Origin of the sequence: Kitasatospora sp. NPDC056800 (assembly GCF_042789775.1) — a bacterium.
Taxonomy (GTDB): domain Bacteria; phylum Actinomycetota; class Actinomycetes; order Streptomycetales; family Streptomycetaceae; genus Kitasatospora.
In genome coordinates this window covers 1-57,671 of sequence record NZ_JBHUAL010000008.1, presented here as the reverse complement: position 1 = coordinate 57,671, position 57,671 = coordinate 1, and the positions used below count along the sequence as shown (strand labels likewise).

Here is a 57,671-nt window from a genome sequence, read left to right as displayed (position 1 = left end):
GCCGAACCCCACGACGAGGTACGGGACTTCTTCTACACGCACCACAACCACATCGCCGCCCTGGACGAGCAGGCCGAGCGCACCGCGACCGCGCTCGGGGCGACCACGGCGGGTGGCCTCGCCGCCGCGCTGGCGACCGCACTCGGCGAACGGCACGGCGTGCGGGTGGTCGACGCGGACCACCGGCGGCAGGCGGAGATGCGCCGGTTCGATCCGGTGAGCGGCACCCTCCGCCTCTCCGCGTGGCTGACCGACGGTCAGCGGGCCTTCCAACTGGCCACCCAGCTCGCGCTGCTGGAGCACCGGCCGCTGCTCGACGCGCTGGTCTCGGCGGCAGGGCCCGACCTCACCTCGCCCCAGGCGGCGGACCTCGCCCGGATCGGCCTCGCCACCTACTTCGCCGGTGCGCTGCTGATGCCCTACTCGGCCTTCCACGCCGCCGCCGAGGAGCTGCGCTACGACATCGACCTGCTCGGCGCCCGCTTCGGGGTCGGCTTCGAGACGGTCTGCCACCGGCTGAGCACCCTGCAGCGCACCGGCCGCCGGGGCGTGCCGTTCTCCTTCCTGCGCGCCGACCGGGCGGGCAACATCTCCAAGCGGCAGTCCGCGACCGACTTCCACTTCTCCCGCCTCGGCGGCACCTGCCCGCTCTGGACGGTCTACGAGGCCTTCTCGGCGCCGGGGCGGATCCTCACCCAGATCGCCGAAATGCCGGACGGCAAGCGGTACTTCTGGATCGCCCGCACCGTCACCCACGGCGGCTTCGGCCACCGTGCGCCGCGCAGCGAGTTCGCCGTCGCGCTCGGCTGCGAGCTGCGCCACGCCCACCGCCTGGTCTACGCCGAGGGCATCGCCCTGGACGGCCGGGAGGCGGCCACGCCGATCGGCCTGGGCTGCCGGATCTGCGAGCGGACCGACTGCGCCCAGCGGGCCCGGCCGCCGGTCGGCGGCCGGCTGGTGGTGGACCCGGACCGGCGCACCAGGGTGCCCTACCCGGTCGTGGACGAGGGTCGTGACGGCGATCGGGAGGGGCGCCGCTGACCGGTGCCGCCGAGACGTCGCACCAGCGGCGGGCGGCACCCGGGTGCCGCGGTCGGGGCCCTGTGGTCGGGGCGTCCCGGCCGCAGGCCGGGCGACGGCGACGGATCCGGCACCGTGCCGCCGATCGTGTGGCCCTGGGCCCTTCCGGGTGGTGATGTGGGTCCCTCGGGGTGAACGCCGGGAGGGGGCGTCAGGCCCCGGGGGACACCCAGAAAATGTCAGATCATCAGATTGTCTCGCGAAGGCTGATCCTGGCCGCGGCCGGGTTGTCGGTCCTCGGCGCCGCAGGGTGCGGGGGAGCACGGCGGGCCGGGGAACCCGGTACCGCGCCGAGAGGGAACGCCGGGCCGCCGCCCGCGGCCGCGCCCCCGGCGGCCGCACCGGAAGCCGCACCGGTGGCCGCGCCTGAAACCGCCCCGGAAACCGCGCCGGAAGCCGCCCCGGAAGCCCCCAGGGTGCTGACCGAGGCGGAGAGCCGGCCGCTGTTCGAACTCGCCGAGGAGGGGAAGGTGGTGGCCCTCACCATCGACGACGGACCCCATCCGCGCCACACCCCCGACGTCCTGGCGCTGCTGGAGAAGCACGGGATCCGGGCGACGTTCTTCCTGATCGGCGAGAACGCGGCCGCCCGTCCCGACCTGGTCCGGGAGATCGCGGCGCGGGGGCACCGCATCGGGAACCACACCTGGAGCCATCCGGACCTCCGTCACCTTCCCGACGACGCCCAGGTGCGGGAGGAGCTGACGCGCACCTCCGACCTCCTCGCCGGGATCACCGGCAAGTCGCCCGTCTGGTTCCGGGCCCCGGGCGGGGACTGGGCCCCGAGGACGCTCAGGACGAGCAGGGAGCTCGGGATGCGGCCGATGGGCTGGACGGTCGACCCGGAGGACTGGGCCGAGCCGGGGACGGACGTGATCCTCGGTCGGCTCACGAAGGAGATGCGCCCGGGAGCGATCGTGCTCACCCACGACGGCGGGGGCGACCGTTCGCAGACGGTGGCCGCTCTCACGCGCTTCCTCCCCTCCCTGATCGACTCCGGCTACCGCTTCACCACCCCGCGGGCCTGACCGGACGGCGGTGCCGGTCTCCTACGCGGAGGCCGGCACCGGCCGCTGTTCCGGGCCGTCGTAGGAGGCGAGCGGGCGGATCAGGGCGTTGTGGGCGAGCTGTTCGGTGATGTGGGCGGTCCAGCCGGTGACCCGGCTCATCACGAAGAGCGGGGTGAAGACCGGGGTGTCGAAGCCCATCAGGTGGTAGGCGAGGCCCGCGGGGTAGTCGAGGTTGGGGTGGATGCCCTTGCGGTCCAGCACCGCCTCGCGCAGCGCCGTGTGCAGGGCGGCCAGCCGGGTCGTCCCGGGGTCGGCCGCCAGGGCCACCAGCTCGTCGAGGGCGGCCTGCATGATCGGGACGCGGGAGTCGCCGTGCTGGTAGACCCGGTGGCCGAAGCCCATGACCTTCCGCTTCGCCGCCAGGGCGTCGTCGAGCCAGTCGGCGGCGCGGGCCGGGTCGCCGATCTCCCCCAGCATGTGCATCACGGCCTCGTTGGCGCCGCCGTGCAGCGGGCCCTTGAGCGCGCCGATCGCGGCGGTGACGGCGCTGTAGAGGTCGGAGAGGGTGGAGGTGACGATGCGGGCGGTGAAGGTGGAGGCGTTGAAGCTGTGCTCGGCGTACAGCACCAGCGAGACCTCGAAGCAGCGGACCACCTCGGGGGCGGGCACGGCGCCGAAGCACATGTGGAAGAAGTTCTCCGCGTACCCGAGGTCCGGGTCCGGGGCGATCGGGGCGAGGCCCCGGCGACGGCGCTGGTCGGCGGCGACGACGGTGGGCAGTTTCGCCAGCAGGGTCAGGGACTTGGCGAGGCCGGACGCCGGGCGGCCGTCGTCCTCGGTCGGGTCCTCGGCGCCGAAGAAGCTGACGGCGGTGCGCAGCACGTCCATCGGGTGGCAGGTCTCGGGCAGCCTGGCGAGGAGCTCGGCGGTGGTGCGGTCGAGCGGGCGCAGGGCGCGCTCGCGGGCCCGGAACTCGCGCAGTTGGGCGCCGTCGGGCAGTTCGCCGTGCCAGAGCAGGTACGCGACCTCCTCGAAGGAGCGGTGGGCGGCGAGGTCCTGGACGGGGTAGCCGCGGTAGGTGAGGGAGTTGGTCTCCGGGATGACGGTGGAGATCCCGGTGGTGTCGACGACGACACCGGCGAGGCCGCGGTGGACCTCGGGTGCGGTGGTGGGCATGGCTGGTCTCCGGTGCGGGTCAGGTGCCGGGCGGGAGGGTGAAGTCGAAGACGGCCGAGTCGAAGGCCGAGTAGTCGGCGTAGCCGAGGAGTTCGTACAGCCGGGAGCGGGTCTGCATGCGCGGCAGCAGCGGCTCCTGGGTGCCCTCGGTGGCGATGGTGCGCAGCCCGTCCTCGATCGCGCCCATGGCGAGCCGCAGCAGGGTGACCGGGTAGAGGGCGATGTTGTAGCCGAGGCTCTCCAGGGTGCGGGTGTCCAGCAGCGGGGTCTTTCCGAACTCGGTGAGGTTCGCGAGCAGCGGCACGTCCAAGGCCTTGCGGAACGCCTCGTACTCGGCCTCGTCGGCGAGGGCCTCGGGGAAGATCGCGTCGGCTCCGGCGTCGACGTAGGCCTTGGCCCGGTCGATCGCGGCGCCGAGTCCTTCGACGGAGCGGGCGTCGGTGCGGGCCATCAGCAGGAAGTCGGGGTCGCGGCGGGCGTCGACGGCGGCGCGCAGCCGGCGGACCATCTCCTCGCGGGGCGCGATGGTCTTGCCGTCGAGGTGGCCGCAGCGCTTGGGGTTGACCTGGTCCTCCAGGTGCAGCCCGGCCAGGCCGGCGTCCTCCAGGAGCTGGACGGTTCGGGCGGCGTTCATCGGCTCGCCGAAGCCGGTGTCGGCGTCGATCAGGACCGGGAGGTCGGTGACCCGGGTGGTCTGCTGGGCGCGGGCGGCGACCTCGGTGGAGGTGGTCAGGCCGATGTCCGGCAGGCCGAGGTCGGCGGCGAGCACGGCGCCGGAGAGGTAGACGGCGTCGAAGCCGGTGTCCTGGACGAGCCGGGCGGAGAGCGGGTTGATCGCGCCGGGGACGCGCAGCAGCCGTCCGGAGGCGAGCCGTTCGCGCAGCGCCCGGCGGCGCTCGGCGGCGGTGGTGCGGGTGTGCAGCATCAGAACAGGCCCTTCGGCAGGGTGCGGTCGAACTCGCGGACGGCCTCGAAGTCGACGGCCGGGAACAGTTCGTCGAGGCCGGCGGTCGTCAGCTCGGTGAGGTCGGCGGTGGCGGTGAGGAAGCGGTCCTGGTCGGTGGGGGTGACGACGCCCTCGGTGAGGGTGCGGAACTTCCGCTGGTACGCGGGGCGGTCGAAGGGGCGGGCGCCGGCCGGGTGGGCGTCGGCGACGGCCAGTTCGTCCTCGACGACGGAGCCGTCGTCCAGGGTGATCACGATCCGGCCGCCGAAGGCCCGGTGCTGCGGGTCGGGGTCGTGGTAGCGGCGGGTCCACTCCGGGTCCTCGACCGTGCTGACCTTCCGCCACAGGGCGACGGTCTCCGGGCGGTTGGCGCGCTCGGGGGCGTAGGAGCGCTCGTGGTGCCAGCCGCCGTCCTCCAGGGCGACGGCGAGGATGTACGGGATCGAGTGGTCGAGGGTCTCCCGGCTGGCCGTCGGGTCGTACTTCTGCGGGTCGTTGGCGCCGGAGCCGATCACGTGGTGGGTGTGGTGGCTGGTGTGCAGCACCACCGAGCGCACCCGCTCCAGCGGCCCGGTCTTCTCGCGCAGCCGCCGGGCCAGGTCGATGACCGCCTGGGCCTGGTACTCGGCGGAGTGCTCCTTGGTGTAGGTGTCCAGGATCGCCCGGCGCGGTTCGCCGGGCTCGGGCAGCGGCACGGTGTAGTCGGCGTCCGGGCCGTCGAGCATCCAGGCGAGGAAGCCGTCCTCGCCCTCGTAGACCGGGGAGGGCGAGGTCTCGCCGCGCATCGCCCGGTCCACCGCCTCGATCGCGGCCTTGCCGGCGAATGCCGGGGCGAAGGCCTTCCAGCTGGAGATCTCGCCCTTGCGGGACTGCCGGGTCGCCGTCGTGGTGTGCACGGCCTGCTGCACCGCCTGGTACACCGTCTCCGTCGGCAGCCGCAGCAGCGCGCCGAGGCCGCAGGCGGTGGCCGCGCTCAGGTGCGCGACGTGGTCGATCCGGTGGGCGTGCAGACAGATGCCCTTGACCAGGGCGACGTGGACCTCGTAGGCGGCGACGATGCCGCGCAGCAGGTCGGCGCCGGTGCGCCCGGTGTGCTGGGCGACGGCCAGCAGCGGCGGGATGTTGTCCCCGGGGTGGGAGTAGTCGGCGGCCAGGTAGGTGTCGTGGAAGTCCAGCTCGCGTACGGCGGTGCCGTTGGCCCAGGCCGCCCACTCGGGGGAGACCCTGGCCAGGCTGCCGAACACCCGGGCGCCGGGCGCCCCGTGGTGCGCGAGCGCCTGGGACCGGGCCACCGCCACCGGCCGGCGCAGCAGCGACGCGACCGCGACCGAGGCGTTGTCGACGACCCGGTTGACGGCCATGCCCACGGCGGCCGGGGCCGGCTCCTCGGTGGCGGTCGCGACGGCGGCCAGCTTCCAGGCAAGCTGCTCCTCTCGCGGCAGCCGGTCGGCGCTGGGGTGGACGCGGACGTGGTGCTCGATCACGGGACTCCTCGGGAGCGTCGGGACCGCCCTGACGGGCTCGTACGCTCCAGGCTGCCGCGCCGGCGGGCGGGGATCCAGCAGGCCAATCCGCGGAATCCGGACAGCTCCGGGCTGCGAATCCGCGAATCCTGCGAATCCGCGGATCGTGCGAACCTGCGGATCGTGCGAACCTGTGGAGCCTGCTGAACCGCGAATCCTGTGGACCGGTCTCGCGGGCTAGGATCCTCAGGGCCTCCTCCGCCGGTGATCACCGCACCTCGCCGCCGGACCGGGCCGGCCCGACCGCCCCCTGCCTCTGAGGTGATCACAGCGAACAGCCTGGTGTCCGAGCCGCGGCGACCCGCCGTCCTCCGGTCCGCGCGGTCGGAGGACGGCTCGTGTCGTCACCTGCTGGTGTGGAAGGCCGGCCCGGGCTGGCGGATGGTCAGCAGCGGCGTGCTGGGCGGGGGGATCGGTGAGCGCGGCTGGGTGGTGAACGCCCAGGTCCGGCCCGGCTACAGCCGGATGGACCCGGAGCGGCACCTGGCGGAGCTGGCGGAGGCCGAGGGCCTGCGCGGGCCGGGTGTCGGGCTGATGACCGCCGCGGAGGTCGACGACTGCACCTGGGGTGAGGACGGCGGCGCCGTCGCCCTGGTGACGACCGGCATCGGCGTCCCGACCTGGGCCGCGGCAGCCGCGGCACCGCCCGGTCCGTACGTCCCGGGGACGATCAACATCCTCGCGGTCGTGCCCGCGCCGGTGGCCGACGCGGGGCTGGTGAACCTGCTGGCGACGGCCACCGAGGCGAAGGTGCAGGCCCTCCTGGACGCCGGCTACTCGTGCTCGGGCACCCCGTCCGACGCCGTGTGCGTGGCCGTCCGCACCCCGGTCGACGGCGAGGCGGCCGACCCCTTCGGCGGCCCGCGGTCGGTCTGGGGCTCCCGGCTGGCCCGCGCCGTCCACCGGGCCGTCCTCGACGGGGCGGAACGCGACCGGGCCCGGCGGCGGGAGGGGCCGGGTGTGCCGCACCAGGGGCCCCGGCCGGACTGCCACCGGGCGGACGTCCTTTCAGCCGAAGGGGCTGGAGTGCCCCGAGCAACTGGAGCGCCCGGACGCGTCACCGTCTGAAACCACGCCGCCCCGCCGGTTCCCGGCCCTCCGCGACGGGAGCCGGGCACCGGCGGGGCGCGCTCGTCACGCCGAGGCGTGCGCGTGGAACCCCCGTCCGCTCTTGCGGCCGAGCAGTCCGGCCTCCACCATGCGGGAGAGCAGCGGCGGGGGCGCGTACAGCGGCTCCTTGTACTCCTCGTACATCGACCGGGCGATCGCCTCGACGGTGTCCAGCCCGATCAGGTCGGCGAGTTGGAGCGGCCCCATGGGGTGGGCGCAGCCGTGGACCATCCCGGCGTCGATGTCCTCGGGGCTGGCGTGGCCGGCCTCGGCCATCCGGATCGCGGCGAGCAGGTACGGCACCAGCAGGGCGTTGACGACGAAGCCGGCCCGGTCGCGGGAGTGGACGACGTGCTTGCCGAGGACGTCCCGGGCGAAGCCCTCCACCCGGTCGAGGACGGTCGGGGCGGTGTGCAGCGAGGACACCAGCTCGACCAGCGGCATCACCGGGGCCGGGTTGAAGAAGTGCAGCCCCAGGACGTGGGAGGCGCGGCCCGTGGTGATGCCGAGGCGGGTGACCGGGATGGCCGAGGTGTTGGTGGCCAGGACGGCGTCCTCGGCGACGAGCACCTTGTCCAGGGTGGTGAGCACCTCGGTCTTGACCCGTTCGTCCTCGACGACGGCCTCGACCACCAACTGGCGGTCGGCGAGCGCCTCCAGGTCGTCGGCGAACAGCAGGTGGGCCCAGGCGTCGGTGCGCTGCTCCTCGCTGATCCGGCCGCGGTCGGCGGCGCGGTGCAGCGAGCGGTCGATCCGGGCCCGGGCGGTGCGCAGGGAGTCCCGGCCGGCCTCGCAGACGACGGTGTCGAGCCCGGCGCGGGCGAAGACCTCGGCGATGCCGGCGCCCATCTGTCCGGCGCCGACGACCGCGACGCGGCGGATGTCGTTCATGGTGCACTGCCTCCGTGGTGGGGCGGCTCAGGCCGCGGTGCGGATCCGCACGAGGTGGCGGGCGTAGGCCTCGGTGGTGAGGAAGGCGGGCAGGTCGGCGCCGAGGGCGGTGTCCTCCAGGATCCGCACCGCGTCGTCCACCAGCGTCGGGTCGGCGCCCTCGGCGAGCAGTGTGGCGCGCTCCCGGTCGATCAGGCGCCGCACCATGTCCGGGGTGACGAGCGAGCCGCCGGTCAGCCGGGTGCAGTGGTGCTGCCACTGCCAGATCTGGCAGCGGGCGATCTCGGCGGTGGCGACGTCCTCCATCAGCCCGAAGACGGCGACGGCTCCGGAACCGCCGAGCCAGGCGGTGAGGTAGCGCAGGGCGACGGCGATGTTGGAGCGCAGCCCCTGGTCGGTCGGCAGGCCGGCGGACAGCCTGTGCACGCCGAGCAGGTCGGCGGCGGTGACCTCGACGTCCTCGCGGGTGCGGTCGAGCTGGTTCGGCCGGTCGCCGAGGACGTCGTCGAAGGCGGTGCGGCAGGTGGCGACCAGGCCGGGGTGGGCGACCCAGGAGCCGTCGAAGCCGTCGCCGGCCTCCCGCTCCTTGTCGGCGCGCACCTTGGTGAGGGCCACCGCGTTGGCCTCCGGGGCGCGTTGGGGGATGGCGGCGGCCATGCCGCCGATGGCGTGGGCGCCGCGCCGGTGGCAGGTGCGCACCAGCAGGTCGGTGTAGGCGCGCAGGAAGGGCTGGGTCATGGTGAGGGTGGCGCGGTCCGGCAGCACGTAGCGCGGGCCGTGCTGGGCGAAGTTCTTGATCAGGCTGAACAGGTAGTCCCAGCGCCCGGCGTTGAGCCCGGCGGCGTGCTCGCGCAGCTCGTAGAGGATCTCGTCCATCTCGAAGGCCGCGGTGATGGTCTCGATCAGCACGGTGGCCCGGATCGTGCCGTGCGGGATGCCCAACTCGGCCTGGGCGAAGGCGAAGACCTCGTTCCAGAGCCGGGCTTCGCGGTGGTCCTCCAGCTTGGGCAGGTAGAAGTACGGGCCGCTGCCGCGCTCGATCTGCCGCTTGCCGCAGTGGAAGAGGTAGAGGCCGAAGTCGACCAACGCGCCGACGGCGGGGCGGCCGTCGACCAGCAGGTGCTGCTCGTCGAGGTGCCAGCCGCGCGGGCGGACGACGATGGTGGCGGGGGAGTCGCCGATCCGGTAGCGCTTGCCCTCAGGGGTGGTGTCGTCGATCCGGCGTTCGACCGCGTCGACCAGGTTGAGCTGCCCGGAGACCAGGTTGTGCCAGGTGGGGGCGGTGGCGTCCTCGAAGTCGGCGAGCCACACCCTGGCACCGGAGTTGAGCGCGTTGACGGTCATCCGGCGCTCGGGCGGGCCGGTGATCTCCACCCGGCGGTCGGCCAGGCCCGGCCCGGCGCCGGCCACGCGCCACGTGCTGTCCTCGCGGACGGCGCGGGTCCCGGGGAGGAAGTCGAGGCTGCCGCCGTCCGCCAACTCGGCGCGGCGCCGGTCGCGTTCGGCGAGCAGCGCGGTGCGGCGGGCGGCGAACCGGTCGTGCAGACGGGCGAGGAAGGCGAGCGCCTCGGGGGTGAGGATCTCGTCGAAGCGGTCCTCGTGTTCTCCGAGGACCTCGATGCGGCTGGGCTGGCTCATCCGGTGCTCCAGGGGCGGGTGGAAGGCGCCCGGGGCCTCGTCCCTCAACGAGGCCCCGGGCGGCGGGGTGGGCGGCGGCCGCTCCCCAAAGCGGCTGCCAGGGTGGCTCGGTGGTGCTGTCCTTCCGGCTCGGCGGCCCGCTTCGGGCCCGGCGGCCTCCTTCGGACTCAGTGGAACTGCTCGGCCTCGGTGGAGCCGGTCAGGGCGAGCGTCTCGGCGTTCGGGTTGAGCGCGGTGGAGACCAGGTCGAAGTACCCGGTGCCGACCTCGCGCTGGTGCTTCACGGCGGTGTAGCCGTCCGGCACGGCCGCGAACTCGGCCTCCTGGAGGTCGACATAGGCCGTCATCCCGTGCTCGGCGTAGCCGCGGGCGAGCTGGAACATCGAGTGGTTGAGCGCGTGGAAGCCGGCCAGCGTGATGAACTGGAAGCGGTAGCCCATCGCCCCCAACTCCCGCTGGAACTTGGCGATCTGGTCGTCGTCCAGCGCGGCCTTCCAGTTGAAGGAGGGCGAGCAGTTGTAGGCGAGCATCGTGTCCGGGTGCTCGGCCTTGACCGCCTCGGCGAACTCCCGGGCCTGCTCCAGGTCCGGGGTGCCGGTCTCCACCCAGAGCAGGTCCGCGTACGGGGCGAAGGCCAGGCCGCGCGAGATCACCGGGGCCATGCCGGGCTCGACCCGGTAGAAGCCCTCGGCCGTCCGCTCGCCGGTGCAGAACCGGGCGTCGCGCTCGTCCACGTCGCTGGTCAGCAGGTTGGCGGCGAGCGCGTCGGTGCGGGCGACGATCAGGGTCGGCACGTCGGCGATGTCGGCGGCCAGGCGGGCGGCGTTCAGGGTGCGGATGTGCTGGGCGGTGGGGACGAGCACCTTGCCGCCGAGGTGGCCGCACTTCTTCTCGGAGGCCAGCTGGTCCTCGTAGTGGATGCCCGCCGCGCCGGCCGCGATCATGCCCTTGGTGAGCTCGAAGGCGTTCAGCGGGCCGCCGAAGCCGGCCTCCGCGTCGGCGACGATCGGCACCAGCCAGTCCGGGCCGCCGTTGCCCTCCGCCGCGTCGATCCCGTCCGCCCGCAGCAGCGCGTTGTTGATCCGACGCACCACCTGGGGAACGGAGTTGGCGGGGTAGAGGCTCTGGTCCGGGTACGTCTGCCCGGCCTGGTTGGCGTCGGCCGCGACCTGCCAGCCGGACAGGTAGATCGCCTGCAGCCCGGCCTTCACCATCTGCACGGCCTGGCCGCCGGTCAGCGCGCCGAGCGCGTGGACGTAGTCCTGCTCGTGCAGCTGCCGCCACAGCCGCTCGGCGCCGCGCCGGGCCAGGGTGTGCTCCTCGCGCACCGTCCCGGACAGCCGGACCACATCCGCCGCCGTGTACGTGCGCTCGATGCCCGCCCACCGCGGGTCGGAGGCCCACCGGGCGGCGAGCTCCGCCGCCTGCTGCTCCTGCTGCTGCCGGACCGACTGAGTCATGGGCCTGCTCCCCAGGGTGCTCGTTTGCTCGTTGCGAAGGATGTGACGCACCTCACCGCGAGGGCGAGTGGGCGGCCGGACGGTGCCGGGCTGCGGTGGCGCACCGCGGGACGTGGAGGCCCGGACAGCCCACCGGACCGCGAGCGACCTGGTGCTCTGCGGCTGTCCTGCGCACCTCCCGGCCGCAGCACCGACTCTGGCACCCCCGCCGAGCCGCCGTCACCGGTGGACCGCGGCCAACTTCTGCGAACGCTCATCGGTGAATCCGCGAAGGTTGCGAAGGGCTGACTGGCCGCGCTGCGGCTAGGCTGCCCGCGCCGGATCGACCGATGCGCACAGCGGGGAGAACGACACCATGGGAAAGGCCTTCGCCGGTGCCCGGCTGCGCCGCCTGCGCGAGGAGCGCGGCCTCAGCCAGGCCGCCCTCGCCCGGCTGCTCGACCTCTCGCCCAGCTACGTCAACCAGTTGGAGCACGACGCCCGTCCCCTCACCGTGCCCGTCCTGCTGCGCCTCACCGAGGCCTTCGGCGTCGAGGCCGGCTACTTCGCCCCGCCCGACAGTGCCCGGCTCACCGCCGAACTGCGCGACGCGCTCGGCGAGGAGGTCACGGCCGGCCGGATCACCGGCGGTGACCTCGACGAGCTCGCCGCCCGACTGCCCTCCGTGGCACGGCTGTTGAGCGACCTGGCCCGAGGCCGCCGGGACGCCGCCGAGCAGCTCGCCGTCCTCGCCGGGGACCGCGGCCTCGGAGTCGACACGCACACCCCGCACGAGCAGGTCCGCGAGTTCTTCTACCGCCGCCGGAACTACCTCCACGAACTCGACACGGCCGCCGAGGACTTGGCGACGTCCATCGGCCTGCGGCGCGGCGAGGTCAGGACGGTGCTGGCCGAACGGCTCGCCACCGGGCACCGGGTCCGGATCGCCACCGGAGGCGGCCGACTGCACCAGTACGACGAGCCGACCCGGACCCTCCGGCTGTCCGACCGGCTGCGCCCCGGCCAGCAGGCCTTCCGGATGGCCACGCAACTGGCCTACCTGGAACACGACTCCCTGCTGTCCGAACTCGCCGCCCAGGACAGCCCGGAGGGATCCACCGCCTTCGCGCTCACCCGCATCGGCCTGGCCAACTACTTCGCCGCCGCCCTCGTCCTGCCCTACACCGCCTTCCACGCCCAGGCGGAGGCGGCCCGCTACGACATCGAGCACCTCGCCGACCACTTCGGCGTCGGCTACGAGACGGTCTGCCACCGGCTCAGCACCCTCCAGCGCCCCGGCCTGCGCGGCGTGCCGTTCTCCTTCGTACGCGTCGACCGGGCCGGGAACGTCTCGAAGCGCCAGTCCGCCACGCCCTTCCACTTCTCCCGCACCGGCGGCACCTGCCCGCTGTGGAACGTCTACGACGCCTTCGCCGCCCCCGGGCGCGTCCACGTCCAGGTCGCCGCCATGCCGGACGGCCGCCGCTACCTCTGGACCGCCCGCGCCGTCACCCGCTCGCCCGGCGGCTGGGGCCGCCCCGGCAAGACCTTCGCCATCGGCCTCGGCTGCGAGATCCGGCACGCCGGCCGACTGGTCTACTCCGCCGGCCTGGACCTCGGCGACGAGGCGGCCGCCACCCCGATCGGCCTCGGCTGCAAGGTCTGCGAACGCCCGGCCTGCCCGCAGCGCTCCGCCCCGGCCATCGGCCGACCGCTGGCCGTCGACGAGCACACCAGCACCTTCGTCCCGTACGCCGCGCTGCCCGGCCCCCGGGACTGAGGGTGCCCGGACGGCTGGGGCGGCACGCTCAGTCCGTGATGCCGGAGACCGCCAGCGGCAGGTGGCGGGGCCCGCGCAGGATCGGGCTGCGGCGATACACGGGCGGGTCCTGGAGCAGGCGGGGGTCGTCGAGGCGGCGGATGAGCGCGGTGAGGGCGATCTGCCCCTCGACCCTGGCGAGCGGCGCGCCGAAGCAGCTGTGCACGCCGCTGCCGAAGCCGAGGTGCTGGTTGTCCTGCCGGGTCGGGTCGAAGCGGTCCGGGTCGCGGAACCGCCGCGGGTCCCGGTTGGCGGCGGCGAGGACCAGGACCAACGGCGCGCCCTTGGGGATGGTGACGCCGTCGACCTCGACGTCGGTCAGCGCGGTGCGCTGCGGCAGCAGTTGGACCGGGGGCTCGTAGCGCAGCACCTCCTCCACCATGCCCGGCATCAACTCGGGCCGTTCGCGCATCATTTGGAGGGCCTCGGGATGGCGCAGCAGGGTGAGCACGCTGTTGGTGACCAGGTTGACGGTCGTCTCGTGCCCGGCGATGAGCAGCAGGACGGCGGTGGCCATCAGCTCAGGCGTGGTGAAGCCGCCGTCCGGGCCGGGGTCGTTGACGAAGGCGGAGAGCATGTCCTCGGAGGGCCTGCCGCGGCGGCTCTCGGCGAGTTCGCCGAGGTACAGCCCCATCTCCGTCCGGGCCTGGAGGGCCACCCGCTGCCGCTCGGCCGGGTCGGTGCCGGGGGTGGGGTCGAAGCCCTCGATCAGGGTCTCGGACCAGGCGTGGAACCGGGGTTCGTCCTCGCGCGGCACCCCGAGCAGCCGGCAGATCACGGTGACGGGGAGCGGGTAGGCGAAGTCCTCGACGAGGTCGATCCGGTCGCGGCCGCGCAGCCCGTCGATCAACTCCCCGGCGATCGCGGTGATCTCGTCGTGCATGGCGTCGACCCGGCCGGGCGCGTGCGGCGGGCCGAAGGGCCGCATGGCCAGGTTGCGCAGCCGTTCGTGCTCAGGGTCGTCCCGGCCGATGAAGGCGACCGGGACGACCTGCACCTCGTCCGGGACGGTGCGGTTGCGGCGGTCGGAGCTGATCCGCGGGTCGTGGAGCAGCGCGGCGACCTCGTCGTAGGTGCCGACCAGGTAGCCGCCGTCGTCCTGGCGGGCCACGCCGTGCTCGCGCAGCTCGGCGTAGAGGGGGTAGGGGTCGGCGCGGTTGGCGTAGTCGGTGATCCGGCGGTACAGCGTGCCTGGGGATCCGGTGCTGCTGCCGGGGGTGTCGGTGGTGGCCATGGCGGGCTCCTCGGGGGTGGCGGCGGCGGTCCGCGGCGCCGGGACGGTGCTCAGCCGTCCCAGCGCCGAAAGGTCAGCCGCCGGTCGGGCAGGTGACCGGTGAGCGCGACGGTGGGACCGTGCGAGAGCACCTTCGGATCGGGCACGTCGGACGGGACGGGGGTACGGGAGGGCGGCGGCTCCACGCCGACCCAGTCGGGCGGGAACGGGGCGGCGGTCTCGATCAGCCCCTGGTAGTGCTCCAGCCACTTGGCCCGGTTCACGCTCACGGCGGCCGTGATCCGGCCCCGGTACCCGTAGACCGCGACGAACCGCCGCTCCTCCGGCGAGCCCTGGGCGACCACCACGTGGTCGGAGAAGGTCGGCACGCCGACGGACTTGATGTTGAGGCCGAACTGGCTGGACCAGAAGGCGGGCACGCTCAGGTGCGGCAGCCGGCGCGGCCCCGGGTTGACCATGTTGTGGGCCGCCACCGCGGCCTGGGCGACCGCGTTGCCCCAGTGTTCGAGGGAGAGCAGCTGGTACTCGAAGAGCGGGTGCGGGAAGCGGGCGACATCACCCGCGACGAAGACGTCGTCGGTGACGATCCCGTACATGTCGAAGGCACGGCAGCCGGCGTCGCAGGCGATGCCACGCCGACCGGCGGCGAGCCCGGAGTCGGCCAGCCACTCGGTGTTGCGGACGGCCCCCAGGGCGACCACGGCGACGTCCGCCTCGATCCGGCTGCCGTCGGAGAGCTCGGCCCCGGTGAGCCGACCGTCCCGGCCGTGGAGCGCGGTGACGGTCACCCCGCAGCGCAGGTCGACCCCGTGGGCGCGCTGGACCCTGGCCGCGAAGGCGCCGAAGGCCCCGCCGAGGGCGCCGACCAGCGGGGCGGGGCCGCGCTCCGCGACCGTCACCGCCACGCCGCGCTCCCGGCAGGCGGAGGCGATCTCGGAGCCGGTGAACCCGGCACCGATCACCAGCACCCGCCGAGGGCCGGCCGCGAGCCGCTCGGCCAGCCCGGCCGCGTCGTCGGCGGTGCGCAGGGTGAACACCCCGTCGAGGGCGGCCTGCGCGGGGTCCGGCCAGGGCCTGGCCCGGGTGCCCGTCGCGATCAGCAGCCGGTCGTACGGCAGCCGTTCGCCGTTCGCGAGCAGCACCTGCCTGGCCGCCCCGTCCACGCCGGTCGCGCGGACGCCGAGCCGCCACTCCGCGTCCACCTCGCGGCGGCGCGGCAGCGCGGTCTCCCCGGCGCGCACCCGCCCGAGCAGCACCTGCTTGGACAGCGGCGGACGGTCGTACGGGGGGCGGCGCTCCTCGCCGACCACGGTCAGCCGCCCGGCGAAGCCCTCGTCGCGCAGCGTCTCCGCGGCGCGCAGCCCGGCCAGCGAGGCGCCGACGACGACGATCCGGCCGCTCCGGAGGTCACCGCACACCGGACCGGCCCTCCCCGCCGGGGCTGTCTGGGCCGACGGCCCCGGCCTCGGCGCGGTCCTCGACCAGGATGGCCTGCACCGGACACGCCGCCGCGGCCCGCAGGACGCGCTCCCGCTGCCCGTCGGGGGGCTGCGGGGTGTATATCAGGGCCTCCTCGCCGTGCAGCTCGAACACCCGGGGCGCGAGGAACGCGCACTGCGCGTAGCCCTGGCAGCGGTTGAGGTCGACGACGATCTTCACGGACACTCCTCCCGGCCGGGTCCGTATCCGTCCTACCGCCGCCGCCCCGGCCGCGCGCCCGGGGGTGCTCCGCGGGAGGGGTCGCGGAGCGTGGCCGCCCGCGCCGGTGCGCGGCGTCGGCAACGACGGGAGCGACGGTCCGCACCACGCGGTACGGACCGCCGCTCCCGGGCCGGTGGCCGCGGTCAGTCGTCGTGGTGGTCCGCCCGCTCCCTCCGGTGGCGGGGGAGGCGGTGGGACTCGAGCGGTCGTCCGCCGGCGAGGTGCTCGGTGACGATGAGGGCGGCGGTGGCCGGGTCGACGTTGCCGTACCAGACGTCGTCCGGCTGGACGCTGATGACGGGGGCCTGGTTGCAGGGGAACTGGCAGCCCGTCTGGGTGACGAGCACGTCGTCGTCGCCGAGGCCCTGCTCGGTCAGTCCCTGGACCAGGGCGCGCAGTCCCTCCTCCACGCCCTTGGCCGCGCAGCGCGGGCCGCGGCACACCATGACCTGGTGCCGGTGGCCGGGCACGTCCTCCCAGGCCGCGGAGGTGAGGCCGGGCTCCGTGCCGGTGACGGCCTTCGTCGCCGCGGCCACCGTGGGGACCGCGTCCGGCGAGTCGGCGAGGCGGGTGGCGACGAGGAGTTCGGGACGGTGTCCCGCGCGCTCGCGCCACCAGTGCGCGGCGATCCGCCGGAGCCAGGACTGGCCCGGGCCGGAATCCGTGAGGCGGACGCCGACCAGCACCACGGTCCCGGTGCCCGCGTCGGCCAGCCTGGTCAGCTCGGCCGACAGGGACGGGTCCGCCAGCTGCAGGAACGCGATCGAGGCCCGGTGCGACGCCGCCGCCCGGAGGAGTTCGTCACGGCGGACGGCCTCCCCGGCCGACATGCCGACCAGGACCACGGCACTGCGGTGGGCGGGGGCATCCGGGGCGGGGGAGGTCATGGCGTCGTCCTTTCGTGGAGCAGTCCGTTCCACCGGATGTGCGGTCTGTCGTGCCGGGGGTGCCGTTCCACGGTGACGTCGACGCCGTAGACCTCCGCGATCGTGCGCGAGGTGAGCACCTCGGAGCCGGGCCCGTGGGCGACCAGCCGGCCGTCGAGCAGGACGGCGACCTCGTCGCAGTAGGCGGCGGCGAGTTCGAGGTCGTGCAGCGCGGCGACCGTGGTGATGCCCAGCCCGCGGACGGTTTCGAGGAAGCCGAGTTGGTGGCGCAGGTCGAGGTGGTTGGTGGGCTCGTCGAGCAGCAGCACGTCGGGCTCCTGCGCCAGCGCCCGGGCGAGCTGGACCCGCTGCCGCTCGCCGCCCGACAGCGTCGGCCAGGAGCGGTCGAGCAGGTGGCCGACGTCGGCTGCGGCGACGGCGTCGGCGACCACGGACCGCTCGTGGGCGTCGGCGGCGGAGTCCGTCGGCACGGGCCAGCGGCCGCGGTGCGGCGTGCGGCCGAGCTCGATGACCTGACGAACCGTCAGCGACAGCCGGGTGTCCGCCTGCTGTTCCATGAAGGCCACCCGTCGTGCCCGCCGGCGGGCCGTGAGGGCGTGGAGGTCCTCGCCGTCCAGGAGGACCCGGCCCGCGCTCGGCCGGGTCAGTCCGGCGACCGCGCGCAGCAGGGTGGTCTTCCCGGCGCCGTTGGGCCCGAGCAGGCCCGTGATCCGGCCGGGGCGGAAGGCGATCGAGACCGCGTCCAGCAGGGTGGCTCCGCCGATGCGGACACCGAGTCCCTCCGCGCGCAGCCCGACAGGCGTCGTCGTCACTGCGCCCTCCCGTCGGCCCGCCCCTGGCGCCACAGCAGCCAGGCGAAGAACGGCGCTCCGAGCCCGGCCGTGACGACGCCGACGGGGATCTCCCGGTCGGGGAGGACCGAGCGCGCCACGACGTCGCTGCCCACCAGGAGGGACGCGCCGACCAGCGCCGACACGGGCAGCAGGAGGGCGTGGCGCGGGCCGCAGACGAGACGGACCACGTGCGGGACGACTAGGCCGAGGAACCCGATGACGCCGGTGTTGGCGACCAGGCACGCGGTCACCAGCGCGGCGGTGGCGACGAGGACCCAGCGGGTGCGCTCGACGTGGACGCCGAGGGAGCGGGCGGCGGTCTCGCCGAAGGCGAAGGCGTCCAGGTCGCGGGCCGAGGAGGCCAGGACCGTGACACCGACCAGCGCGACCGCCAGCAGGAAGACGGCGGTGGGCCACCGCACGCCGGCGACCGAACCCAGCGTCCACTCCATGACCCCGCGCGCCGCGTCGCGGTCCCCGAGGACCATCACCACGAACGAGGTGTAGGCCCCGCACATCTGGCCGACCGCGATGCCGGCGAGCACGGTCCGGGCGGTGGGCAGCGACCGGGTTCGGGCGCCGGCCAGGGCCAGGACGACGGCGGCGGCGAGCAGGGCGCCGGCGAAGGCCGCCGTCGCCACCGCGCCGGTGCCCACGGCGCCGGTCACGCCGACGCCGAGGACGATCACGGTGACCGCGCCGGCGGCGGCTCCGTCCGAGATCCCGAGCAGGAAGGGATCGGCCAGGTCGTTCCCGGTCAGCGTCTGCAGCACCGCGCCGCAGACCGCGAGGCCGGCGCCGGTGGCGGCCGCTCCCAGCACCCGGGGCAGCCGCAGCTGCCAGACGATCTGGTCGTCCAGCAGCGTCACAGGCGGGTCGCCCAGCCCGAGACGGCGCGCCACGACCTCGATCACCGTTCCGACCGACTCGTGCTGCGAGCCCACGGCCAGGCCGAGGAGCAGGGTGCTCAGGAGCAGGGCCGCGGCGACGGCCAGGGCCGCCGTCGCGCGGCCCGGACCAGCGGGCCGCACGACGGGGTGGGGCGCGGTGGTCATGAAGCCGGGTGCAGTCGGCCCAGCCCGTCGGACACCCGGGCGGCACCGTCGGCGAGCAGCACGCCGGGGGTCGACTCGGAGAACGGCACCGTCACGAAGGCCTTGCGCTGCACGGCGGTGAGCTTGCTCAGGACCGGGTCGTTCTCCAGGTAGTCGATCTTGGACTGGGCGGTGTCCCAGTCGGCGTCCGCGACCACGATGGCGTCCGGGTCCGCCGCGACGACCTTCTCCCAGCTCACGTTCTGCCAGCTGCCGGGCAGGTCCCCGAAGACGTTGCGGGCGCCCACGGCGTCGAGCACGAGTTGGGGGCCGCCCTGGCCGGTGCCGACGTACGGCGTCTTGGTGTCCGAGTCGAACCACAGGACCTTCAGGCCCTTGCCCGCGGCCGTCGCCGTGAACTGCGCCAGCTGCTGCTCCTGCTGCCGCTGGATCGCGGCGGCCCGCTCCGGGACGCCGAAGACCTTGGCGACGTCGTTCAGCTCGCCCCACGCCGCCTGCCAGGTCGTCGGCGGCACCTGGTTCTTGTCCGAGCAGCCGAACGGGGACAGGTACGACGGGACGCCCTGGCCGCGCAGCTCCTCCCGGGTGCCCGCGACCTTGTCGGTGAACGCGGTGGAGTAGGAGGCGTACAGGAAGTCGGGACGGGCCGCGAGGAGGTTCTCCTTCGTCGGGTACTTCTTGGAGAGCACCGGGACGGAGTCGTAGGCGGCCTTCCACTTCTCCGGGACGGAGTCGTCGAGGTAGGCGGTACCGGCCATGCGGGACTGCAGGCCGAGGGCCAGGGCCACCTCGGTGGCACCCTGGTTGAGCGTCACCAGCCGCTCGGGCGGCGCGCCGACCGTCACGGTGGTCCCGCAGTTGTCCACGCTGACCGGCGCGGCACTTCCGGTCGCCCCGCCGGACGCGACGGGCGCGGGGGCGCCCGCGCACCCTCCGAGCACACCGACGAACAGCAGGGCCGTGACGGCCCGGCCGACACGTGTCGGACCTGTGGGACGTACGGGACGCATGGAGCGCGCGGAGCGCATGGAACGTATGGATCGGACCGGATGCGGGTACGGCTGACCGCTGGGCACGTGTTCTCCAAAACCCTCGTGGAACATGTCGCGCCGTGGCCGGTCTCCTGGCTTCCGCATCAACACGCCGCGACCGACCTTCCCGAGCGGCTCTCCCAGCCCGCCCAGTGGCCCTGACCGCTGGCGAAAGCCGGTCAGCGAGGGCCGCGGAACTCCGCGGCAACAGTGGCGAGGGCCGCACCGGACTCAGACCGGTTTCCCGAACACCACGGCGATGGCACGCTATCAGGCGTGGTCAGGTCGGTGGCGACCGGCTGGTGGGATGATCGTTTGGATCGTTCCCGGGGACGGGGGAGGGAACGGCCACGGGGGTCGGCCGGCTCCGGAGGGACGGGGGATCACCCCGGAAGGCGGAAGAAGGAGCGGTAGAGCGGCAGTTGCTCGGCGAGCATGTGGATGCCGGGGTGGGTGGCGAGGCCGAGGGCGGCGGCGGTGCGCAGCAGCGGGGTCTCGGCGGGCGTCATGATGATGTCGGCGACCAGCGCGCCGGGCACCAGTGGGGCCGGGTCGAAGGGGAGCGGGTCGGCCGGGTCCAGGCCCAGCGGGGTGGCGTTGACCGCGAGGTCGACGTCGGCGGGCGGGCACGGGGCGGCGGCCACGCGGCCGGGCCAGCGGGTGCCGAGCCGCTCCAGCAGGGCGTCCACCCGGCCCCGGTCGGGATCGGTGACGGTGAGTGCGGCGGCCCCTTCGGCGAGCAGGGCGGCGGCGATGGCGAGCCCCGCGCCCCCGGCGCCGGCCAGTGCCACCCGCAGCCCGGCCGGGTGGTGCCCGGCGGCGGCCAGGCCCCGGACGAACCCGGCGCCGTCGAAGTTGTCGCCGTACCAGCGGCCGTCCGGCTCGCGGCGCAGCGCGTTGGTGCTGCCCAACAGGGCGGCGGCGTCGCTGAGTTCGTCGGCGTGCCCGCACATCGCCAGCTTGTGCGGGACGGTGACCAGCAGCCCGTCCAGGTTGGCGACGGCCTTCAGCCCTCGGACGACCTCGTCCAGCCGGTCCGCCGGGGCGTGCACGGGGACGAGCACGGCGTCCACGCCGCTCGCCGCGAACAGCGGGTTGAGCAGGGCGGGCGCCTTGGCCTGTGCGACCGGGTCGCCGAGCACCGCGAACAGCCGGGTGCGGCCGGAGATCGGCGGGCGGGCGGCCGGCGCGTCGGGTGCGTCGGGTGCCGGTACGTCGGCGGCCGGTACGTCGGGGGTCGGCAGGTCGGGGGTCGGCAGGTCGGGGTGAAGGGACACCTCAGGCCTCCCCGGCGGCGGCGCGCGGCATGGCGTCCAGCGTGCGGGCGACCAGTGACTCGGGGACGTCGCTGACGAGTTCGGCGCCGCGCGGGCCGTCCAGGACGAAGGAGAGCCCGTCGACGGCCTTCTTGTCCAGCCGCATGAGGGCGATCAGCGCCCCGGTGCCGACCTCCGGCGGCAGCGCGGTCGGCAGCCCGTAGTGGGCGACCACCTCGTGGTGCTCGGCGACCCGCTCGGGGCCGATCCGGCCGAGCGCGCTCGCCAGCCGGCCGGCGAAGACCGTGCCGACGCCGACCGCCTCGCCGTGGCGCAGCCGGAAGTCGGTGGCGCGTTCCAGCGCGTGGCCCAGGGTGTGGCCGTAGTTGAGGATGTGCCGCAGCCCGGTGTCGCGCTCGTCGGCGGCCACCACTGCGGCCTTGCGGGCGACGCTCGCGGCGATCTGCTCGGGCAGCGGCAGGTGGCGGAGGTCCCCGGCGCCGATGAAGTGGCAGCGGGCGATCTCCCCGTAGCCGTTGACGCGTTCGCGCGGCGGGAGGGTGTCGAGGTAGTCGGTGTCGCAGAGCACGGCGGACGGCTGCCAGTACGCGCCCACCAGGTTCTTGCCCTCCGGGAGGTTCACCGCCGTCTTGCCGCCGACGCTCGCGTCGACCTGGGCCAGCAGCGAGGTGGGCAGGTGCACCACGGGCACTCCCCGGTGGTACAGCGCGGCGGCGAGCCCGACCGCGTCGGTGGTGGTGCCGCCGCCGCAGGAGACCACGGCGTCGGCCCGGCCGAGGCCGAACGCGGTGAAGCGGCTGCACAGTTCGGCCACCCAGGCGAGGGACTTGCCCTCCTCGCCGTCCTTCGCCTCCACCACCAGGGTGTCGAGGCCGGTGTCGGGCAGCCACTCGGCGGGCCGGGCGCTGACCACCGCGACCCGGCGGGCGCCGATCCCCGCGAGCACCCCGGCCAGCCGGTGGCGGGCGCCGGGGCCGATCAGCACCGGGTAGCCGCGCTCACCCAGCTCCACGTCGATGCGCCGCAGCCCGCCGTCCGTACGGACGAGGGTTTCTGTCGTGGTCAACTCGGCTCCCAGGGCTGGTCGGTGAGGTGGTGTGCGGTGCGGTGGGGTGCGGGCGCGGGCACGGCTTCAGGCCGCGGGCTGCAGCCGCGCCAGCGCGAGGGCGCCGTGCAGCGAGGACAGCCCGCCGAGCGCGGCCGGCCGGATCGCGGGGACCGGGCCGCCGGGGCGGGCCAGCGCGGCGGCGTGCGCCTCCACCCGCGCCGTGAAGCCGGGCAGCCCGTCGGCGAACCCGCCGCCCAGCACGGTCAGTTCGGGGTGGAACAGCTCGCCGAGCGAGACGGCCGCGGCCGCCAGCGCGGCGCAGGTCTCCTCGACGGCCTCCACCGCCCACGGCGCGCCCTCGGCCAGCCCGGACCGCAGCTCCGGGTACTCGACCGGCGCGCCGCGCAGCAGTTCCGCGCGCCGCAGGGTCGCCGGACCGGAGGCGGTGGCCTGCAGGCAGCCGCGCCGCCCGCAGTCGCAGACCGGGCCCCGGCGGTCGACGATCAGGTGCCCCGCCTCGCAGGAGCCGCGCCCCGGGCCCGGCAGCGGCGCGCCCCCGTGCACGACACCGCCGCCGACGCCCGTCCCGACACCCAGGTAGACCACGTGCCCGGACCCGGCGTGCACCGCCTCGGCGAGCGCGGCGAGGTCGCCGTCGTCCGCCCAGGCCAGGGCGGCGGCGGGGAAGAGCCGCCGCAGTGCCGGGACGAGGTCGAAGCCGCGCCAGTCGGGGCGGCCGGGCCAGGCGAGCACCCGGCCGTCCGGGCCGAGGGTCGCGGGCACGGCCACCCCGACCGCCGCGAAGTCGCCCTCCCAGCGCTCGCGCAGGTCGGCGACCGTGCCGGCCAGCGCCGTCCAGTCGGCGTAGGCGCCGGCCACCCGGGCGCCGGGCCAGCGCAGCACGGCCTCCTCGGTGCGGACCGGCCCGCCGGGCGGACCGTCCTCGGCGCGCAGCGCGACCTTGGTGCCGCCGATGTCGATGCCGAGCACGCCCCGGGCGGCCGTCGGGGCCTGAGTCGTGGGGGCCTGAGCTGTCGGGGCCTGCGGCGTTGGGCCCTGAGCCGCGGGGCCCTGAGCCGTCAGGGCCTGGGCCGCGGGACCCGGCGCCGCCGCGGCCCGCGTCGTCGTGGTGGTGCCCCCTGCCGGGGCGCCCGTCGCGAAGCCCATCAGGACGCCGGGACCTTCGCCAGCAGTGCCTGCGCGGCGAGCCGGTAGCCGAGCGCGCCGAGCCCGACGATCACGCCCGAGGCGATCGGCGCCAGTACCGACTCGTGCCGGAAGGACTCGCGCGCCCAGACGTTGGACAGGTGCACCTCGACGAACGGTCGCGGGTAGGCGGCGAGCGCGTCGCGCAGGCCCCAGCCGGCGATCATCAGCGCGCCCGGGTTCACGATCGCCCCGACGGAGCCGTCCCAGGCGTCCTGCACCGCCTCGATCAGCTGGCCCTCGGACTCGCGCTGGATGGAGACCACCTTCCAGCCCCGGCCGGCCACCTCGGCGGCGACCGCGGCCTCGATGTCGGCCAGGGTGTCGGTGCCGTAGACCTCCGGCTCGCGGCGGCCGAGAATCCCGAGATTGGGGCCGTTCAGCAATAGCAGTTCGCTCATATTCCGGTTATAGCAGCGAATTCCCCGGACGAACCCGGAGCGGGTTGCCGAACTGCAGGATAAGGGCTTTGTAGGGGGGTGCGTAGGGGAGGTGACGGGCCGGATTTCCTGGGTTAGCGTCCCGTTCCACGGTCCCCCCGACAGGAAAGGCTGCGCGGAATCATGAGTGCCCAAGGACGTCCGGCCCCGGAGTTCCCGGTCTGGCCCCAGTACGACGATGCCGAGCGCGAAGGACTGCTCAGGGCCCTGGAGCAGGGCCAGTGGTGGCGGATGGGCGGCAAGGAGGTCGACACCTTCGAGCAGGAGTTCGCCGAGTACCACGGCGCCGCCAAGGCGCTCGCCGTCACCAACGGCACCCACGCGCTGGAGATCGCCCTCCAGCTGCTCGGTGTCGGCCCGGGCACCGAGGTCATCGTGCCCGCGTTCACGTTCATCTCCTCCTCCCAGGCCGCCCAGCGGCTCGGCGCCACCGCGGTGCCGGTCGACATCGACCTCGACACCTACAACCTGAGCCCCGAGGCGGCCGCCGCCGCGATCACGCCGCGGACCCGGGCGATCATGCCCGTCCACATCGCCGGCCAGATCGCCGACCTGGACGCCCTCGACAAGCTCGCCGCCGACTCGGGCGTCTCGATCGTGCAGGACGCCGCGCACGCCCACGGCGCCCGCTGGCGCGGCCGCCGGGTCGGCGAGCTGGGCTCGATCGCCGCGTTCAGCTTCCAGAACGGCAAGCTGATGACGGCCGGCGAGGGCGGCGCCGTCACCTTCCCGGAGACCGCCCAGTACGACGAGGCGTTCCTGCGGCACAGCTGCGGCCGCCCGCCGACGGACCGGAAGTACTACCACCAGACCTCCGGCTCCAACTTCCGGCTCAACGAGTTCTCCGCGAGCGTGCTGCGCGCCCAGCTCGCCCGCCTGGACGGCCAGATCAGCGTCCGCGAGGAGCGCGCCAAGCTGCTCAAGAGCCTGCTGACGGAGATCCCCGGCGTGGTGCCGCAGGGCCACGACGAGCGGGCCGACCGCGTCCCGCACTACATGGCGATGTTCCGGGTGCCCGGCCTCGGCGAGGACCGGCGCAACGCCCTGGTCGACGACCTGATCGCGCGCGGCCTGCCCGCCTTCGTGGTCTTCCGCGCCATCTACCGCTCGGACGGCTTCTGGGAGTCGGCCGCGCCCGACACCACCGTCGACGCGCTGGCCGAGGCCTGCCCCAACAGCGAGGCGCTCACCGCCGACGGCATCTGGCTGCACCACCGCACCCTCCTCGCGAGCGAGCGGGCGATCGAGGACACCGCGCAGATCATCGCCGACGCCCTGGCCGCGGTGTGAACGCGCGGGTGAGCACCGCCGGACGGGGGCCGGACGCCCCGGTGCGGGTGGCCGTCGTCGGCCTCGGCTGGGCGGGCCGCACCATCTGGCTGCCCCGCCTGACGGCCCACCCGGCCTACCGGGTCACCGCCGTCGTCGAGCCCGGCCCCGGCGGCGCGGAGCACGTGCCGGCCGACGCCGCGCTCCTCGCCGACGCCGACCTGCTCGGCCCCGACGTCGACCTCGCGGTCGTCGCGGTGCCCAACCACCTGCACACCCCCGTGGCCGAACGCCTGCTCGCCCGCGGCATCCCGGTGTTCCTGGAGAAGCCGGTCTGCCTCAGCTCCGCCGAGGCGGACCGGCTGGCCGCCGCCGAACGCGCCGGCGGGACCGTCCTGCTGGCGGGCAGCGCCGCCCGCTACCGGCCGGACGTCGCCGCCCTCACCGAACTGGCGGCGGACCTCGGCCCGATCCGGCACGTCGACCTCGCCTGGGTCCGCGCCAGCGGTGTCCCCGACGCCGGCGGGTGGTTCACCAGCCGGCGGCTCTCCGGCGGCGGCGCCCTGGTCGACCTCGGCTGGCACCTGCTGGACACGGCCCAGGCCGTGCTCGGCGGCGACGTCCGGTTCCCGTCGGTGCTCGGCTCGCTCTCCGCCGACTTCGTCAACGACGGCAGGCGCGGCGCCGGCTGGCGCGGCACCGAGGGGCCGGACGGCGCGGGAGACGTCGAGGACACCGCCCGCGGCTTCCTGCTCACCGACACCGGCGTCTCGGTGGCGGTGCGGGCGAGCTGGGCCTCCCACGAGTCCGTCGACACCACCCGGATCACCGTGGAGGGTGCCACCGGTTCCGCGACCCTGGAGTGCACCTTCGGCTTCAGCCCGAACCGTCGGGTCCCGCGCCTCACCCGGACCCGCGACGGCGTCACCACCGAGGTCCCGCTGCCCGGGGAGGACGTCGGCACCGAGTACGTGAGCCAGCTCGACGAGCTGCCCGCCGTGCTCGCCGACCCGGCCTCGCGCGGCGCGGCCGTGAAGCGCGCCCACCACACCATCTCGGTCATCGAGCGGCTCTACGCGGCGGCCCGCGCCCCGCGGCCGCGGCTCGCCGACGAGGCCGCGGCGCTCGCCGTCTGACCGTCGTCGGCGTCCGACCGCCGTTCCCGCCGTTCCCGCCGTTCCCCGCCGAGCCGCGGCTCCACCCGAGCAGCCCCGTGCCCAGGCCCCGGAGGCCGTGCCCATCCCGTCGGCCCCGGGGCGCCAGGCCCGGTCACCCGTCCGGGCAGCCCCTCGTCCCATGGAGATCCCATGCCGATCGACCAGCTCGCAGCCACCGCCCCGACCACCGGGCCCGACGGCCACGCGCTCGCCACCTTCCCCCCGCTGCGCGCGGTGGTCTTCGACCTCGACGGCGTCATCGTCGACAGCTTCGACGTGATGCGCCGGGCGTTCCTCACCGCCTACGAGGAGGTGGTCGGCGACGGCAACCCGCCGTTCGAGGAGTACTGCCGCCACCTGGGCCGCTACTTCCCGGACATCATGCGGATCATGGGGCTGCCGCTCGCCCTGGAGGAGCCCTTCGTCCGGGAGAGCTACCGGCTCGCCCCCCAGGTCACCGTGCACGCCGGGGTGCGGGAACTGCTCGTCGACCTCAACCGGCGCGGCATCCGGCTGGCCGTGGCCACCGGCAAGAGCGGCCCCCGGGCCCGCTCGCTGCTCGACCAGCTCGGGCTGCTGCACCACTTCGACCACGTGCTCGGCTCCGACGAGGTCCCCCGGGCCAAGCCCGCGCCCGACATCGTGCTGCGCGCCCTGGAACTGCTCGACGTGCCGGCCGAACGGACCGTCATGGTCGGCGACGCCGTCACCGACCTGGCGAGCGCCCGGGGCGCCGGGGTCGGCGCGATCGCCGTGCTGTGGGGCGAGAGCGACGAGGCGGCGCTGCTCGCCGAACGGCCCGACGCGGTGCTGCGCCGGCCCGACGACCTGCTCGCCCTGCTGCCCGAACCCGTCCCGGCCCACTGACCGGCCGCGATCCCGCCCCACCCGGCCGCCCCACCGGCCGGTCCGGGCCGCCCGCCCCGCCGCGCCCACGCCCGGCGGGGCGGCGCCGTTCCCACCCACCGCTCAGCCGCCGGCCGGGCCCGCCACCCCTGCCCCGTCCACCGTGATTAGGGCCCGTATAGGGGGTCGGATAGGGGCGGCCCGGAGCCCCCGCCGCACGAGACTGTGACCGGCGGGAATTCGCGTACGGCCGCCCCGGAAAGGCCGCCCGGCAATTGCGCCGGCCCCGTACCGCGACATTCCGGCCAGGAAATGCAAGCCCCATTCCGCCGCCGCCCACCCCTGGTGCCGGGCGGAAATCGAATGCCCCGCCCGAGGCCCGAACCGGGCCGACCGGAACAGACCCCGAACCGACCCTGAACCGACCCAAGGAAGTGACGGCATGTTGCGCACCGAGCTGATCCGGCCGCTGCCCGAACTGCTGGCCGAGCACGCCCGCGACAGCTCGGACAAGACCGCGTTCCGCGACGCCGTCCGCGGCGTGACCTACGGCGAGCTCCACGCCCGCACCGGCCGGATCGCCGGCCACCTCGCCGACCTGCGCCTCCAGCCCGGCGACCGGGCCGCGATCCTGCTCGGCAACAGCGTCGAGGTGGTGGAGGCCTACTTCGGCATCCTGCGCGCCGGCGCCATCGGCGTCCCGCTCAACCCGCACGCCACCGAGGCCGAGCTCACCCACCTGCTGGACGACAGCGGCGCCCGCGTCGTCATCACCGACGCCGCCCGCGCCGCCGGCCTGGACGCCCTCGCCCGCGGCCGGGCCGACCTGCGGGTGATCGTCACCGGCGAGGGCCCCGTCCCGGCCGGCACCCTCTCCTTCGAGACCCTGGCCGGCACCGACCCCGCCACCCCCGCGCGCGACGACCTCGGCCTCGACGACCCCGCCTGGATGCTCTACACCTCCGGCACCACCGGCCGGCCCAAGGGCGTGCTGTCCACCCAGCGCAACTGCCTCTGGTCGGTCGCCGCCTGCTACGTGCCGGTGCCCGGCCTGAGCGCCGAGGACCGGGTGGTCTGGCCGCTGCCGCTGTTCCACAGCCTCTCCCACATCGCCTGCGTGCTGAGCGTCACCGCCGTCGGCGCCACCGCCCGCATCCTCGACGGCTTCGCCGCGCGGGACGTCCTGGAGGCCGTCCGCGAGGAGTCCGCGACCTTCCTGGCCGGCGTGCCCACCATGTACCAGCAGCTGGTGCGCGCCGCCCGGGAGGACGGCTTCACCGCGCCGGCCCTGCGGATGTGCCTGGTCGGCGGCGCCATGACCACCGCCGCGCTGCGGCGCTCCTTCGAGGAGGCGTTCGGCGCGCCGCTCATCGACGCCTACGGCTCCACCGAGACCTGCGGCTCGATCACCGTCAACTGGCCCACCGGCGCCCGCGTCGAGGGCTCCTGCGGCCTGCCCGTCCCCGGCCTGGGCGTGCGCCTGGTCGACGTCGAGACCGGCCTGGACGCCGCCGACGGCGAGGAGGGCGAGGTCTGGGTGCGCGGCCCGAGCGTGATGCTCGGCTACCACAACCAGCCCGAGGCCACCGAGCAGGCGCTGCGCGGCGGTTGGTACCACACCGGCGACCTAGCCCGGCGGGACGGCTCCGGCTACTTCACCATCACCGGCCGGATCAAGGAACTCATCATCCGCGGCGGCGAGAACATCCACCCGGCCGAGGTCGAGGAGGTGCTGCGCGGCGTGCCCGGCGTCGCGGACGTCGCCGTCGTCGGCAAGCCCCACGAGGTGCTCGGCGAGGTGCCGGTGGCCTTCCTGGTGCCCGGCCCCGGCGGCCTCGACCCGGAGGCCCTGCTGGCCGCCTGCCGGGAACGGCTCTCCTACTTCAAGGTCCCCGAGGAGCTGTACGAGACGGAACGCATCCCGCGCACCGCCTCCGGCAAGATCACCCGGCACGTGCTGCTGGACGCGCCCGCCCGGCTGCGGGCCGCCGGCGGCAGCCACTACGAGCACCTGTTCCGCGTCGACTGGCTGCCGCTCTCCTCCGTCCCCGGCGCCCGCTCCGCCGCCGGCACCTGGGCGGTGCTCGGCGCCGACGCCTTCGGCCTCGCCGACGCCCTCGGTGCCGCCGCCCACCCCGACCCGGCCGCGCTGGCCGCGGCCGGCCCGCTGCCCGATGCCGCCGTGCTCGGCGTCGGCGCCGGCCTGCGCACCCCCGGGCCGCTCGCCGCCGACGTCGAGGAGGCCGTGCGCGCCCTCGACGGGCAGCTCACCGCCTGGCTCGCCGAGGAACGGCTCGCCGACACCGCGCTGGTCGTCGTCACCCGGGGCGCCGCCGGCCCCGGCGGCGCCACCGACCTCGTCCAGGCCGCGCTGCGCGGCGTGGTCCGCGCCGCCCGGGTGGCGAACCCCGGCCGGTTCCTGCTGGTCGACCTCGACGCGGAGGAGAACGCCGCCGACGCCCTGGCCACCGCCGTCGCCTCCGGCGAACCCGAACTCGTCGTCCGCTCCGGCGTGGCGCTGCGCCCGCGCGCCGCCCGGGTGTCCGCCGCGCTCGCCCACGGCGAGCCCGGCGCCCGCTTCGACCCGTGCCGCACCGTCCTGGTCACCGGCGCCGACGGGCCGGCCGCCGCCGCCGTCGCCCACCACCTGGTGGCCGGCCGCGGCGTGCGCCGGATCCTGCTCACCAGCCCCCACGGCCCCGCCGACCGGGCCGCCGCCGAACTCGCCGGGCGGCTCACCGCCGCCGGCGCCGAGACCACCCTCAGCGCCCTCGACCTCGCCGACCGCGACGCCCTCGCCGACTGGCTGGCCGGCCCGGGCACGCGCTTCAACGCCGTCGTCCACACCCCCGGCGCGGCCTTCCCCGGCCTCGGCGCCGCCCTCGCCGCCGCCGTCAACCTGCACGAACTGACCGCCGGCACCGAGCTGTCCGCCTTCGTCGTGCACACCCCCACCGTCGGACCGCTCGGCACCCCCGGCGCCCCCGGGGAGGCCGCCGCCGCGGCGTTCCTCGACGCCCTCGCCCACCACCGCAGCCGCCACGGCCTGCCCGGCCTCGCCCTCATCACCGGCCCCGCCGACGGGGACGGACGCCCCGTGCCGCCCGGCCTCGGCCGGCTCACCGCCCAGGAGAGCGCCGCCGCCTTCGACGCCGCCCACCTGGCCGACCACACCTCCCTGCTGCTGCTCCGGCTCGACCCCGAAGGGCTGGACGCCCTCGCCCCGCAGGACGTCCCGGCCCTGCTGCGCGACCTCATCGACACCCCGGCCGGCCCGAGCGCCCCGGACACCGCGACCGCCGCCGCGCTGCGCCGCCGCCTGGCCGGCCGCCCGGCCGCCGACCGGCAGCGCGAGCTGCTCGACCTCGTCCTCGCGGAGACCGCCGGGCTGGCCGGCGACGGCCCCGACCCGATCCGCCCCGACGGCCCGTTCAAGGACCTCGGCTTCACCTCCGCCACCGCCGTCGAACTGCGCGGCCGCCTCACCGCCGCCACCGGCCTGCGGCTGCCCGCCACCCTCGCCTTCGACCACCCCAACCCGACCGCCGTCGCGGCCTTCCTGCTGAACGCGCTGACCGGCCGTCCGGCCACCGCCGCCCGGCCCGCGCCCGTACCGCGCACCGTACCGCCCGCCGAGGACCCCGTCGTCATCGTCGGCGCCGCCTGCCGGCTGCCCGGCGGCGTCGCCTCCCCGGCCGACCTGTGGCGGCTGGTCGCCGAGGGCACCGACGCGATCACCCCCTTCCCCGCCGACCGCGGCTGGGACCTCGACGCCCTCTACGACCCGGACCCGGCCGTCCCCGGCACCTCCTACGCCCGCCACGGCGGATTCCTGCACGACGCGGGCGAGTTCGACGCCGCCTTCTTCGGGATCTCCCCGCGCGAGGCGCTCGCGACGGACCCGCAGCAGCGGCTGCTGCTGGAGACCTCCTGGGAACTGCTGGAGCGCGCGGGCATCGACCCGACCTCGCTCAAGGGGCAGCCGGTCGGCGTCTACGCGGGCCTGATGTACCACGACTACGCCACCGACCTCGCCGAGGTCCCGGACGGCCTTGAGGGCTACCTGGGCACCGGCAACGCCGGCTCGGTCGCCTCCGGCCGGGTCTCCTACACCCTGGGTCTCGAAGGCCCGTCGGTGACGGTGGACACCGCCTGCTCCTCCTCCCTGGTGGCCCTGCACCTGGCCGCGCAGGCGCTGCGCGACGGCGAGTGCACGCTCGCCCTGGCCGGCGGCGCCGCGATCATGGCCCGGCCCACCTCCTTCGTCGAGTTCTCCCGCCAGCGCGCGCTCTCCGCCGACGGCCGGGCCCGCGCCTACGCGGACGGCGCCGACGGCACCGCCTGGGCCGAGGGGGTGGGCCTGGTGCTGCTGGAGCGGCTGTCGGACGCCCGGCGGTTGGGGCACGAGGTGCTGGCCGTGGTCCGGGGTTCGGCCGTCAACCAGGACGGTGCGTCCAATGGCCTGACCGCCCCGAACGGCCCCTCGCAGGAGCGGGTGATCCGGGCGGCCCTCGCCAACGCCCGGCTGACGGCGGCGGACGTCGATGCCGTCGAGGGGCACGGGACGGGGACCTCGCTGGGCGACCCGATCGAGGCGCAGGCGGTGCTGGCCACCTACGGGCAGGGCCGTCCGGCCGAACAGCCGCTCTGGCTGGGGTCGTTGAAGTCCAACATCGGCCACGCCCAGGCCGCCGCCGGCGTCGCCGGCGTGATCAAGATGGTGGAGGCGCTGCGCCACGGCGTGCTGCCGAAGAGCCTGCACATCGACGAGCCCAGCACCAAGGTGGACTGGGAGTCCGGCGCGGTCGCCCTGCTCACCGAGGAACGGGCCTGGCCCGAGGTCGACCGGCCGCGCCGGGCCGCCGTCTCCTCCTTCGGCGTCAGCGGCACCAACGCCCACGTCGTCCTGGAGCAGGCCCCCGCCCAGGAGCCGGCGCACCGGGCGGTGCCCGCCGGACTCGACGGCGAACCCGACGCCGGCTCCGGCACCCCGGTGCCCTGGCTGCTCTCCGCCCGTTCCCCCGAGGCCCTGCGCGAACAGGCCGAACGGATCGCCGGGTTCACCGCGGCCAGGCCCCTCGCCGAGGCGCCGGCCGTCGCCCGCGCGCTCGCCGGCTCCCGGGCCGCGCTGGAACGGCGGGCCGTCGTGGTCGCCGCCGACCGGGCACGGGCGCTGAGCGGGCTGCGGGCCCTGGCCGAGGGGGAGGCCGCGGCCGGGCTGGTGTCCGGTCGGGCGGAGGTGAGCGGTCGGTCGGTGTTCGTCTTCCCGGGCCAGGGTTCCCAGTGGGCCGGGATGGGGCGTCGGCTGCTCGCCGAGTCCGCGGTGTTCGCGCGGGCTCTGGAGGAGACCGCGGAGGCGCTGAAGCCCTATGTCGACTGGTCGTTGCTCGATGTGGTGAACCAGGTGCCGGGTGCCGCTTCGCTGGAGCGGGTGGACGTGGTGCAGCCGGTGTCGTTCGCGGTGAACGTCGCGCTGGCCCGTCTCTGGGCGTCGCTGGGTGTGGTGCCGGACGCGGTGGTCGGCCACTCGCAGGGGGAGATCGCGGCGGCGCACGTCGCCGGGATCCTCTCGCTGGACGACGCCGCCGCTGTGGTGGCGCTGCGGTCGCAGGCCATCGCCCGGGGTCTGGCCGGACGCGGCGGCATGGTGTCGATCGGGCTGCCGCTCGCCGAGGTGGCCGACCGACTCCCCGCCGGGGTCGAGGTCGCCGCGGTCAACGGCCCCTCCTCGGTCGTGGTGGCCGGTGACCCGGCCGGCCTCGACACCGTGGTGGCCGCCTTCGAGGAGCGCGGCGCCCGGGTGCGCCGGATCCCCGTCGACTACGCCTCCCACACCGCCCACGTCGAGTCCATCGAGGTCGAACTCGCCGAGCTGCTGGGTTCGGTGAAGCCGCAGCCGGCCGTCGTCCCGTTCCTGTCGACGGTCGAGGGCCGCTGGCTGGAGGGTCCGGAGTTGGACGCGGGGTACTGGTACCGCAACCTGCGGCAGACGGTCCGCTTCGCCGACGCCGTCGAGACCCTCGCCGGTGACGGTTTCCGGGCCTTCGTCGAGGTCAGCGCCCACCCCGTGCTCGCGCACGCCGTCGTCGAGGCCCTGGAGGAGGCCGTCCAGGCGCCGACCGTCGTCACCGGCACGCTGCGGCGCGAGGACGGCGGCTGGGACCGCGTCCTGCTCGCCGCCGCCGAACTCCACGTCCGCGGCCTGCCCGTGGACTGGTCCACGGCCCACGCCGGGGCCGACACCGTCCGCCCCTCCGAACTGCCCACCTACCCCTTCCAGCACCAGCGCTACTGGCTCCGGCCGGGCCGCTCCGCCGGCGACCTCGCCGCCGTCGGCCTGGACAAGGCCGGCCACCCACTGCTGGAGACCGAACTGCTGCTCGGCACCGAGGAAGGCGCCGTCTTCACCGGCCGGATCACCGAACGCACCCTGCCCTGGCTGGCCGACCACCGGGTCGGCGGCGCGACGCTGCTGCCCGGCACCGCGCTGCTCGACGCCCTCGCCCACGTCGGCCACCGGCTCGGCGCGCCCACGGTCGAGGAACTGACCGTCTCCGCCCCGCTCGTCGTCCCGGACGGCGGCGGCCTCGACCTCCAGGTCCACGTCGGCGAGGCCGAGGACGGCCGCCGCGCCGTCCGGCTGCTCACCCGCACCGGCCCCGGCCTGCCGTGGCACGCCAACGCCACCGGAACGCTCGCCCCCGAGGGCCCGGAGCCCGCCACCGCCGACGACCTGACGGTCTGGCCGCCCGCCGGAGCCCGCCCGCTCGACACCGACGGCCTCTACGACCGGCTCACCGTCGCCTACGGCCCCGCGTTCCACGCCGTCGAGGCCGCCTGGCTCGCCGACGGCCGCCTCTACGCCCAGCTCCGCCTCCCCGACACCACCACCGACACCGCCGCCTACGGCCTGCACCCCGCCCTGCTGGACGCCGCCCTCCACCCGCTCGGCGAGGCCGGCCTCCTCCCCGGCGCCGACGTGCCCAGGCTCGCCTTCTCCTGGGCCGGCGTGCGCCTGCACGCCACCGGTGCCGAGGCGCTGCGCGTGGTCGTCACCCCCGCCGGCCCCGACACCCTCACCATCCGGGCCGCCGACGACACCGGCGCCCCCGTCGTGGACGTCGAGGCCCTCACCGTGCGGCCGGTGGACCCGAGCGGCCTCACCGCCGGTCCGGCGGACGACGCGGCCCTGTTCGAGGTCGACTGGGTCCCCGCACCCGAGGCCGCCGACGCGCCCGCCGACACGCCCGCCGACTGGACCCTCCACGGCGACCTGCCCGAGGACGGCGCCCTGCCGCCCCTCGTGGTCCTGCCCGCCGGCGTGGGCGCGCCCTCCGACACCGTGCCCGAGCGCGCCCACGCCGTCGGCCACGACGTCCTGCGGGCGCTCCAGGCCTGGCTGGCCGACGACCGGACGGCCGACTCCCGGCTCGTCGTCGTCACCCGGCGCGGCGAACTCGTCCAGGAACCCGTCCGGGGCCTGGTGCGCACCGCCCAGTCGGAGAACCCCGGCCGCTTCGTCCTCGCCGAGGCCGACGACCCGGCCGACGCCGCCCGGGCGGTGGCCGCCGCACCGGACGACGAACCGCAGCTGGCGCTGCGCGACGGGCGACGGCTGGTCGCCCGCCTGCGCCGCCCGGCCGCCCCGCCGGCCCCCGCGCCGGACGCGCCGTCCCCGCTGGCCGGCGGCACCGTCCTGGTCACCGGCGCCAACGGCGGCCTGGGCCGCCTGGTGGCCCGTCACCTCGCGGCGGTCCACCGCGTCGCGGAACTCGTGCTCCTCTCCCGCTCCGCCGTACCCGCCGACCTGCTCGAAGAACTCGCCGCGCACGGCACCCTGGTCCGCGCCGAGGCCGTCGACACCGCCGACCGCACCGCGCTGGCCGCCGTCGTCGACACCCTCGCCGACCGGCTGACCGGCGTCGTCCACGTCGCCGGGATCGTCGACGACGGCGTCATCGAAGCGCTGGACGCCGCCAAGTGGCACAGCGTGCTGCGCCCGAAGGTCGACGCCGCCTGGCACCTGCACGAGCTCACCGCCGGCCTCGACCTGGCCGCCTTCGCGCTCTACTCCTCCGCCTCCGGCGTCCTCGGCGGCTCCGGCCAGGGCAACTACGCGGCCGGCAACGCCTTCCTCGACGGCCTGGCCGCCCACCGGCGCTCGCTCGGACTGCCCGCCGTGTCGCTCGCCTGGGGCCTGTGGGCCGAGGCCGCCGGCATGGGCGGCCGGCTCAGCGACACCGACCTCGCCCGGATGGCCCGGGTCGGCACCCGCCCGCTCTCCGCCGACCAGGGCCTCGCCCTCCTGGACGCCGCGCTCACCGGCGAGCCCGCGGCCGTGGTGCCGATCAGGCTCGACGTCACCGGCGTCCGCACCGAGGACCTCCCGCCACTGCTGCGCGACCTGGCACCCGCCGCCCGCGCACCCCGCGCCCTGCGCCGGGCCGCCGCCCGCACCGCCGCGGACGGCGCCGGCACCCTCGCCCGGCGGCTCGCCGGACTCTCCGCCGCCGACCGCGACGAACTGCTGACCGCCCTCGTCCGCGACACCGCCGCCGCCGTCCTCGGCCACGGCTCGGCCGCGGCACTGGACGTCGACAAGGCGTTCAAGGAGCTCGGCATCGACTCGCTCACCGCCGTCGAACTCCGCAACGCCCTCGGCACCGCCACCGGCCTGCGCCTGCCCGCCACCCTGGTGTTCAACTACCCGACGCCCAAGGCCCTCGCCGCCCACCTCGCGACCGAACTCGTCGGCGAGGAACCGGCCCCCGCCGCCCTCGCCACCCCCGCGGCACAGGCCGCCGGGACCGAGGACGACCCGATCGCGATCGTCGCCGTCGGCTGCCGCTTCCCCGGCGGCCTCGACTCCGGCGAGGACCTCTGGCGCTTCGTCGCCGCCGGCGGCGACGCCGTCACCGGCCTGCCCGCCGACCGGGGCTGGGACCTCGACGGCAGCTACGACCCCGACCCCGACGCCCCCGGCCGCACCTACGTGCGCGGCGGCGGATTCCTGCCCGGCATCGCCGACTTCGACGCCGCCTTCTTCGGCATCAACCCGCGCGAGGCCCTGGCGATGGACCCGCAGCAGCGCCTGCTGCTCGAAGTCGCCTGGGAGACCCTGGAGCGCGCCGGACTCGACCCCACCGCCCTGCGCGCCACCCCGACCGGCGTCTTCATCGGCACCCACGGCCAGGACTACGGCACCCAGGGCACCGGCGGCGCCGCCGACGAGGGCTACCTGGTCACCGGCAACGCGGGCAGCGTGCTCTCCGGCCGCCTCTCCTACGCCCTCGGCCTGGAGGGACCCGCGATCACCGTCGACACCGCCTGCTCCTCCTCCCTGGTCGCCCTGCACCTCGCCGCCCAGGCGCTCCGCGCCGGGGAGTGCACGCTGGCCCTGGCCGGCGGCGCCTCGGTGATGTCCACGCTCGAAGGCCTGGTCGGCTTCTCCCGGCAGCGCGGCCTCGCCGCCGACGGCCGGAGCAAGGCCTTCGCCGACGCAGCCGACGGGTTCGGGATGTCCGAGGGCGTGGGCCTGCTGCTGCTCGAACGGCTCTCCGACGCCCGGCGGTTGGGGCACGAGGTGCTGGCGGTTGTCCGGGGTTCGGCCGTCAACCAGGACGGTGCGTCCAACGGTCTGACTGCCCCGAACGGTCCCTCGCAGGAGCGGGTCATCCGGGCAGCCCTCGCCAACGCCCGCCTGACGGCCGCCGACGTCGACGCCGTCGAGGCGCACGGCACCGGCACCCCGCTCGGCGACCCGATCGAGGCCCACGCCCTGCTCGCCACCTACGGCAAGGACCGCCCGGCCGAACAGCCGCTCTGGCTCGGGTCGGTGAAGTCCAACATCGGCCACACCCAGGCCGCCGCCGGTGCGGCGGGCGTGATCAAGATGGTCGAGGCGCTGCGCCACGGCGTACTGCCGCAGACCCTCCACATCGACGCGCCCTCCTCGCACATCGACTGGTCCTCGGGCGGCATCGCCCTGCTCACCGAGCAGCGGGCCTGGCCGGCGGCCGACCGCCCGCGCCGGGCCGGCGTCTCGGCGTTCGGCGTGAGCGGGACGAACGCGCACGTGATCCTGGAGCAGGCGGAGCCGGCGGGCGCGGCCCTGTCCGTCGACGGAGCAGTGACGCCCGTCGGTGCCGGGGAGAACGTGGGTCCCTGGGTGGTCTCGGCCGCCTCGGAGGCGGCGCTGCGTCAGCAGGCCGCGCGGCTGGCGGCCTTCGCGGAGGGGCAGCCGGCGCCGGACCTCGCCGCCACCGCCCGGGCTCTCGTCACCGCGCGCACCCGGTTCACCGAGCGTGCCGTGGCCGTCGGCGCCGACCGGGCCGCGCTCGTCGCCGCCCTGCGGGCCCTGGCCGAGGGGGAGGCCGCGGCCGGGCTGGTGTCCGGCCGGGCGGAGGTGAGCGGTCGGTCGGTGTTCGTCTTCCCGGGTCAGGGTTCCCAGTGGGCCGGGATGGGGCGTCGGCTGCTCGTCGAGTCCGCGGTGTTCGCGGAGGCGCTCGGTGAGGTCGACAAGGCTCTGAGGGCTTATGTCGACTGGTCGTTGCTGGATGTGGTGAACCAGGTGCCGGGTGCCGCTTCGTTGGAGCGGGTGGACGTGGTGCAGCCGGTGTCGTTCGCGGTGAACGTCGGCCTGGCGCGCCTCTGGGCGTCGCTGGGTGTCGTTCCTGACGCGGTGGTCGGCCACTCGCAGGGCGAGATCGCGGCGGCGCATGTCGCGGGCATCCTCTCGCTGGAGGACGCGGCGGCGGTGGTGGCGCTGCGGTCGCAGGCCATCGCCCGGGGTCTGGCCGGACGCGGCGGGATGGTCTCGGTCGGGCTGCCGCTCGTCGAGGTGGCCGACCGGCTCCCCGCCGGGGTCGAGGTCGCGGCCGTCAATGGCCCCTCCTCGGTGGTGGTGGCCGGTGACCCGGCGGGTCTGGACACGCTCGTCGTCGCGTACGAGGAGCAGGGCGTGCGCGTGCGGCGGATCGCCGTCGACTACGCCTCGCACACCTCGCACGTGGAGTCGATCGAGGCCGAACTCGCCGAGCTGCTCGGCGCCGTGAAGCCCCAGCCCGCCGCCATCCCCTTCCTCTCCACCGTCGAGGGCCGCTGGCTGGAGGGCCCGGAGCTGGACGCCGGGTACTGGTACCGCAACCTGCGGCAGACCGTCCGCTTCGGCGACGCCGTCGAGACCTTGGCGGGTGACGGTTTCCGGGCGTTCGTCGAGGTCAGCGCGCACCCCGTGCTCGCCCACGGCATCGTCGAGGCCCTGGAGGAGGCCGTTCAGGCGCCGACCGTCGTCACCGGGACCCTGCGCCGCGAGGACGGCGGCTGGGACCGCGTCCTGCTCGCCGCCGCCGAACTCCACGTGCACGGCCTGTCCGTGGACTGGTCCACGGCCCACGCCGGAGCCGGCACCGTCCGTCCCTCCGAACTGCCCACCTACGCCTTCCAGCACCAGCGCTTCTGGCTGGAGCCCGTGGCCGCCACGGGTGACGTGACCGCGTTCGGGGTCGCCGCCGCCGAGCACCCGCTGCTCGGCACCCTGGTCGAACTGCCCGACGGGGGAGAGGTGTTCACCGGACGGCTGTCGGTCCGATCGCACCCGTGGCTGGCCGGCCACGCCGTCTCCGGGACGGTCCTGCTGCCCGGCGCGGCCTTCCTCGAACTCGCCCTGCGGGCGGGGGAGCGGACCGGTCTCGGCCGACTCGACGAGCTGGTCGTCGAGGCGCCCGGGATCCTGCCCGAGCGCGGTGGCCTCCAGGTCCGTGTCACGGTCGACCCGGCCACCGCCGACGACGACCGCCGGGCCGTCCACGTGCACTCGCGGCCCGAGGACGCGGAGGGCGGCGTGTGGACCCGGCACGCCACCGGCTTCCTGGCGGCCGAGACCGCACCGGAGTTCGGCTACGAGGCGTGGCCGCCGGCCGGCGCGGAGCCGGTCGCCCTGGACGGATTCTACGAGCGGCTGGCCGAGGCGGGCTACGAGTACGGCGACGCGTTCCGGGGCCTGCGGGCCGCCTGGCGGTCGGGCGAGGAGGTGTTCGCCGAGGTCGCGCTGCCGGAGGAACTGACGGACTCCGCCGGGCGGTTCGGACTGCACCCGGCCCTGCTGGACGCGGCCCTGCAGTCCGCCAACCTGGGCGCGGCGCCGGTGGCCGGACCGGGGGAGGTGCTGCTGCCGTTCGCCTGGAACGACGTGGCCCTGTACGCGTCCGGGGCCACCGCGCTGCGGGTGCACTCCCGCCGGGAGGGCCCGGACAGCGTCTCCTTCGCGCTGACCGACCCGGTCGGCCGGCCCGTCGGTGCCGTCGGGGCGCTGGTCCTGCGGCCGGTGGCGCCCGAGCGGCTGTCCGCCGCCCGGGACACCGCCGCCGAGCACCTGTACCGCGTCGACTGGGCGCCCGCCGACCTGCCGCGGGCGGCGGACCGCCCGTCCGGGGACGATGTCCTCGACTTGACCCGCGTCCCCGAGGGGTTGCCGGTGCCGCAGGCGGCCCGGGCACTCGTCGGCGCCGCGCTCGGCGGGATCCAGGAGCACCTGGCCGGTGACTCCGCCGGCCCGCTCGCGGTCCTGACCGCGCACGGCGCCGGGGACCCGGCGGCGGCCGCCGTCCGGGGCCTGGTCCGCACCGCGCAGCTCGAACACCCGGGCCGGATCGTCCTGGTGGACACCGACGGCTCGGCGGTGCCCGCCTCACTGGTGGCCGACGCGCTCGCGTCCGGCGAACCCCATGTCGCCTGGCGCGACGGGACCGCGGTGGTGCCGCGCCTGGCGCGTGCCGAGGCGCCCACCGGCACCGGCCCGGTCCTGGATCCGGCGGGGACGGTGCTGGTGACCGGTGGTACGGGGACGTTGGGCGGGTTGGTGGCCCGGCATCTGGTGGAGTCGCACGGGGTGCGGCGGCTGCTGTTGGTGAGCCGTCGCGGCGTGGCGGCGCCGGGTGCGGCGGAGTTGGTGGCCGGACTCGAGGCGCTCGGTGCCGAGGTGGAGGTGGTGGCCGCCGATGTGTCGGACCGTTCGGTGGTCGACGACCTGGTGCGTCGGGTCCCGGTGGAGCGTCCGCTGACGGCGGTGGTGCACACCGCCGGCACGCTGGCCGACGGCGTCTTCGAGACGCGGTCGGCGGAGGAGCTGGGGGAGGTGTTCGCCCCGAAGGCGGACGCGGCCTGGCACCTGCACGAGGCGACCGCGGGCCTGGGTCTGGCGGCCTTCGTTCTCTTCTCCTCCGGCGCGGGCGTGTTCGGCAGTGCCGGGCAGAGCCTGTACGGGTCGGCGAACGGCTTCCTGGACGGCCTGGCCGGGTGGCGCCGTGAGCGGGGTCTGCCGGCGGTGTCGCTGGCCTGGGGCCTGTGGGCTCAGGCCAGCGGCCTGACCGGGCACCTGGACGAGGCCGATCGCGCCCGGCTGGCCCGGGGCGGCCTGGCGGCCATGGCGACGGAGGAGGCGCTGGCGCTGTTCGACGCCGCGCTGCGGTCCCCGGAGGCGCTGCTGGTCCCGACCCGGCTGGACCGCGACGCGCTGCGCGGGCAGGCGGCGGGCGGCGAACTGAACCCGCTGCTGCGCGGCCTGGTCCGCACCCCCCGCCGCACCGCCGCCACCGCCGGGGCACCGGCCGGCGACGGCCGTGAGGTCCTGTTCCGCAGGCTCTCCGCGGTGGGCGAGACCGAACAGCTCCGGCTGCTCCTGGACCTGGTCCGGGCCAGCGCGGCCAAGGTGCTCGGCCAGAGCATCGACGAGACGGTGAAGCCCGCTCAGGCGTTCAAGGACGTCGGCTTCGACTCGCTGACCTCGCTGCGGATCCGCACCAGCCTCACCGAGGCCACCGGTGTCCGGCTCCCGGCGACCCTGGTCTTCGACCACCCGACCCCGGCCGCCGTCGCCGAGCACCTGCGGGACCGGCTGGGCCTGGCGGGCTCGGTGGCCGTGCCGCCCGTCCTGCTCGAACTCGACCGGCTGGAGCAGGCGTTGGCGGCCACGGCCGGGACGGCCGGCGCGTCCGGGGCGCCCGACGGACTGCGCGCCCAGGTGGCCGCCCGGCTGGAGGCCCTCACCGCCCGCTGGGCGGAGTCGGGCGAGGAGCCCGAGGCCGAGGGCGTCGACCTGGGCGCCGCCTCGGACGACGAGCTCTTCGACCTGATCGACAACGAACTCGGCCTTTCCTGATGACGGATACGAGGAAGAACCCCATGTCGAACGACGACAAGCTGCGCGACTACCTCAAGCGCGTCACGGCCGACCTCCAGCAGACCAGGCGCCGCCTGCGCGACGTCGAGGCCCGGCGCACCGAGCCGATCGCCATCGTCGGGATGGCCTGCCGGCTGCCCGGCGGCGTCGCCTCCCCGGCCGACCTGTGGCGCCTGGTCCACGACGGCACCGACGCCATGGCCCCGTTCCCCCGCGACCGGGGGTGGGACGTGGACGGCCTGTACGACCCCGACCCGGACGCCGCCGGGAAGACCTACGCCGAGGAGGGCGGCTTCCTCGCCGACCCGGGCGGCTTCGACGCCGCGCTCTTCGGGATCTCCCCGCGCGAGGCGCTGGCGACGGACCCGCAGCAGCGGCTGCTGCTGGAGGCCTCCTGGGAGGCCCTGGAGCGGGCCGGCATCGACCCGGCCTCGCTCAAGGGGCAGCCGGTCGGCGTCTACGCGGGCCTGATGTACCACGACTACGCGCACCACGTGCTCAACCTCCCGGAGGGCCTGGAGGGGTACTTCGGGATCGGCAACTCGGGCTCGGTCGCCTCCGGCCGGGTCTCCTACACCCTCGGCCTCGAAGGCCCGTCGGTGACGGTGGACACCGCCTGCTCCTCCTCCCTGGTCGCCGTCCACCTGGCCGCGCGGGCGCTGCGCGACGGCGAGTGCACGCTGGCCCTGGCCGGCGGGGTCGCCGTGATGGCCACGCCGGAGGTGTTCGTCGACTTCGCCACCCAGCGCGGCCTGGCGCGCGACAGCCGCTGCAAGGCGTACGCGGACGGCGCCGACGGGACCGGGCTCGCCGAGGGAGTCGCCGTCCTCCTGCTGGAGCGGCTGTCGGACGCCCGGCGGCTGGGGCACGAGGTGCTGGCCGTGGTCCGGGGTTCGGCCGTCAACCAGGACGGTGCGTCCAACGGCCTCACCGCCCCGAACGGGCCCTCGCAGGAGCGGGTGATCCGGGCGGCCCTCGCCAACGCCCGGCTGACGGCGGCGGACGTCGACGCCGTCGAGGGCCACGGGACGGGGACCTCGCTGGGCGACCCGATCGAGGCGCAGGCGGTGCTGGCCACGTACGGGCAGGGCCGTCCGGCCGAACAGCCGCTCTGGCTGGGGTCGTTGAAGTCCAACATCGGCCACACCCAGGCGGCGGCCGGTGCGGCCGGTGTCATCAAGATGGTGGAGGCGCTGCGGCACGGCGTGCTGCCGAAGAGTCTGCACATCGACACACCCACCTCGAAGGTCGACTGGGACTCGGGCGCGGTCGCGCTCCTCACCGAACGCCGCGACTGGCCGGAGGTCGACCGGCCGCGCCGGGCCGCCGTCTCCTCCTTCGGCGTCAGCGGCACCAACGCCCACGTGATCCTGGAGCAGGCCCCGGTCGGGGACGCCCCGCAGCCGGACGCCGAACCGACCGGTGCCGCACTGCCGTTGGTGCTGTCGGCCGCCTCCGAGGACGCCCTGCGGGCCCAGGCCGGCGCCTGGGGCCGGCTCCTGGCCGAGCAGCCGGACACCGGCCTGGCCCGTACCGCCCGTACCCTCGTCACCGCGCGGGCCGCGCTGGAGCAGCGCGCCGTGGTGGTGGCCGCCGACCGCGCGGACACGGTGGCGGCGCTGGACGCGGTGGCACGGGGGGAGGCCGCGGCCGGGCTGGTGTCCGGTCGGGCGGAGGTGAGTGGTCGGTCGGTGTTCGTCTTCCCGGGTCAGGGTTCTCAGTGGGTGGGGATGGGTCGTCGGCTGCTCGCGGAGTCGGCGGTGTTCGCGGAGGCGCTCGGTGAGGTCGACAAGGCTCTGAGGGCTTATGTCGACTGGTCGTTGCTGGATGTGGTGAACCAGGTGCCGGGTGCCGCCTCGTTGGAGCGGGTGGACGTGGTGCAGCCGGTGTCGTTCGCGGTGAATGTCGGTTTGGCGCGGCTGTGGGCGTCGCTGGGTGTGGTGCCGGACGCGGTGGTGGGTCACTCCCAGGGGGAGATCGCGGCGGCGCATGTCGCGGGCATCCTCTCGCTGGAGGACGCGGCGGCGGTGGTGGCGCTGCGGTCGCAGGCCATTGCCCGGGGTCTGGCAGGACGCGGCGGCATGGTGTCGGTCGGGTTGCCGCTCGCCGAGGTGGCCGGCACGCTGCCGGACGGCGTCGAGGTCGCCGCGGTCAACGGCCCCTCCTCGGTGGTCGTGGCCGGTGACCCGGCCGCGCTCGACACCCTGGTGACCGGGTACGAGGAGCAGGGCGTGCGGGTGCGCCGGATCCCGGTGGACTACGCCTCGCACACCTCGCACGTGGAGTCGATCGAGGCCGAACTCGCCGAGCTGCTGGTTTCGGTGAAGCCGCAGCCGGCCGTCGTTCCGTTCCTGTCGACTGTTGAGGGCCGCTGGCTGGAGGGTCCGGAGCTGGACGCGGGGTACTGGTACCGCAACCTGCGGCAGACCGTCCGCTTCGCCGACGCCGTCGACACCCTGGCGGGCGAGGGCTTCCGGGCGTTCGTCGAGGTCAGCGCACACCCCGTGCTCGCCCACGGCATCGTCGAGGCCCTGGAGGAGGCCGTCCAGGCGCCGACCGTCGTCACCGGGACCCTTCGGCGCGAGGACGGCGGCTGGGACCGCGTCCTGCTCGCCGCCGCCGAACTCCATGTGCACGGCCTGCCCGTGGACTGGTCCACGGCCTTCCCGGACGCCGCAGTCCTCCCCGCCTCCGAGCTGCCCACCTACCCCTTCCAGCACCAGCGCTACTGGCTGGAGACCCGCCCCGCCACCGACGTGGGCGCCGCCGGGCTGGCGCCCGTCGGGCACCCGCTGCTGGGCGCGGCGGTGCAGCTGCCCGAGGGTGGGGCGCTCCTCACCGGGCGGCTCGACTCGAAGGACCACCCGTGGCTCGCGGACCACGCCGTCGCCGGCACAGTCCTCGCCCCGGGGGCCGCGCTGCTGGAGCTGGCCTCGCGGGCCGGCGACGAGGCGGGCACGCCCACCGTCGAGGAACTGGTGATCGAGGCCCCGCTGCTCGTCCCCGGACGCGGCGACCTGCAGCTGCACCTGCGGGTGGACGCGCCGGAGGACGACGCCGCCGACAGCCGGCGGCCGTTCGCCCTGTACTCGCGGCCCGAGGACGCGGAGGGCGGCGTGTGGACCAGGCACGCCACCGGGTTCCTGGGCGGCGAGCAGGCGCCGGACACCGTCGCCCCCGGCGCGTGGCCGCCGGCCGGCGCGGAGCCGGTCGCCCTGGACGGCTTCTACGAGCGGCTGGCGGACCGCGGCTTCGGCTACGGACCGGCGTTCCGGGGGCTGCGGGCCGTCTGGCGGCTCGACGGCGAGGTGTACGCCGAGGTGTCCCTGCCCGCCGGCCGGGCCGCCGAGGACTTCGGCATCCACCCGGTGCTGCTGGACGCCGCTCTGCAGGCCACCAACTTCCTGGGCATCGCCGAGCCGGAGCCGGGCCACGTCCTGCTGCCGTTCGCCTGGAACGACGTGGCCCTGTTCGCCACGCGTCCCACTGCTCTGCGGGTGCACGCCCGGCAGACCGGCCCGCACGCGTTCTCGCTCGTCCTCACCGACCCGACCGGCGGACCGGTGGCCTCGGTCGGTTCCCTGTCGCTGCGGCAGGTGCCGGTCGACCGGCTGGCCGGCCTCGGCGGGGCCGGAACCGACCACCTCTACCAGGTGGGCTGGACGCCTCTCGTCCTGCCCGCCGGTGCCGCCGGTGTCGCCGCCCCGGCGGTGCTGGACCTGACCGCCGGGACGGCCGAGGGGCCCGAGGGCGCCCGGGCGCTGGTCGGCCGGGTCTCGGAGTTCCTGCACCAGGGACTCACCGATCCCGACCGGAGCGGGGCGCCGCTGGCGGTCGTGACCGGGCCCCCGGACGCGGACCCGGCGGTCAACGCGGTGTGGGGGCTGGTCCGTTCGGTCCAGCAGGAGCAGCCCGGCCGGATCGTGCTCCTCGGCGGCGAAGGGACGGGCTTCCCCGCCGCGGCGGTGGACCCGTGGGTGGTGGGCGGCCTGCTGGCGTCCGGCGAGACCCAGGCGCTCTGGCGCGACGGCGGTGTGGTGGTGCCGCGTCTGGCGCGTGCCTCCGTCCAGGACTCGGCTGACGGGCAGGGGGTTCTGGATCCGGCGGGGACGGTGCTGGTGACGGGTGGCACGGGGACGTTGGGCGGGTTGGTGGCCCGGCACCTGGTGGAGTCGCACGGGGTGCGGCGGCTGGTGCTGGTGAGCCGCCGCGGCGTGGCGGCGCCGGGTGCGGCGGAGTTGGTGGCCGGGCTTGAGGCGCTCGGTGCCGAGGTGGAGGTGGTGGCCGCGGACGTGTCGGACCGTTCGGTGGTCGACGACCTGGTCCGTCGGGTTCCGGTGGGGCGTCCGCTGACGGCGGTGGTGCACACGGCCGGTGCACTGGCCGACGGTGTGTTCGAGGGCCAGCCCGCAGGGCGGCTGGGGGAGGTGTTCGCGCCGAAGGCGGACGCGGCCTGGCACCTGCACGAGGCGACCGAGGGCCTGGGTCTGGCGGCCTTCGTTCTCTTCTCCTCCGGCGCCAGTGTGTTCGGGAACGCCGGGCAGAGCCTGTACGGGTCGGCGAACGGGTTCCTGGACGGTCTGGCCGGGTGGCGTCGTGAGCGCGGTCTGCCGGCGGTCTCACTGGCCTGGGGCCTGTGGGCTCAGGCAAGTGGGCTGACCGGGCACCTGGACGAGGCGGACCGGGCCCGGCTGGCCCGGGGCGGTCTCAAGGCCCTGGCGACGGAGGAGGCGCTGGCGCTGTTCGATGCCGCGCTGCGTTCTCCGGAGGCGGTGCTGGTCCCGACCCGGTTGGACCGCGACGCGCTGCGCGGGCAGGCGGCGGGCGGCGAGTTGAACCCGCTGCTGCGCGGCCTGGTCCGCACCCCCCGCCGCACCGCCGCCACCGGTGCGCCCGCCGACGACGCGGCGGACTTCGCCGCCCGGCTGGCCGCGCTGCCGGAGCGCGAGCAGCACCGCGAGGTCCTCGACCTGGTGCGCTCCGCCGCCGCCGCCGTCCTCGGGCACCCGTCCAAGAACGCCGTCGCCGCCGCCCAGGCCTTCAAGGAGGCCGGGTTCGACTCGCTCGGCGCGGTGCAGCTGCGCAACCGGCTGGCCCGGGCGACGGGCGTCCGGCTCCCGGCGACCCTGGTCTTCGACCACCCGACCCCGCTCGCGCTCGCCCGCCACCTGCGGTCCGAGCTGCTGCCGGAGCCGGCGGCCGGTCCGGCGGCCGTGACCCCCGAGCCGCGCGTGGCCGGCCCGGACGCGGGACCGGTGCCCGTGGACGGGCCCGCCATCGCGGACCTGGACATCGACGGCCTGGTCGCCCGCGCCCTGCGCGGCCGCGGCTGAACCTCCCACCTACCGCGCCCACCCGACCGCGCCCGACCCGACCGCGCGGACCCACCGCGCAGACCCACCGAGCCGACGCACCGCGCTCACCGACCCGCGCCCGTTCGTCCGCGCTCGGCGCCCGGCGCACCATCCGAAAGGCTGACATGACCACCACCACCACCAACGACGGCGCGGCCGCCCTCGACCAGACGGCGAGGCTGGTCGAGGCACTGCGGGCCGCGCTCCAGGACAACGAACAACTCGCCTCCGAGAAGGCCGCGTTGGAGGCGGCGGCCGGTGAGCCGATCGCCATCGTCGGGATGGCCTGCCGGCTGCCGGGCGACGTCGCCTCCCCGGCCGACCTGTGGCAGCTGGTCGCCGACGGACGCGACGGCGTGGCCGAGTTCCCCGAGGACCGCGGCTGGGACCTCGACGGACTCTTCGACCCCGACCCGGACCGGGCCGGCCGCTCCTACGTCCGCGAGGGCGGATTCCTGCACGGCGCCGCCGACTTCGACGCCGCCTTCTTCGGGATCTCGCCGCGCGAGGCGCTCGCCATGGACCCGCAGCAGCGGCTCCTGCTGGAGACCTCCTGGGAGGCCCTGGAGCGGGCCGGCCTGGACCCGGCGGGCCTGCGCGGCACGGCCGTCGGCGTGTTCTCCGGCGTCATGTACCACGACTACGCCACCGGTCTGCGAAGCGTGCCCGCCGGGCTCGAAGGCTTCCTCGCCACCGGCACCTCCGGCTCCGTGGCCTCGGGCCGGGTCGCCTACACGCTCGGCCTGGAGGGGCCCGCGATCACCGTCGACACCGCCTGCTCCTCCTCGCTGGTCGCCGTCCACCTGGCCGCCCAGTCGCTGCGCAGCGGCGAGTCCACGCTGGCGCTGGCCGGCGGCGTCGCGGTGATGTCCCAGCCCTCGCCGTTCGTGGAGTTCTCCCGGCAGCGCGGCCTGGCGACCGACGGGCGCTGCAAGGCCTTCGCGGACGCCGCCGACGGCACCGGCTGGGCGGAGGGCGTGGCGGTCCTCGTCCTGGAGCGGCTGTCGGACGCCCGGCGGCTGGGGCACGAGGTGCTGGCCGTGGTCCGGGGTTCGGCCGTCAACCAGGACGGCGCGTCCAATGGCCTCACCGCGCCCAACGGGCCCGCCCAGCAGCGGGTGATCCGGGCCGCGCTCGCCAACGCCAGGCTGACGGCCGCCGACGTCGACGCCGTCGAGGCGCACGGCACCGGCACCCCGCTGGGCGACCCGATCGAGGCGCAGGCGGTGCTGGCCACGTATGGGCAGGGCCGACCGGCCGAACAGCCGCTCTGGCTGGGGTCGTTGAAGTCCAACATCGGCCACACCCAGGCAGCCGCCGGTGTCGCCGGCGTGATCAAGATAGTCGAGGCGCTGCGCCACGGCGTGCTGCCGCGGACCCTCCACGTGGACGCGCCGACGACCCAGGTCGACTGGTCGGCCGGGGAGGTGCGGCTGCTGACGGAGGCCCGGCCGTGGCCGGCGGCCGACCGCCCGCGCCGGGCCGCCGTGTCGGCCTTCGGGGTGAGCGGCACCAACGCCCACGTCATCCTGGAGGAGGCGCCCGCCGCGGAGGCGCGGACACCCGCCCCCGAGGCCGCCGCCGTCCCCTGGCTGCTGTCCGCCGCTTCCACCGGCGCCCTGCGCGCCCAGGCGGAGCGGCTGCTCGACTACACCGAGGCACGCGGCCCGGCACCCGCCGACGCGGCCCGGACGCTGGCCGAGGCCCGGACCCTGCTGGCGCACCGCGCCGTCGTGGTGGCCGACGCGCTCGACGGCCACCGCACCGGCCTGGCCGCGCTCGCGGGCGACGCCGCCTCGCCCGCCCTGGTCACCGGCACGGCGGACGTCGCCGGGCAGACCGTCTTCGTCTTCCCGGGCCAGGGTTCCCAGTGGGCGGGGATGGGTCGTCGGCTGCTCGCCGAGTCGGCGGTCTTCGCGGAGGCGCTCGGTGAGGTCGACAAGGCCCTGACGTCCTATGTCGACTGGTCGTTGCTCGATGTGGTGAACCAGGTGCCGGGTGCCGCTTCGTTGGAGCGGGTGGACGTGGTGCAGCCGGTGTCGTTCGCGGTGAACGTCGGCCTGGCGCGCCTCTGGGCGTCGCTGGGCGTGGTGCCGGACGCGGTGGTCGGTCACTCGCAGGGGGAGATCGCGGCGGCGCACGTCGCCGGGATCCTCTCGCTGGACGACGCGGCGGCCGTGGTGGCGTTGCGGTCGCAGGCCATCGCCCGGGGCCTCGCCGGCCGGGGCGGCATGGTCTCGGTCGGCCTTCCCCGGGAGCGGGTGGCGAGCGCGCTGCCGGACGGCGTGGAGATCGCGGCCGTGAACGGTCCGTCCTCGGTGGTGGTGGCCGGTGACCCGGCCGCGCTCGACACCCTGGTGACCGGGTACGAGGAGCAGGGCGTGCGGGTCCGCCGGATCCCGGTGGACTACGCCTCGCACACCTCGCACGTGGAGTCCATCGAGGCCGAACTCGCCGAGCTGCTGGGCTCGGTGAAGCCCCAGCCCGCCGCGATCCCCTTCCTCTCCACCGTCGAGAGCCGCTGGCTGGAGGGTCCGGAGCTGGACGCCGGGTACTGGTACCGCAACCTGCGGCAGACCGTCCGCTTCGCCGAGGCCGTCGACACCCTCGCCGCCGCCGAGTACCGGGCGTTCGTCGAGGTCAGCGCCCACCCCGTACTCGCCCACGGCATCGTCGAGGCCCTGGAGGCGGCCTCCGTGCGCGAGGCGGCCGTCACCGGGACCCTGCGGCGCGACGAGGGCGGCTGGGACCGCGTCCTGCTCTCGGCCGCCGCGCTGCACGTCCGCGGCGTGGAGGTCGACTGGTCGGCCTCCTACGCGGGCGCCGGCACCCTCCCCGCCTCCGAGCTTCCGACCTACCCCTTCCAACACCGGCACTACTGGCTGGAGTCGGTGTCCGTGACGACCACCCCCGCAGGAGATTCCCCGATGGCCACCGAGACCGAGCCCGACACCACCACCGAGGAGGCGCCCGGCGCCGTCCTCGCCCGCCGGCTGGCGGACGCCGACCCGGGGGAGCGCCTGGCCGTGCTGGTCGACGTGGTCCGCACGGAGGTCGCGGCCGTCCTCGGGCACGAGGGCACCGACGAGATCGGGGCGGACGCCGTCTTCTTCGACATCGGCTTCGTCTCGCTGACCGCCGTCGAGCTGCGCAACCGCCTCCAGAACGTCACCGGGCTCGAACTGCCCGCCCTGCTCGCCTTCGACCAGCCCACCCCGGAGCGGATCGCCGGCCACCTCCTCTCCCTGCTCGACGAGACCGGCTCCGGCGAGACCGGACTGACCGACACCGAAGCCTCCGAGACCGTGCCCGCCGAGCAGCGGACCGAAGGGAAGTGACCGCCGTGTTCGACACCGCCGCCTACCTCAAGGCCCTCGACTACGACGGCCCGCTCGACCCCACCGCCGACACCCTGCGCGAGCTGCACCGGCGCCACCTGATCGCCATCCCGTACGACTCCTCGCTCAACACCGCCCGCGGCGAGGCCCTGTGGGCGGGCGTCGACATCGACGTCGACGCCGTGTTCGACGCCGTCGTGCTCGGCGGCCGGGGCGGCGTCTGCTACGAACTGAACGGGCTCTTCCTCGCGCTGCTGCGCGAACTCGGCTACGAGACCGGTCTGTTCTCGGCCGGGATCCGCCAGGTGGACGACAGCTTCGGGCCGGACCTGGAGCACGTCCTCGGCTTCGTCCGGCTGGACGGCGACCTCTGGCTGGTCGACGTCGGCTTCGTCGGCCCGTCCTACCTGGAGCCGCTGCGGGTGGTGCCCGACGAGGTGCAGCCGCAGTTCGGCACCGACTTCCGCGTCGTGCGCGCGGACACCGGCCACCACGTGGTGCAGCGCCGGGGCCGGGTCGGCGACTGGCGCGCCGTCTACCGGTTCCACCCGCGGCCGCGCGCCTTCGCGGACTGGCTGGTCCCCTCGCCGGAGCTGGACCGGTTCGCCCGGGCCCTGGCCGGCTCCGGCATCGTGGTGCGCGGCCGGGCCTTCGAGGGCGGCCAGCGGATCCTGATCGGCACCCGCCTGGTCGTCGTCGAGGACGGCACCGAGCGGCTGCGCGGCCTCGCCGACCCGGAGGAGCACGCCCGGGTGCTCGCCGAGATCCTGCGGAAGGACGCGGCCACCGCATGACCACCCCCGTCCACACCGAGACCGCCGCCGCCGTGGGCAACGGCGACGGCTTCGACACCGACGTCGCGATCGTCGGCTACGGGCCGGTCGGCCAGACCGCCGCCCTGCTGCTGGCCGCCCGCGGCCACCGGGTCACCGTCCTGGAGCGCTTCCCCCGGCCGTACCCGATGCCGCGGGCGGTCTCCTTCGACGGCGAGTCCGCCCGCATCCTCGCCGCCACCGGCGTGGGCGCGGCCCTGGACGAGCACGTCGAGTCCTCCCGGGACTACGTCTGGCACAACGCCGACGGGCAGACCCTCTTCCGGGTGGACGTCGAGGACGCCGGTCGTTCCGGCTGGCCCGACTCCAGCGCCGTCTACCAGCCGGGCCTGGAGGCCGCGTTGGCCGCCCACGGCGAGCGGTACCCCACGCTGCGCGTCCTGCGCGGCCACCGGGTGACGGCGCTCGCCGACCGCGGCGACGCGGTCACGCTCACGGTCGAAGGACCGCGGACAGGACCGTCGGGCGGCCCGCTCACCGCCCGCTGGGTGATCGGCTGCGACGGCGCCAACAGCGTGGTGCGCGAGGAGGCCGGGCTGACCGCCACCGACTTCGCGTTCTTCAACGACTGGCTGACCTGCGACGTGGTCCCGCACGACGGCCGGGAGTTCGTCCCCAACAACCTCCAGGTCTGCGACCCGGCCCGGCCGCGCACCGCCGTCTCCGCCGGGCCGGGCCACCGGCGCTGGGAGTTCATGCGGCTCGACCACGAGTCGCCCGAGGAGTTCGGCGGCGAGGCCAACGTCTGGAAGCTGCTCTCGCTGTTCGACATCGACCCCGGCAACGCCACCCTGCTGCGGCACGCCGTCTACACCTTCCAGGCGCGCTACGCGGACCAGTGGCGGCGCGGCCGGGTGCTGATCGCCGGGGATGCCGCCCACCTGATGCCGCCGTTCGCCGGGCAGGGCATGTGCTCGGGCTTCCGGGACGCCGCCAACCTCGCCTGGAAGCTGGACCTGGTGCTCACCGGCCGGGCCGGCGAAGGGCTGCTCGACAGCTACACCGCCGAGCGGCGCGAGCACGTGCGGCACGCGCTCACCATGTCGATGGACCTGGGCCGGGTCATCTGCCAGACCGACCCGGCCGCGGCCCGCGACCGCGACACCGTCATGCTGGCCGCCCAGGAGCGGGCCCGGCGCGGCGCGGAGGTCGGCGCGGCCCGGCCGCGCACCCCGGTCCAGCAGCTCACGGCGGGCCTGCGGCACGGTGGCGGGCCGGCCGGCGACCTGGTCGTCCAGGGGCGGGTGACGGCGGCCGGCCGGCCCGCCGGGCTCTTCGACGACGTGGTGGGGCGCGGCTTCGTGCTGCTCGCCACCGAGCCGCCGGAGAGCCTGCTCACCGCCGGGGACCGCGCCTGGCTGGCCGACCTCGGCGGCCACGCGGTGAGGGTGCTCGCGGCCGCCGACGAGGAGCCCCCGGCGGGCGCGGTGGGCGACACCGACGGGGTGTACCTGCCGTACCTGGCCGAGGCCGGGGCGGTCGCGGTGCTGGTCCGGCCCGACTTCTATGTCTACGGCGCGGCGGCGGACCGGACGGAGCTGGCCGCGCTCCTCGAAGCGCTCCGCACCGACCTCGCCGCCTGACGGCCCGTCCGCCGTAACCCGACGGAACCCGTAGGGAGTTGACCGCCCCCTCCCGCGCACATGCTGACGGCCCGCTCCCCCTCCGCGTGGAGGAGCGGGCCGTCGGTCCGGGTGGGCGGTCCTCAGACCGCCACGGGCGCCCGCCGGGCGGAGTGCTCCAGCAGGATCTCCGCCACCACGCGCGCCAGGTCCAGGGTCTGGCGCCCGTTCAGCCGCGGGTCGCAGCCGGTCAGGTAGCGCTCGGGGAGCTGCTCCTCGCGCAGGTCCTCGCGACCGCCGAGGCACTCGGTCACGTCGTCGCCGGTCAGTTCCAGGTGCAGGCCGCCGGGGTGGCTGCCTATCGCCCGGTGCACGGCGAAGTACCCGCTCACCTCGGCGGCGATCCGGTCGAAGCGGCGGGTCTTCAGCCCGCCGGCCGCCGTCTCGGTGTTGCCGTGCATCGGGTCGCAGAGCCAGACCACCGGGTGTCCCGCGTCCGCCACCGCCTCCACCAGCGGCGGCAGCACGTCGGACACCCGGTCCGCGCCCATCCGGCTGATCAGCGTCAGCCGGCCGGGGACGCGGTCCGGGTCCAGCGCCTCGGCGTAGGCGACGGCCTGCTCCGGGGTGGTGGACGGGCCCAGCTTGAGGCCCAGCGGGTTGGCGATCCGGCGGGCCAGGGCGACGTGCGCGCCGTCGAGTTCGCGGGTCCGCTCGCCGATCCACAGGAAGTGGCCGGACAGCGCGTACCCGTCGCGCACCAGCGGCACCTCGTAGTCGAGCAGCAGGGCCTCGTGACCGGCGAACAGTTCGGTGCGGGTCGCGTCGGCCACCGAGTCCAGCACGTCGAGCGCGGCGCCGGCGCCGTCGTACGCGGTGAGCATCCGCCGCGGGTCCGGTGTGCGGGCCTCGGCCGTCGCCGCGAGGCCGTTGACGATGTCGCCCCGGTAGGAGGGCAGCCCGTCCGGGCCCGTCGGGCTGGAGCGCGGCTTGGCGTACTGCCCGGCGACGCGTCCGACCGGCACCACCGGCAGGCCGGAGGCGACCTCGAACAGGGTCGCGCAGTGCAGCAGGGCGTGCAGGTTGGCGCGCACGTGCTCGGGGGTGTTGCCGGCGAAGGTCTCGGCGCAGTCCCCGCCCTGGACGACCAGGGCCCGGCCGAGCGCGGCCTCGGCCAGGCGCTCCCGGAGCCGGTCCACGGCGGCGCGCTCCACCAGGGGCGGCAGGGCGCCGAGCGCGGCGCGCACCTCGCGCACCCGTTCCTGATCGGGCCACTGCGGTTGCTGGCCGGCGGTCAGGCCCGCCAGGGCCCGGGCGAGGTCGGGCCCGGTGCCGTCGTGCACCGTCAGGCTGGTGGCGGTCGGCGTGGTCATCGGCGTCGTCATCCCGTCTTCCTCAGGTTGGCCCACAGATCGGCGGGCAGGTCCTTGCGTCGGCGTACCCCGAGCTTGCGGTAGACCCGGGTGAGGTGCTGTTCCACGGTGCTCGCCGTGACGTACAGGCGTCCGGCGATCTCGCGGTTGGTGTAGCCGAGTACGGCGAGCGAGGCGACCCGCCGCTCGGACTCGGTGAGCGCGTCGACCCCGCCCGGCTCCCGTGCGTCGGCGGCGGGGCCGCTCTCGCCGAGGTCCGCCGAGACCGACAGCAGCTCCTGGACGAGCGGCCGCAGGGCGCACATGTTCGCCACGTGCAGGGCCTGGCGCAGCAGCAGCCGGGCCCGGCGCCTGTTGCCGGAGCCCTGGTGCACCCGGCTCAGGTCGGTGAGCACCCGCACCTGCTCGTAGCGGTCGCCGGAGGCCTCGGTGAGGTCGACGGCCTCGGTGAGCAGGGGGCCGCGCCGCCCGGCCGGCCCGGCCGCGGCGAGCAGCCGCAGCGCCGGGCCGCGGTTGTGCGGCAGGTCGGCGTCGGCCCGGCTGAGCTGTTCGTGGATCAGCCGCCAGGCGCGGTCCCGGTTGTCCAGCCGCAGCCAGGCGTCGGCGGCCTGGGTGCGCCAGGGCACCACCCCCGCGCCGTCCAGGCCCCAGGTGCGCAGCAGTTCGCCGCAGGACAGGAAGTCGGCGAGTGCCGCGTGGCCGTGCCGGGTCGCCTGGTAGTGCTCGCCGCGGGCGAACAGGTAGTGCAGCCCGTACAGGCTCTGGAACATCGCCTCACCGACGGCGTGGGTGAGGTGCTTGGCGGCCGAGCGGTGCTCGCCGGTGCGGCTCTCGGCGATGACCAGCGTGCCCAGCGGCAGGCCCACCGCAATGCCCCAGGAGGTGGGGCTGAGGTGGGTCAGCGCGGCCCGGCTGTGCTCGGCCGCCGTGGTCGGCTCGCCGAGCCGCAGGGCCGCCTCGGCGTGCGCCGCCGAGTACAGGGCCGTCGCGGTCGGGGCCTCGCGGCGCGCGGCGGTGCCGAGCAGCCGTTGGCTCCAGACCGCCGCGGTGTCGGCGCGCCCGGCCTGGAGCAGCACCCGCAGCGCGAGCAGCGCGGCCTCCTCGGCCCACGCGGTGCGGCCGTGCAGGTGGGCGTCGTGCAGCACCTGCTGGGCGTGGTCGACGGTCTCCGTGGCCCGTCCCCGGGTGAGCGCCCCGGCCAGTGCGGCGGCGGCCCGCAGCTGCGGGTCGACGTCCGGGGCGACCGTGTGCCGCAGGTCGGCGGGCAGCACCGGGACGCGGCGGCCCCGGGCCAGGCCCGGGTGGGTGTAGGCGAGCCAGGTCTCGACGTCGCGCAGCGCGCCCGTCTCGGCGGGGGAGGCCGGTCCGGCCGGTCCGGTCCGGGCGCGCAGCAGGTCCAGGACGGCCAGCGCCTCCTCGCCGCGGCCGTGCCACAGCAGGTACCGGACGAGGACGAGCGCCTCGGCGAGCCCGAGGTGCCCGGCCCGGACCGCGGCGGTGAGCGGCACCAGGTGCCGGGCCGCCGCCGAGGGGTTGAGCTGCCACTCGGCCTGCGCCAGCCGGTGCCGGAGCACCGCCCGGTCGTTCTCCTCGGCGGCCTCCTTGTGGGCCAGGCTCAGGCAGGCGACGGCGGTGCGGTGACGGTGGTCGAGCAGGGCGTGCTCGGCCGCCTCGGTCAGCGCGGCGACCGCCCACGGCGCGGGCGCCCGCCCGGCCTCGACCAGGTGCCGGGCCACCTCGGCGGCGGGGCTGCCCGTCTCGTGGGCCAACTGGGCGGCCCGCAGCCGCAGTTCGGTGCGCTCGTGCGGGGCGAGGTCCTCCAGGACGGCGGCGCGGGCGGCCGCGGTGCGCAGCCGTCCCTCGCCGTCCAGCAGTCCGGCGGCGGTGAGCGTGGCACGGGTCCGGGCGACCGCGTCGGCGCTCTCCCGCTCGCCCAGCAGCCGGGCCACGTCCTCGGCCGGGGCCTCCTCGCCGAGCACGGCCTGGGCCTGGACGACCCGCAGCACGCCGGGGCCGGCCCGGTGGAGGCAGCTCAGCAGGGCCGGGCCGTAGCGCGGTTCGGGCTCGTCGGCGCGGTCGAGGTGCTCCTCGACGAGGGCGTGCAGCAGCAGCGGGTTGCCGCCGGCCACGTCCACCAGGCCGGGGCCGCGGTGCCGGGCGTCCTCCTCGCCCAGGCCCTCGGTGACCAGGCGCAGCGCGCCGGCCCGGGACAGCGGGGCTAGCGCGAGGCGGTGCGCGTGCGGGTGGCGCAGCAGTTCGGCGTGCAGCCGGCGCCGCGCGGGCCACGGGGTGCTGCCGTCGGTGAGGACCAGCAGCACCCGGCTCTGCGGCAGGTGGCGGACGAGGTGGCGCAGGAAGTGCAGGGACGCCTCGTCGGCGTGGCCGATGTCCTCGACGCAGAGCAGCACCGGGGTGTCGGCGGCGGCCGCGAGCAGGGCGGTGGTCAGGTCGCGGCAGGCGCGCAGCAGCGCGGGCGACGGCGGGCCGGCCGGGTCGCCGACCGCGCCGCTGCCGTTGAGGGCGCTGCCGTTGAGGGCGGCGCCGCCGGCACTGTCGGCCGGGTCGGCGAGGACGGCCGGGTCGGCCAGCGCGGCCAGTCGCTCGGCGTGCTTGGCGGGCCAGCCGGGGGAGTGGGCGATCCGGTCGGCGATCCCGAAGGGCAGGTCCCGCTCCTGGGCGGAACAGCCCGCGCCCACGACCAGGACTCCGCGCTCGGCGGCCCGGGCGGTGAACACCCGCAGCAGCTCGCTCTTGCCGCTGCCGAGGGGTCCGTCGACCAGTGCCACCCGGCCCGCGCGGCCGAGACATTCGGCGAGCAGGTGGTCGAGTCTGTCGATGTGCGCGTCACGTTCCAGCAGGGAAGGCACCGGGTACCCCCGACCTCGTCTCTTGTAGGCGTCCGGCCGCCGGTCCCCGGCGGCTCCCCGGGGCGGTGGCGACGGCCGCCCGCTCCCGGTCGAACCCATCATGGGGACACCCCGCCCATCGCCCGGGAACTGATCGCTCATGGGCGGGCCACTGCCGCCGGGGCGGCCGGGTGGGCAGGACTGGTCCAGGGTCCTGACGATCTTTCATCGTCCCTGCTCAGGGGCGTGGAGGAGGCCGAGTGGGTGGCTGGAGGCATGGCGGAGGCCGGCCTCGATGCCGGTGCGGCGGTGGTCGCGGAGGGCGTTGATCGCGAGGTCGCGCGGGGTCGCCGTGTTCCCGGGCCCGTGGCCGGTGCTGATCTCGGGGGCGTCCTCGCGGAAGGCGGTGTCGCGGACGGAGCGGAGCCGGGGTCTCGACCACGGGGATCCACCGGTGACGCCGTTGCGACGCCCCCTCGGCCTGCACGCCTGCCCGATCACCGCGACGTCGAATCAGCCCGGCCGGTCGGCGGCGGCGAATTTGCCTCGGGGAATACCGGCAGGGGGGTCGCCATCGATAGCGTAGATCGAAGTCGACGTGCGGTCAACGGAAGACCCCGGATCGATCTGATGTACCATCGGGCACATTCTCCGGAATGGCTTTCTCCGGAATCGCAGGGAATCAAGGGGGTAGGGGTGCGATTCAACGTTCTGGGGCCGCTTGAAGTGCTCTCCGACGGCACCGACGTGCCCATTCGCGGCCTGCAGCAGAGGGCCCTGCTCGGTGTTCTGCTGCTCCGCGCGAATAGCGTGGTGGGTATCAACGAGATAGTCGCCGCACTCTGGGGCGATGACCGTCCGTCCACGGCGCGGAAAATGGTGCAGAACTCGGTGGCCGGGCTGCGCCGCGCATTCCAGGCGGTCGGGGAGCCGGCGGACGGGAAACCCGCGCTGAATACCACTGTGCCCGGATACGTGCTCAGAATCGAGCCTGAACAGCTCGATCTCACGGAATTTCATGAGCTTGTCACATTGGGCCGGGCCCGACTGGCGGCCGGCGACTGGACGCGGGCCTCGGAACTGCTGCGCCGCGCCCTCGGCCTGTGGCGCGGTCCGGTGCTCGCCGACGTGAGCGACGCCGGGCTCACCTGGCCCGAGCTGGCCGCCCTCCAGGGCACCCGGCTCGCCGTCCACGAGGACTGCATCCAGGCCGAGTTGGCGATGGGGCGGGACCGCGAGCTGATCGGCGAACTGGAGTCCATGCTGGAGGCCGAGCCGACCCGGGAACGCCTGGTCGCCCAGCTGATGGTCGTCCTCTACAACTGCGGGCGCCAGTCCGAGGCGCTGGACCGCTACCGGCGCACCCGGGACCTGCTCGCCGACCGCTTCGGCCTGGAGCCCGGCCGCGACCTGCGACGCCTCCAGCGCGCGATCCTCAGCCACGACCCGGCCCTGGCGCTGCGGCTCACCACCGCCCCGGGCGGCGCGGCGGACTTCCCGCCCCCGGCCGGACCCCGCCCTGCGGCCGCAGCCGCCCCGCAGCCGCCGCGCCCCCGGCCGGCCCCCGCCC

Annotated in this window: 31 protein-coding genes, 2 pseudogenes and 1 riboswitch (1 of these 34 running past the window's edge); of the genes and pseudogenes, 13 read left to right on the top strand and 20 right to left on the bottom strand. The window is 75.6% G+C overall.

The window, feature by feature from the left end:
• On the top strand, positions 1 to 1,041 hold the 3' portion of the coding sequence (locus tag ACFRQN_RS03545) for a short-chain fatty acyl-CoA regulator family protein (RefSeq protein ID WP_380737921.1). Its footprint begins 423 nt before the window's first position; the window shows 1,041 of its 1,464 coding nt (coding positions 424–1,464); its start codon lies off the left edge, out of view; the stop codon is at positions 1,039 to 1,041.
• 455 nt (positions 1,042 to 1,496) lie between these two features.
• Positions 1,497 to 2,108, top strand: coding sequence for a polysaccharide deacetylase family protein (locus tag ACFRQN_RS03540; RefSeq protein WP_241852960.1), 612 nt, complete (start codon positions 1,497 to 1,499; stop codon positions 2,106 to 2,108).
• A 21-nt stretch (positions 2,109 to 2,129) separates the two neighbouring features.
• On the opposite strand, the gene ACFRQN_RS03535 is transcribed toward ACFRQN_RS03540, so the two are convergent.
• Genes ACFRQN_RS03535 through ACFRQN_RS03525 form a run of 3 tightly spaced genes read right to left on the bottom strand, consistent with a single transcriptional unit; the run spans position 2,130 to position 5,696 of the window.
• Positions 2,130 to 3,266: a bifunctional 2-methylcitrate synthase/citrate synthase gene (locus tag ACFRQN_RS03535; RefSeq protein WP_380737919.1), complete on the bottom strand. Its 1,137-nt coding sequence runs from the start codon at positions 3,264 to 3,266 to the stop codon at positions 2,130 to 2,132.
• A gap of 19 nt (positions 3,267 to 3,285) precedes the next feature.
• Complete coding sequence (gene prpB / locus ACFRQN_RS03530) at positions 3,286 to 4,191, bottom strand: methylisocitrate lyase (RefSeq protein ID WP_380737917.1); 906 nt, start codon at positions 4,189 to 4,191, stop codon at positions 3,286 to 3,288.
• Positions 4,191 to 5,696 (bottom strand): MmgE/PrpD family protein, encoded by a 1,506-nt coding sequence (locus tag ACFRQN_RS03525; RefSeq protein WP_380737915.1) that lies wholly within the window; start codon positions 5,694 to 5,696, stop codon positions 4,191 to 4,193. The genes prpB and ACFRQN_RS03525 overlap by 1 nt, the downstream gene beginning before the upstream one ends.
• 300 nt (positions 5,697 to 5,996) lie before the next feature.
• Here ACFRQN_RS03525 and ACFRQN_RS03520 point away from each other — a divergent pair, with 300 nt between their 5' ends.
• Complete coding sequence (locus ACFRQN_RS03520) at positions 5,997 to 6,803, top strand: adenosylcobinamide amidohydrolase (protein ID WP_380737913.1); 807 nt, start codon at positions 5,997 to 5,999, stop codon at positions 6,801 to 6,803.
• Between the two features lie 66 nt (positions 6,804 to 6,869).
• Here the strand turns inward: ACFRQN_RS03520 and ACFRQN_RS03515 are convergent, their stop codons facing one another.
• The 3 genes from ACFRQN_RS03515 to aceA form a co-directional block, all read right to left on the bottom strand.
• Entirely contained in the window at positions 6,870 to 7,736 is an 867-nt protein-coding gene (locus ACFRQN_RS03515) for a 3-hydroxybutyryl-CoA dehydrogenase (protein ID WP_074003453.1), read from the bottom strand.
• Between the two features lie 27 nt (positions 7,737 to 7,763).
• A complete protein-coding gene (gene aceB, locus ACFRQN_RS03510; RefSeq protein ID WP_074003452.1) occupies positions 7,764 to 9,374 on the bottom strand; it encodes a malate synthase A in 1,611 nt (536 codons plus the stop codon).
• Between the two features lie 167 nt (positions 9,375 to 9,541).
• Entirely contained in the window at positions 9,542 to 10,834 is a 1,293-nt protein-coding gene (gene aceA / locus ACFRQN_RS03505; RefSeq protein ID WP_074003451.1) for an isocitrate lyase, read from the bottom strand.
• A gap of 355 nt (positions 10,835 to 11,189) precedes the next feature.
• Here aceA and ACFRQN_RS03500 point away from each other — a divergent pair, with 355 nt between their 5' ends.
• Positions 11,190 to 12,593, top strand: coding sequence for a short-chain fatty acyl-CoA regulator family protein (locus tag ACFRQN_RS03500; RefSeq protein WP_380737911.1), 1,404 nt, complete (start codon positions 11,190 to 11,192; stop codon positions 12,591 to 12,593).
• A gap of 28 nt (positions 12,594 to 12,621) precedes the next feature.
• Here ACFRQN_RS03500 and ACFRQN_RS03495 read toward each other — a convergent pair whose 3' ends face one another.
• The 11 genes from ACFRQN_RS03495 to ACFRQN_RS03445 all read right to left on the bottom strand — a co-directional run bounded on the left by ACFRQN_RS03495 (position 12,622) and on the right by ACFRQN_RS03445 (position 23,305).
• Positions 12,622 to 13,866, bottom strand: a complete 1,245-nt coding sequence (locus tag ACFRQN_RS03495; protein WP_380737909.1) for a cytochrome P450 — start codon at positions 13,864 to 13,866, stop codon at positions 12,622 to 12,624.
• Between the two features lie 50 nt (positions 13,867 to 13,916).
• Positions 13,917 to 15,284 carry an NAD(P)/FAD-dependent oxidoreductase gene (locus tag ACFRQN_RS03490; protein ID WP_380737907.1) on the bottom strand — a complete coding sequence of 456 codons (1,368 nt, stop codon included), beginning with the start codon at positions 15,282 to 15,284 and terminating at the stop codon, positions 13,917 to 13,919.
• Complete coding sequence (locus ACFRQN_RS03485) at positions 15,274 to 15,525, bottom strand: ferredoxin (RefSeq protein ID WP_380737905.1); 252 nt, start codon at positions 15,523 to 15,525, stop codon at positions 15,274 to 15,276. Before ACFRQN_RS03485 ends, ACFRQN_RS03490 begins: the two co-directional genes overlap by 11 nt.
• 185 nt (positions 15,526 to 15,710) lie before the next feature.
• Positions 15,711 to 16,454 carry a ferredoxin gene (locus tag ACFRQN_RS03480; RefSeq protein WP_380737903.1) on the bottom strand — a complete coding sequence of 248 codons (744 nt, stop codon included), beginning with the start codon at positions 16,452 to 16,454 and terminating at the stop codon, positions 15,711 to 15,713.
• Positions 16,451 to 17,266, bottom strand: coding sequence for an ABC transporter ATP-binding protein (locus ACFRQN_RS03475; protein ID WP_380737900.1), 816 nt, complete (start codon positions 17,264 to 17,266; stop codon positions 16,451 to 16,453). Before ACFRQN_RS03475 ends, ACFRQN_RS03480 begins: the two co-directional genes overlap by 4 nt.
• Entirely contained in the window at positions 17,263 to 18,342 is a 1,080-nt protein-coding gene (locus tag ACFRQN_RS03470) for an iron ABC transporter permease (RefSeq protein WP_074003446.1), read from the bottom strand. The genes ACFRQN_RS03475 and ACFRQN_RS03470 overlap by 4 nt, the downstream gene beginning before the upstream one ends.
• A complete protein-coding gene (locus tag ACFRQN_RS03465; protein ID WP_380737897.1) occupies positions 18,339 to 19,208 on the bottom strand; it encodes an ABC transporter substrate-binding protein in 870 nt (289 codons plus the stop codon). Before ACFRQN_RS03465 ends, ACFRQN_RS03470 begins: the two co-directional genes overlap by 4 nt.
• Before the next feature lie 229 nt (positions 19,209 to 19,437).
• Positions 19,438 to 19,644, bottom strand: a riboswitch (cobalamin riboswitch).
• A gap of 112 nt (positions 19,645 to 19,756) precedes the next feature.
• Positions 19,757 to 20,650 (bottom strand): shikimate dehydrogenase family protein, encoded by an 894-nt coding sequence (locus ACFRQN_RS03460; RefSeq protein WP_380737895.1) that lies wholly within the window; start codon positions 20,648 to 20,650, stop codon positions 19,757 to 19,759.
• Between the two features lies 1 nt (position 20,651).
• Positions 20,652 to 21,716, bottom strand: a complete 1,065-nt coding sequence (locus tag ACFRQN_RS03455; protein ID WP_380737892.1) for a 3-dehydroquinate synthase family protein — start codon at positions 21,714 to 21,716, stop codon at positions 20,652 to 20,654.
• 66 nt (positions 21,717 to 21,782) lie between these two features.
• On the bottom strand, positions 21,783 to 22,688 hold the full coding sequence (locus ACFRQN_RS03450) for an ROK family protein (RefSeq protein WP_380737890.1): 906 nt from the start codon (positions 22,686 to 22,688) through the stop codon (positions 21,783 to 21,785).
• A 176-nt stretch (positions 22,689 to 22,864) separates the two neighbouring features.
• The gene (locus ACFRQN_RS03445; RefSeq protein WP_380737888.1) at positions 22,865 to 23,305 is read right to left on the bottom strand and encodes a type II 3-dehydroquinate dehydratase; all 441 of its coding nucleotides are present in this window, start codon (positions 23,303 to 23,305) and stop codon (positions 22,865 to 22,867) included.
• 162 nt (positions 23,306 to 23,467) lie between these two features.
• On the opposite strand from ACFRQN_RS03445, the gene ACFRQN_RS03440 reads away from it, so the two are divergent.
• The 8 genes and pseudogenes from ACFRQN_RS03440 (at position 23,468) to ACFRQN_RS03405 (ending at position 51,903) form a co-directional block, all read left to right on the top strand.
• Positions 23,468 to 24,634 (top strand): DegT/DnrJ/EryC1/StrS family aminotransferase, encoded by a 1,167-nt coding sequence (locus tag ACFRQN_RS03440; RefSeq protein WP_380737886.1) that lies wholly within the window; start codon positions 23,468 to 23,470, stop codon positions 24,632 to 24,634.
• Between the two features lie 8 nt (positions 24,635 to 24,642).
• Positions 24,643 to 25,749, top strand: coding sequence for a Gfo/Idh/MocA family protein (locus ACFRQN_RS03435; RefSeq protein ID WP_380737884.1), 1,107 nt, complete (start codon positions 24,643 to 24,645; stop codon positions 25,747 to 25,749).
• 171 nt (positions 25,750 to 25,920) lie between these two features.
• On the top strand, positions 25,921 to 26,637 hold the full coding sequence (locus ACFRQN_RS03430) for an HAD-IA family hydrolase (RefSeq protein WP_380737882.1): 717 nt from the start codon (positions 25,921 to 25,923) through the stop codon (positions 26,635 to 26,637).
• Between the two features lie 421 nt (positions 26,638 to 27,058).
• A complete protein-coding gene (locus ACFRQN_RS03425) occupies positions 27,059 to 40,774 on the top strand; it encodes an SDR family NAD(P)-dependent oxidoreductase (RefSeq protein WP_380737879.1) in 13,716 nt (4,571 codons plus the stop codon).
• A 41-nt stretch (positions 40,775 to 40,815) separates the two neighbouring features.
• Positions 40,816 to 46,128: pseudogene (locus tag ACFRQN_RS03420) on the top strand (type I polyketide synthase); the annotation flags it as partial.
• Between the two features lie 269 nt (positions 46,129 to 46,397).
• A pseudogene (locus ACFRQN_RS03415) lies at positions 46,398 to 49,487 on the top strand (type I polyketide synthase); the annotation flags it as partial.
• A 5-nt stretch (positions 49,488 to 49,492) separates the two neighbouring features.
• Positions 49,493 to 50,281, top strand: a complete 789-nt coding sequence (locus ACFRQN_RS03410) for an arylamine N-acetyltransferase (protein WP_380737877.1) — start codon at positions 49,493 to 49,495, stop codon at positions 50,279 to 50,281.
• A complete protein-coding gene (locus ACFRQN_RS03405) occupies positions 50,278 to 51,903 on the top strand; it encodes a bifunctional 3-(3-hydroxy-phenyl)propionate/3-hydroxycinnamic acid hydroxylase (RefSeq protein WP_380737875.1) in 1,626 nt (541 codons plus the stop codon). Before ACFRQN_RS03410 ends, ACFRQN_RS03405 begins: the two co-directional genes overlap by 4 nt.
• A 122-nt stretch (positions 51,904 to 52,025) precedes the next feature.
• On the opposite strand, the gene ACFRQN_RS03400 is transcribed toward ACFRQN_RS03405, so the two are convergent.
• From ACFRQN_RS03400 to ACFRQN_RS03390, 3 genes are all read right to left on the bottom strand, one after another.
• Positions 52,026 to 53,267 (bottom strand): 3-deoxy-7-phosphoheptulonate synthase, encoded by a 1,242-nt coding sequence (locus tag ACFRQN_RS03400; RefSeq protein ID WP_380737873.1) that lies wholly within the window; start codon positions 53,265 to 53,267, stop codon positions 52,026 to 52,028.
• Positions 53,264 to 56,122 (bottom strand): AAA family ATPase, encoded by a 2,859-nt coding sequence (locus ACFRQN_RS03395; RefSeq protein ID WP_380737871.1) that lies wholly within the window; start codon positions 56,120 to 56,122, stop codon positions 53,264 to 53,266. The genes ACFRQN_RS03400 and ACFRQN_RS03395 overlap by 4 nt, the downstream gene beginning before the upstream one ends.
• Positions 56,123 to 56,614: 492 nt before the next feature.
• A complete protein-coding gene (locus ACFRQN_RS03390) occupies positions 56,615 to 57,121 on the bottom strand; it encodes a hypothetical protein (RefSeq protein WP_380737869.1) in 507 nt (168 codons plus the stop codon).
• A 12-nt stretch (positions 57,122 to 57,133) separates the two neighbouring features.
• Between ACFRQN_RS03390 and ACFRQN_RS03385 the strand changes: the two genes are divergently transcribed.
• Positions 57,134 to 57,671, top strand: a 538-nt coding sequence (locus tag ACFRQN_RS03385) for an AfsR/SARP family transcriptional regulator (RefSeq protein ID WP_380737866.1), incomplete at its 3' end; no start/stop codon positions are given.

Coding starts and splice junctions, on each gene's coding strand:
- ACFRQN_RS03390 (WP_380737869.1), bottom strand. CDS start 57,121: ATGAAATTCCGTGAGATCGAGCTGTTCAGGCTCGATTCTGAGCACGTA.
- ACFRQN_RS03480 (WP_380737903.1), bottom strand. CDS start 16,454: ATGACCTCCCCCGCCCCGGATGCCCCCGCCCACCGCAGTGCCGTGGTC.
- ACFRQN_RS03445 (WP_380737888.1), bottom strand. CDS start 23,305: ATGAGCGAACTGCTATTGCTGAACGGCCCCAATCTCGGGATTCTCGGC.
- ACFRQN_RS03495 (WP_380737909.1), bottom strand. CDS start 13,866: ATGGCCACCACCGACACCCCCGGCAGCAGCACCGGATCCCCAGGCACG.
- ACFRQN_RS03440 (WP_380737886.1), top strand. CDS start 23,468: ATGAGTGCCCAAGGACGTCCGGCCCCGGAGTTCCCGGTCTGGCCCCAG.
- ACFRQN_RS03425 (WP_380737879.1), top strand. CDS start 27,059: ATGTTGCGCACCGAGCTGATCCGGCCGCTGCCCGAACTGCTGGCCGAG.
- ACFRQN_RS03405 (WP_380737875.1), top strand. CDS start 50,278: ATGACCACCCCCGTCCACACCGAGACCGCCGCCGCCGTGGGCAACGGC.
- aceA (WP_074003451.1), bottom strand. CDS start 10,834: ATGACTCAGTCGGTCCGGCAGCAGCAGGAGCAGCAGGCGGCGGAGCTC.
- ACFRQN_RS03470 (WP_074003446.1), bottom strand. CDS start 18,342: ATGACCACCGCGCCCCACCCCGTCGTGCGGCCCGCTGGTCCGGGCCGC.
- aceB (WP_074003452.1), bottom strand. CDS start 9,374: ATGAGCCAGCCCAGCCGCATCGAGGTCCTCGGAGAACACGAGGACCGC.
- prpB (WP_380737917.1), bottom strand. CDS start 4,191: ATGCTGCACACCCGCACCACCGCCGCCGAGCGCCGCCGGGCGCTGCGC.
- ACFRQN_RS03515 (WP_074003453.1), bottom strand. CDS start 7,736: ATGAACGACATCCGCCGCGTCGCGGTCGTCGGCGCCGGACAGATGGGC.
- ACFRQN_RS03400 (WP_380737873.1), bottom strand. CDS start 53,267: ATGACGACGCCGATGACCACGCCGACCGCCACCAGCCTGACGGTGCAC.
- ACFRQN_RS03500 (WP_380737911.1), top strand. CDS start 11,190: ATGGGAAAGGCCTTCGCCGGTGCCCGGCTGCGCCGCCTGCGCGAGGAG.
- ACFRQN_RS03535 (WP_380737919.1), bottom strand. CDS start 3,266: ATGCCCACCACCGCACCCGAGGTCCACCGCGGCCTCGCCGGTGTCGTC.
- ACFRQN_RS03430 (WP_380737882.1), top strand. CDS start 25,921: ATGCCGATCGACCAGCTCGCAGCCACCGCCCCGACCACCGGGCCCGAC.